The sequence below is a fragment of the Nostoc sp. S13 genome (assembly GCF_029379315.1).
GTDB lineage: Bacteria > Cyanobacteriota > Cyanobacteriia > Cyanobacteriales > Nostocaceae > Nostoc.
In genome coordinates, this window is record NZ_JAQYWQ010000040.1 from 1 (window position 1) to 50,108 (window position 50,108).

The 50,108-nt window shown below is 42.0% G+C and carries 39 protein-coding genes and 4 pseudogenes; 34 read left to right on the forward strand and 9 right to left on the reverse strand.

Annotated elements, in window-relative coordinates; all coding sequences use genetic code 11:
• Positions 1 to 79 precede the first annotated feature (79 nt).
• The 4 genes from PUQ00_RS14575 (at position 80) to PUQ00_RS14590 (ending at position 2,790) form a co-directional block, all read left to right on the forward strand.
• Positions 80 to 217, forward strand: coding sequence for a hypothetical protein (locus PUQ00_RS14575; protein ID WP_300417627.1), 138 nt, complete (start codon positions 80 to 82; stop codon positions 215 to 217).
• A 51-nt stretch (positions 218 to 268) separates the two neighbouring features.
• Positions 269 to 1,342, forward strand: a complete 1,074-nt coding sequence (ccsB, locus tag PUQ00_RS14580; RefSeq protein WP_300417630.1) for a c-type cytochrome biogenesis protein CcsB — start codon at positions 269 to 271, stop codon at positions 1,340 to 1,342.
• A 223-nt stretch (positions 1,343 to 1,565) separates the two neighbouring features.
• Positions 1,566 to 1,874 (forward strand): KGK domain-containing protein, encoded by a 309-nt coding sequence (locus PUQ00_RS14585; protein WP_300417633.1) that lies wholly within the window; start codon positions 1,566 to 1,568, stop codon positions 1,872 to 1,874.
• Positions 1,875 to 2,130: 256 nt separating this feature from the next.
• Positions 2,131 to 2,790, forward strand: a complete 660-nt coding sequence (locus PUQ00_RS14590; RefSeq protein WP_300417636.1) for a Uma2 family endonuclease — start codon at positions 2,131 to 2,133, stop codon at positions 2,788 to 2,790.
• 231 nt (positions 2,791 to 3,021) lie between these two features.
• Here the strand turns inward: PUQ00_RS14590 and PUQ00_RS14595 are convergent.
• Positions 3,022 to 3,426 (reverse strand): annotated as a pseudogene (locus tag PUQ00_RS14595) (DUF559 domain-containing protein).
• Positions 3,427 to 4,104: 678 nt separating this feature from the next.
• Between PUQ00_RS14595 and PUQ00_RS14600 the strand changes: the two are divergent.
• Positions 4,105 to 4,722, forward strand: coding sequence for a Uma2 family endonuclease (locus tag PUQ00_RS14600; RefSeq protein WP_300417639.1), 618 nt, complete (start codon positions 4,105 to 4,107; stop codon positions 4,720 to 4,722).
• A 6-nt stretch (positions 4,723 to 4,728) separates the two neighbouring features.
• Positions 4,729 to 5,730, forward strand: a complete 1,002-nt coding sequence (gene tilS / locus PUQ00_RS14605) for a tRNA lysidine(34) synthetase TilS (RefSeq protein WP_300417641.1) — start codon at positions 4,729 to 4,731, stop codon at positions 5,728 to 5,730.
• Between the two features lie 142 nt (positions 5,731 to 5,872).
• On the opposite strand, the gene PUQ00_RS14610 is transcribed toward tilS, so the two are convergent.
• The gene (locus tag PUQ00_RS14610) at positions 5,873 to 6,445 is read right to left on the reverse strand and encodes a hypothetical protein (RefSeq protein ID WP_300417644.1); all 573 of its coding nucleotides are present in this window, start codon (positions 6,443 to 6,445) and stop codon (positions 5,873 to 5,875) included.
• Between the two features lie 329 nt (positions 6,446 to 6,774).
• On the reverse strand, positions 6,775 to 8,538 hold the full coding sequence (gene hmpF / locus PUQ00_RS14615) for a pilus motility taxis protein HmpF (protein ID WP_300417647.1): 1,764 nt from the start codon (positions 8,536 to 8,538) through the stop codon (positions 6,775 to 6,777).
• Positions 8,539 to 8,931: 393 nt separating this feature from the next.
• On the opposite strand from hmpF, the gene PUQ00_RS14620 reads away from it, so the two are divergent.
• The 8 genes from PUQ00_RS14620 to PUQ00_RS14655 all read left to right on the forward strand — a co-directional run bounded on the left by PUQ00_RS14620 (position 8,932) and on the right by PUQ00_RS14655 (position 22,566).
• On the forward strand, positions 8,932 to 10,110 hold the full coding sequence (locus PUQ00_RS14620; protein WP_300417650.1) for a response regulator: 1,179 nt from the start codon (positions 8,932 to 8,934) through the stop codon (positions 10,108 to 10,110).
• 368 nt (positions 10,111 to 10,478) lie between these two features.
• Positions 10,479 to 10,844: a response regulator gene (locus PUQ00_RS14625; protein WP_069073698.1), complete on the forward strand. Its 366-nt coding sequence runs from the start codon at positions 10,479 to 10,481 to the stop codon at positions 10,842 to 10,844.
• Positions 10,845 to 10,857: 13 nt separating this feature from the next.
• Positions 10,858 to 11,388, forward strand: coding sequence for a chemotaxis protein CheW (locus PUQ00_RS14630; RefSeq protein ID WP_300417652.1), 531 nt, complete (start codon positions 10,858 to 10,860; stop codon positions 11,386 to 11,388).
• Between the two features lie 14 nt (positions 11,389 to 11,402).
• The gene (locus PUQ00_RS14635) at positions 11,403 to 14,351 is read left to right on the forward strand and encodes a methyl-accepting chemotaxis protein (RefSeq protein ID WP_300417655.1); all 2,949 of its coding nucleotides are present in this window, start codon (positions 11,403 to 11,405) and stop codon (positions 14,349 to 14,351) included.
• Between the two features lie 136 nt (positions 14,352 to 14,487).
• Entirely contained in the window at positions 14,488 to 20,052 is a 5,565-nt protein-coding gene (locus PUQ00_RS14640) for a response regulator (RefSeq protein WP_300417658.1), read from the forward strand.
• 1,119 nt (positions 20,053 to 21,171) lie between these two features.
• Positions 21,172 to 21,516 carry a DUF1815 family protein gene (locus PUQ00_RS14645; RefSeq protein WP_300417660.1) on the forward strand — a complete coding sequence of 115 codons (345 nt, stop codon included), beginning with the start codon at positions 21,172 to 21,174 and terminating at the stop codon, positions 21,514 to 21,516.
• A gap of 227 nt (positions 21,517 to 21,743) precedes the next feature.
• Positions 21,744 to 21,872 (forward strand): hypothetical protein, encoded by a 129-nt coding sequence (locus PUQ00_RS14650; RefSeq protein WP_300417662.1) that lies wholly within the window; start codon positions 21,744 to 21,746, stop codon positions 21,870 to 21,872.
• A gap of 196 nt (positions 21,873 to 22,068) precedes the next feature.
• Positions 22,069 to 22,566 (forward strand): thioesterase family protein, encoded by a 498-nt coding sequence (locus PUQ00_RS14655; RefSeq protein ID WP_300417665.1) that lies wholly within the window; start codon positions 22,069 to 22,071, stop codon positions 22,564 to 22,566.
• A gap of 197 nt (positions 22,567 to 22,763) precedes the next feature.
• On the opposite strand, the gene PUQ00_RS14660 is transcribed toward PUQ00_RS14655, so the two are convergent.
• Together PUQ00_RS14660 and dxr are read right to left on the reverse strand one after the other, a co-directional pair.
• Positions 22,764 to 22,961, reverse strand: coding sequence for a hypothetical protein (locus PUQ00_RS14660; RefSeq protein ID WP_300417668.1), 198 nt, complete (start codon positions 22,959 to 22,961; stop codon positions 22,764 to 22,766).
• Positions 22,962 to 23,405: 444 nt separating this feature from the next.
• On the reverse strand, positions 23,406 to 24,602 hold the full coding sequence (dxr, locus tag PUQ00_RS14665) for a 1-deoxy-D-xylulose-5-phosphate reductoisomerase (protein WP_300417670.1): 1,197 nt from the start codon (positions 24,600 to 24,602) through the stop codon (positions 23,406 to 23,408).
• A 1,039-nt stretch (positions 24,603 to 25,641) separates the two neighbouring features.
• Here dxr and PUQ00_RS14670 point away from each other — a divergent pair.
• Positions 25,642 to 26,949, forward strand: a complete 1,308-nt coding sequence (locus tag PUQ00_RS14670; RefSeq protein ID WP_300417672.1) for a mannosyltransferase family protein — start codon at positions 25,642 to 25,644, stop codon at positions 26,947 to 26,949.
• 74 nt (positions 26,950 to 27,023) lie between these two features.
• A pseudogene (locus PUQ00_RS14675) lies at positions 27,024 to 27,152 on the forward strand (zinc ribbon domain-containing protein); the annotation flags it as partial.
• Between the two features lie 379 nt (positions 27,153 to 27,531).
• Here the strand turns inward: PUQ00_RS14675 and PUQ00_RS14680 are convergent.
• Positions 27,532 to 27,891 carry a hypothetical protein gene (locus PUQ00_RS14680; protein ID WP_300417675.1) on the reverse strand — a complete coding sequence of 120 codons (360 nt, stop codon included), beginning with the start codon at positions 27,889 to 27,891 and terminating at the stop codon, positions 27,532 to 27,534.
• Between the two features lie 255 nt (positions 27,892 to 28,146).
• Here PUQ00_RS14680 and PUQ00_RS14685 point away from each other — a divergent pair, with 255 nt between their 5' ends.
• The 3 genes from PUQ00_RS14685 (at position 28,147) to PUQ00_RS14695 (ending at position 31,272) form a co-directional block, all read left to right on the forward strand.
• On the forward strand, positions 28,147 to 29,205 hold the full coding sequence (locus PUQ00_RS14685; protein ID WP_300417678.1) for a DMT family transporter: 1,059 nt from the start codon (positions 28,147 to 28,149) through the stop codon (positions 29,203 to 29,205).
• Between the two features lie 137 nt (positions 29,206 to 29,342).
• Positions 29,343 to 29,870 (forward strand): DMT family transporter, encoded by a 528-nt coding sequence (locus PUQ00_RS14690; RefSeq protein ID WP_300417681.1) that lies wholly within the window; start codon positions 29,343 to 29,345, stop codon positions 29,868 to 29,870.
• 169 nt (positions 29,871 to 30,039) lie between these two features.
• Positions 30,040 to 31,272 carry a DMT family transporter gene (locus tag PUQ00_RS14695; protein ID WP_335029575.1) on the forward strand — a complete coding sequence of 411 codons (1,233 nt, stop codon included), beginning with the start codon at positions 30,040 to 30,042 and terminating at the stop codon, positions 31,270 to 31,272.
• 63 nt (positions 31,273 to 31,335) lie between these two features.
• Here PUQ00_RS14695 and PUQ00_RS14700 read toward each other — a convergent pair whose 3' ends face one another.
• Positions 31,336 to 32,916: a glycosyltransferase family 39 protein gene (locus PUQ00_RS14700; RefSeq protein WP_300417687.1), complete on the reverse strand. Its 1,581-nt coding sequence runs from the start codon at positions 32,914 to 32,916 to the stop codon at positions 31,336 to 31,338.
• Between the two features lie 77 nt (positions 32,917 to 32,993).
• Here PUQ00_RS14700 and PUQ00_RS14705 point away from each other — a divergent pair, with 77 nt between their 5' ends.
• The 15 genes and pseudogenes from PUQ00_RS14705 (at position 32,994) to PUQ00_RS14775 (ending at position 48,551) form a co-directional block, all read left to right on the forward strand.
• Positions 32,994 to 34,382, forward strand: coding sequence for a DUF2079 domain-containing protein (locus tag PUQ00_RS14705; protein ID WP_300417690.1), 1,389 nt, complete (start codon positions 32,994 to 32,996; stop codon positions 34,380 to 34,382).
• Positions 34,383 to 34,468: 86 nt separating this feature from the next.
• On the forward strand, positions 34,469 to 34,879 hold the full coding sequence (locus PUQ00_RS14710; RefSeq protein ID WP_300417693.1) for a VOC family protein: 411 nt from the start codon (positions 34,469 to 34,471) through the stop codon (positions 34,877 to 34,879).
• A 257-nt stretch (positions 34,880 to 35,136) separates the two neighbouring features.
• Complete coding sequence (gene ylqF, locus PUQ00_RS14715; RefSeq protein WP_300417695.1) at positions 35,137 to 36,018, forward strand: ribosome biogenesis GTPase YlqF; 882 nt, start codon at positions 35,137 to 35,139, stop codon at positions 36,016 to 36,018.
• Between the two features lie 366 nt (positions 36,019 to 36,384).
• A pseudogene (locus tag PUQ00_RS14720) lies at positions 36,385 to 36,875 on the forward strand (Uma2 family endonuclease); the annotation flags it as partial.
• Between the two features lie 136 nt (positions 36,876 to 37,011).
• A pseudogene (locus PUQ00_RS14725) lies at positions 37,012 to 37,164 on the forward strand (Uma2 family endonuclease); the annotation flags it as partial.
• 142 nt (positions 37,165 to 37,306) lie between these two features.
• Positions 37,307 to 38,956: an adenylate/guanylate cyclase domain-containing protein gene (locus PUQ00_RS14730; protein WP_300417698.1), complete on the forward strand. Its 1,650-nt coding sequence runs from the start codon at positions 37,307 to 37,309 to the stop codon at positions 38,954 to 38,956.
• 231 nt (positions 38,957 to 39,187) lie between these two features.
• Positions 39,188 to 40,555 (forward strand): NAD-dependent succinate-semialdehyde dehydrogenase, encoded by a 1,368-nt coding sequence (locus tag PUQ00_RS14735; protein WP_300417700.1) that lies wholly within the window; start codon positions 39,188 to 39,190, stop codon positions 40,553 to 40,555.
• A 173-nt stretch (positions 40,556 to 40,728) separates the two neighbouring features.
• Positions 40,729 to 42,372 (forward strand): acetolactate synthase large subunit, encoded by a 1,644-nt coding sequence (locus PUQ00_RS14740; RefSeq protein ID WP_300417703.1) that lies wholly within the window; start codon positions 40,729 to 40,731, stop codon positions 42,370 to 42,372.
• Between the two features lie 207 nt (positions 42,373 to 42,579).
• Positions 42,580 to 42,774, forward strand: a complete 195-nt coding sequence (locus PUQ00_RS14745; protein ID WP_300417706.1) for a hypothetical protein — start codon at positions 42,580 to 42,582, stop codon at positions 42,772 to 42,774.
• 39 nt (positions 42,775 to 42,813) lie between these two features.
• Positions 42,814 to 43,938, forward strand: coding sequence for an ATP-binding protein (locus PUQ00_RS14750; RefSeq protein WP_300417708.1), 1,125 nt, complete (start codon positions 42,814 to 42,816; stop codon positions 43,936 to 43,938).
• Positions 43,939 to 43,952: 14 nt separating this feature from the next.
• Positions 43,953 to 44,174, forward strand: a complete 222-nt coding sequence (locus PUQ00_RS14755; RefSeq protein ID WP_229456196.1) for a hypothetical protein — start codon at positions 43,953 to 43,955, stop codon at positions 44,172 to 44,174.
• Entirely contained in the window at positions 44,171 to 44,563 is a 393-nt protein-coding gene (locus tag PUQ00_RS14760; protein WP_300417716.1) for a type II toxin-antitoxin system VapC family toxin, read from the forward strand. Before PUQ00_RS14755 ends, PUQ00_RS14760 begins: the two co-directional genes overlap by 4 nt.
• Before the next feature lie 203 nt (positions 44,564 to 44,766).
• Entirely contained in the window at positions 44,767 to 47,145 is a 2,379-nt protein-coding gene (locus PUQ00_RS14765) for an AAA family ATPase (RefSeq protein WP_300417719.1), read from the forward strand.
• A gap of 35 nt (positions 47,146 to 47,180) precedes the next feature.
• Entirely contained in the window at positions 47,181 to 47,933 is a 753-nt protein-coding gene (locus PUQ00_RS14770; protein ID WP_300417722.1) for a hypothetical protein, read from the forward strand.
• Between the two features lie 3 nt (positions 47,934 to 47,936).
• Positions 47,937 to 48,551, forward strand: a complete 615-nt coding sequence (locus PUQ00_RS14775) for a DUF4231 domain-containing protein (RefSeq protein ID WP_300417725.1) — start codon at positions 47,937 to 47,939, stop codon at positions 48,549 to 48,551.
• A 222-nt stretch (positions 48,552 to 48,773) separates the two neighbouring features.
• Here the strand turns inward: PUQ00_RS14775 and PUQ00_RS14780 are convergent, their stop codons facing one another.
• Complete coding sequence (locus PUQ00_RS14780) at positions 48,774 to 49,199, reverse strand: hypothetical protein (RefSeq protein ID WP_300417727.1); 426 nt, start codon at positions 49,197 to 49,199, stop codon at positions 48,774 to 48,776.
• 29 nt (positions 49,200 to 49,228) lie between these two features.
• Positions 49,229 to 49,729 carry a hypothetical protein gene (locus PUQ00_RS14785; protein ID WP_300417730.1) on the reverse strand — a complete coding sequence of 167 codons (501 nt, stop codon included), beginning with the start codon at positions 49,727 to 49,729 and terminating at the stop codon, positions 49,229 to 49,231.
• Positions 49,730 to 50,108 lie beyond the last annotated feature (379 nt).

Genomic DNA, 50,108 nt, shown 5'->3' on the forward strand with positions numbered 1-50,108 from the left:
AGTTAGGAGTTAGGAGTTAGGAGTTAGGAGTTAGGAGTTAGGAGTTAGGAGTTAGGAGTTAGCGATTAGGGATTCTTTATTGGGAAGAATTCAGTCCCAATGCCCAATGCCCAATGCCCAATGCCCAATGCCCAATGCCCAATGCCCAATGCCCAATACCCAATGCCCAATACCCAATTTCCCATTTTCCCTGCTTCATGACCCTGTAAACATATAGGATCAGAACAGTGAGAATCGTATTTTAAATCATCCACGGAGAGAACACTTTATGAACCTGGTTGTACTCCAGAACTGGCTGGACAATGCCTCCTTTGCCATATTATTCCTGACAATGCTGGTGTATTGGGGGGGAGCGGCTTTTCCAAATCTGCCTTATCTAGCCGCTTTGGGGACAGCTGGGATGGCGATCGCTAATTTGTGCATAGCTACTCTATTAGGCGCACGATGGATAGAAGCTGGTTACTTTCCCTTAAGTAATCTATATGAATCTCTGTTTTTCTTAACTTGGGGAATTACGGCCGTCCATCTGATTGCCGAAAATAGTAGCCGTAGTCGCTTAGTAGGAGTTGTTACAGCTCCTGTGGCAATGTTGATCGCTGCTTTTGCTACCTTGACATTACCATCCCAGATGCAAACGTCAGAACCCCTAGTACCTGCCTTGAAGTCAAATTGGCTGATGATGCATGTCAGTGTCATGATGTTGAGTTATTCTGCTTTAATGGTGGGTTCGTTATTAGCGATCGCTTTTTTAATTGTGACTCGTGGTCAAAACATCCAACTACAAGGTAGTTCTGTAGGTACTGGTGGCTATCGCAGCAACGGCTACCGCTTGCACAAAGCATCTGAGGTAATTTCTCAACCACCAGCTCCTCTTGTCGAAAATAATGGCTTTGCTCGTTTTGAAAGTAGTACCAACGGTAACGGTAACGGTAACACTGCTGTTTTGGGTTTAGTCACAACAACCCCAATCCAAAATCCAAAATCCGAAATCCAAAATTCGGAACCTCTTTCACCCCAGCGCCTTAGCCTTGCCGAAACCCTCGACAATATCAGCTATCGCATCATCGGACTAGGATTTCCCCTGCTGACAATTGGGATCATTGCCGGTGGCGTTTGGGCTAACGAAGCTTGGGGTTCCTACTGGAGTTGGGACCCTAAAGAAACTTGGGCATTAATCACCTGGTTAGTTTTCGCCGCCTACCTTCACGCCCGCATCACTCGCGGTTGGCAAGGTCGTAGTCCCGCAATTTTAGCCACCACCGGCTTTGTTGTCGTTTGGGTTTGTTATCTAGGTGTGAATCTTTTGGGTAAAGGTTTGCATTCTTATGGTTGGTTTTTCTAAGAACCTTAATATAGCCTTTCCTAATAAGAATCAGGTAGAATTTAACCTCACCCCGACGAAGCGCAGCTTTATCGGGGTGAGGTTTTGATATGTACCTCATGCACTTGGGAACCGCTATAACTAATTTTTATATTGAGTAGCACTAAATCTACAAAATCATCATTTTATTTCGGATGAACTACTAAATCTGTGGAAAGTATAGATTTAGTGAGAGGGGATTTTTATGGAAGATGGATTTGACAGACTAAATCATGATGAAGTTGTGTCTATAGAACCAGACACTTTTAATAAGTTAAATATTGCTAAAACTTTTAAAGTCCGTGATTTAATTACAGCAATTAAGGAATATATCGGAGCAGAAGAGACAGATGAAGTAAATTTGTATACTCAAGGATTAAATTGTGAAGTTTTGCAGTTTAGTACTCAGGGATGGAAAAAAGGAAAAGTTAGACTAGCTTTAGAATTTTGTCCTGATGAATCTGAATCACCACTGGATGAAATTTTTCAAAAACTCAAACAAGTGGAAAACTAATACCCAATGAGCGAAAAATCCCCAACTTCTTTAACAAGTCGGGGATCTGAGCCTCTCGATTAAGCTCAACAAGCAGAAGAAAAAGTTCAGCAAGCACAGCAAGCAACTCAATTATTACGAGAACGGTTGCGTAGACACGGAGCGGCTTGTCGTTAGACATCGCTTGGCATAGATCCTGATTCTCTCATTTAAATTGCTATCAAGATTCATTTATAAAATAAAGATGTACTAATAACTGAGGAACGGTAAATTCATTATGGTAAATTACGATCCATCAGCTCGTTTGCCCTCTTCAAAAGAACTACCTGACTCTGACGATACCCTAGTAGATAATCAATTACAAAAATCAATTCCCGATTTACTCAGAAGCGTATTAGCAATGGCTTGGGGAGAACGCATGGATTGGTTTTTTGGTATTCGCATGGGTATTTATTACGACCCAGGTTTGCCAGCGATAGTCCCAGATGCGTTTTTGAGTCTGGGCGTTAAGCGATTTTTTGATGAAAATCTCCGCTCCAGTTATGTGCTTTGGGAAGAAAAGAAACGACCGATATTGGTACTTGAGGTGGTATCTCAGATAGATCGCGGTGAGTACTCGACTAAGAAAGCAGAGTATGCAAGATTGGGGTTTTTGTATTATGTAATTTACAACCCATTTCGTTGCGACAAGCCACGTTTAGAAGTTTACAAATTAGTTAATAATGCTTATGAATTACATGATGGCGATGTCTACGACGGGCTATGCCTACGCGTTTGGTTGCCAGAGATAGGTTTAGCGATTGGCATGGAACGGGGAACTTATCTAGGCATTAAGCGCGAGTGGTTGTATTGGTATGACGAGCAAGGTGAACGGTTTTTAACACCAGAAGAACAGATGAAACAAGCTCAACAAGAAGCACAGCAAGCAAAACAATAATTACAACGCGTCCAACGGTTGCGCTCGGTGTAGATCCTAATTTTCTGTCCTGAATTGCTATCAAAATGCATTAATGAAATAAAGCATAACAATTGCGTAGATGCGGAGCGGCTTGTCGTTAGACATCGCTCGGTGTAGATCCTGATTTAATCTAAGAGGATGTTTTAAAAGTTCTCTGGTCGGTAACAAAACGTTTTAGATCCCCCTAAATCCCCCTTAAAAAGGGGGACTTTAAGAAATTTTACCCTTAAAAGGGGGTTTAGGAGGGATTAAACCCTGTATCTGCTGACATACACTATCAAATTGATTTAAAACTTGACTATTTGTAAACCTAATAATCTTTAAACCATAGCCTTCTAAAATATGTGTTCTCTCTATGTCATAGTGTTGACCTTCATCTGTAAAATGGCTATCCCCATCAATTTCAATAACTAATTGTAAAGTAGGACAGTAGGAATCAACCATAAAATGATTAATTGGTCTTTGTGTTAAAACCCGAAATTGAAAATCACTCAGATATTCACACCACAGCTTTTTTTATACTGGGGTCATATTTTTGCGAAGTTCTTTTGCTCTTTCTACAAGCTTTGGATTGTAAGGTAAGTGGAAATTGCTACTGTTGAGGTTGTTCGTCATAGTTTCTAGTGTTTATCCCTTTACACTCCTTGAAAACGTGGGAAAAAGTTCTTAAAGTCCCCCTTAAGAAGGGGGATTTAGGGGGATCAAATCACATTTTACACAGCATCTAGATATGTGTAACACGGTAGCGTCCCTTGTAGGTAAGAGGTTGGGGGTTAGGTTTGAGAGAAAGAAGTTGCACAGTACGTTAATCAGTATCAAAGACTCATCCGCGAGTATCAAAGACTCGTCCACGAATATCAAAGACTCGTCCACGAATATCAAAGACTCGCACAATGCCGATAATGGTAGCAATGGCAGCGAGAGTCCCCTCTCTTTACGTGGGTACTTCGTAGCTTCCCGATATTCCAGGAATTTCTAGCAAAGCCTCGGCTGCTGCTGGTGCGCCTTCACCTTCAATTCCGATTTGAATTTCTGCCATAAAATCACCTGCGAATTTATACAAGATACTGTATATTTTGCGTTTAATTGGGGATAAGGTTCACGCTCATACACAGAGAGGATTACAAAATTATTTACTTTGTGTTGCAAGAATTGCCTAAAATAAGCCAACATATGCAAACCTGGAAACCCAGATTGAATCTGACTTTCAAAAATTACGAATTATGTTAGCAATGTAGGAGCGTCATTATCAATTACAAATTACTTTAAGTACTTTTTTAGCAGGATAACAATATGGTTCAGACTCCAGTTAAAAAACTAAGTTTTGAAGAGTTTCTAGAGCAATACCCTGATGGTGGCATTTACGAACTGATCAACGGAGAGATTATAGCAGTGGAACCAACTAGAGCGCACAAGAATGTGGCAAGGTTTTTAATGCTTGCTTTCAATGATGAAATTAGACGCTTGGGACTTGAATATATTGCTGATAAAGATATTATCATTAGGACGTTTACTGATGCTGGGCAAGAACAAGGCAGAAAACCAGATGTGAGCGTAGTTAGTGGTTCACAGTGGAACAGTAATGTTTTAGCCTACGGGGCGCTGATTGAGCCGATTCAACTTGCTGTGGAAGTCACCTCAACAAACTGGGATGATGATTATGTTGATAAATTAGATGAGTATCATCGGCTTGGTATCCCTGAGTATTGGATTGTAGATTATCTGGCGATCGCTTCTCGTGCTTATCTCGGTAATCCCAAACTCCCCACAGTTTTTGTTTATCAGTTGGTTGACAGTCAGTATCAAGTCCAAAAGTTTACGGGTAATGACCGCATTCTCTCTACTACCTTGCCAGAACTAGCGGTGACTGTTAAAGAAGTTGTAGCTGCAAGTCAAATCCAAAAACTATGAGAAGCAATGGCATGGACTCCCTTACACGCCAAAATACATCGCACCATCCGATCGCGCCACTTATTTGAGCGCAACTACCGGCTATTAATCGCTGTCTCTGGCGGACAAGATTCTTTATGTTTAATAAAATTACTTTTAGATTTACAATCCAAATGGGGATGGGATTTAGGTATTGCTCACTGTGATCATCGCTGGCGTTCTGACTCCCAAGCTAATGCTCATCACGTCGAAAACTTAGCTAAAACTTGGGGTATATCTTTTTATTTAGAAACAGCGATCGCTCCGGTAAATAGTGAAGCTGCTGCGCGCGATTGGCGCTATCAAGCTTTAAGTGCGATCGCCAAAGCAAATAATTATCAATATATAGTTACAGGACACACCGCAAGCGATCGCGCCGAAACTCTTCTCTACAATTTAATTCGCGGTACTGGTGCTGATGGCTTACAAGCCCTGACTTGGCAACGCCCTCTAACTACAGGCATTATGCTAGTGCGCCCACTTTTAGAAATAACTCGTACACAAACAGAGCAATTTTGTCAAGAGTTTAAATTACCAATTTGGGAAGATTCCACCAATCAAGATTTGCAATATGCCCGCAACCGCATTCGCCAAGAATTACTGCCATATTTGCGGGTAAATTTCAACCCCCAAGTAGAGTCAGCCTTAGCCCAAACAGCAGAACTTCTCCAAGCGGAAGTGGAATATTTAGAAAAAGCTGCCCAGCAGTTGCGGGAAGAGGCGATGTCATCGGGCATTGGGGATGAAAAAGATTTTCTTACTCGCCTTCTTCCTTTACGGTTAAATCGTCGGGTATTGCAGAAAGCACCATTGGCGTTGCAACGTCGCGTCATGCGTCAGGTATTGCAGCAAATACTGACTGATGCGCCCAGTTTTGAACACATCGAAAAATTAACGGCTTTAATTATAGCGCCTAACCGATCGCAAACTGATCCATTTCCTGGTGGTGCGATCGCTCAAGTAGAAGGCGACTGGATCTGTTTGAAATAGACATCTCCGAAAATAGAATGTAGAGACGCGAAATTTCGCGTTTCTACAAGGGTTCTAGATAACGCATATTTAATTTCTGGAGATGTCTAATAGTTAGGAGTTAGGAGTTAAGACTAAATTTCTTGAACTTTGCGATTTATAGTCACTGGGGTACTGGGAAGAATCCACCAATAGACCGCCAGTTATCGTTGATGCCAGACCAATCGCTAACCCCTTCTTGCCACCAGCTTGTGTAGACTCGCCCATCGTTACCAACCACAAATAGGTCTAGCTGTCCGGGTTTGCGAGCAACGGCACTGACAGGTGCACCCACTGGGAAGAATCCACCAATAGATCGCCAGTTATCGTTGATGCCAGACCAATCGCTAACCCCTTCTTGCCACCAGCTTGTGTAGACTCGCCCATCGTTACCAACCACAAATAGGTCTAGCTGTCCGGGTTTGCGAGCAACGGCACTGACAGGTGCACCCACTGGGAAGAATCCACCAATAGATCGCCAGTTATCGTTGATGCCAGACCAATCGCTAACCCCTTCTTGCCACCAGCTTGTGTAGACTCGCCCATCGTTACCAACCACAAATAGGTCTAGCTGTTCGGGCTTAGGGGCAACTGCGTTTACTAAGGAAAAAGAAACTGCTCTTGCCTTATCTGGAAAGTAAGAAACTCCTAAAACAGAAGCTAATACAAGAGCGCCAAATTTTTTATAAAATTTCATTATTTATTCCTATAATTATCATGATACAAAGTTAAATTTGTATAGATAAAAGGAATTTATCATCTATATTTATTCGCTTAAAAAGAGAAATATATCTTTACAATATACAAGTAACTATCCTTACAAAATAAACTCACAAGATAGAATTAGTAAAGACAAGTTAAAACCTCGTTTCCAGCCTCTGGGAGTCAGGGAGGTGGCAGCTCCCCTATTAGGCAATTAGGGGTAAGGTTTTGACATGATGTACTTCATGCATCTGGGAACCACTCTAACTCCTAACTCCTGTACAGACGCGATTAATCGCGTCTCTACTCCTAACTTCTAATTTATTAAGACGCCAGTAATTCTGGCTGAGGCATTAAACTTTGGAGAGTATGACGCAACTGTGCGATCGCTTGCAGTTGAGAATCACCAGTTTCCTGAAATTGATCCAAAGATTCTCCAATTAAGAGCAGCTTTTGCCGTAAACTATCCAGAGAATCCTGAATTGGTTGTAGTGCTTCTTGATATAGATTCACCCGACCACCGCATTCAGCAGTTGTTCTTCGCAGAGACAGCAAGTTTTCCTCGATCGCTCTGATATCTTGACGTTTTTCATCCAAATCGTGAGTTTGATTGTTAATCATTCCCTGATTTAGCTCAATACCAGCCCGGATCTGCTCAATCTCACCTTCCAACTTTTGGATTTCCTGTGAATATTGTTGTCGCTGGGTTTCAATTTGTAACAGAATCGGTTCTAAATTAATTTTGTTGTTGGTTTCTTTTTCATCAGCAACAGTATGTCCTTGTCGCCGTAACAGTACACCTTGGTGTTGCTTGAGAAATTCCTGATGCTGTAACATATTGCGGCGTTGTCCCACCAAACTGGAGTTTAGCATCTGATAAAGGTCTTTTTCATCTGTTAGTTCCATTTCCAAATTCATGTGGTCATGGTTAGATGCGTGATTTATTTTAGTTTGGAGTTTTTCTATAGTTTCTTGTTTATATTTCAGTTCTTGTTCTTGATCGTGAACAAAGCTAGCGTCTATTTCCACCTTATATTGCAAGTCTTGCACTATTTTTTCTAGTTCTTCTAAAGGCTTTTTCTCCAAAGCTTCCACATCAACTTGCTGGCCGAGAATTACATCACCAGATGTTGCAGCCAAAGAGCGTATCTGTTGATATAACTCTTCGCTGTTTCGTAACTGCTCTTTGATTATCCGAGCATACTCTTGCTTGCTGGTAAGGTCTGCTGTATTCACCTGCAATTGGGCTGTGTGCTGGGCTAGAGAATTTTGTGCTTGTTCCCACGCGTTTTGGCGATCGCTAAAGGTTTGTGACAAACCCTCAACTTCTGCTTGCTGTTGAGCGATCGCAGTTTTTTGCTCCTCCAGTTTTTGCCAGTGTGGGGTTAGAGTAGCTTGCTGCTTTTCAACAAATTCAAAAGCCAGATGCAGCTGTTCTCTGACTGTTTCCGTGGGAGCAGCACGACTAGACAAGCGATCAAGTAACTCACTCATCACCCGACTTTGCTCTTGATCTAAAACCGTCCCTTGTTGAAAATCCACTTGACGTTCGTCTAGACGACGCTGCTCACCCCGCAAATGCTCCCAAGCGCCTTCCAACTCCTGGCGGTTGCGCTCAATTTCTGCTTGTAACCGTTCAATTTCCTGACGCGAGGTGTCAACTTCCTGTTTTTGCTCCTCCAGACGTTGCGACTCATCCTCCATTTCTTGCAACTGTTCTGATCGTACTTCCATGTCCATTTCACGGCGATTCAACTCTTGCGCCTGAAACGTCAGGGACTGCTTCCACTGATCAATCTCATCTTCCTTGAGCTTAAATTTCTCCAATTGGCGGGAAAAATTCTGCAAAATGTTGACTAGTGGACGCCCTGCTTCTTGAATCCGCTGTACTTGACGATTCGGATTGAGTTCAACCAGTACCAAAGCACCATCATTTAATTTGCTTGCGTCCTCAGCAGGAATCACATCTTCCGCCACAGTACTCCAATTCTGGTCTGTTCGCTGACAAGCTAGCAGTTTCAGTTCGGTTTTAGCACCGCCACTAAGTAAACCACCTTTCTGTTTTTGTACTTCTGCTAAATACAGCACACCGTTAGTCCTTTATTGATGCACTTAAAGTTCATGTTTTGGGATATACCTTAAATAATTCTGTTAACTTGTCTCACTGAACCGAAGTTTAGGAGAACAAGACAGACAAAACTATAGACGCGAGATATTACGTCTTGGATACTTATAAAAGCGAGTTGGTCACGCCTTTATATTTTGTACTGATGACAGTGATGATGACTTCCGTGTTAACACTAGGTTTGCCGAAGTGTATTACGAAAGATTAAGGTTTATAGCTTAATGTATTCTCTTATGAGAACAAAGAACAGGGTAATAATCTTTCCAATACTCCATAATCAATACTTAAAGAAGAAGTCAGAATTCAGAATTCACAATTCCGAATTCAGCAATACTTAAGGAGTACTTTTTAGATAAATGCAGGGAAATTTAAATGAAATTGATATTTGCAGTATCCTGCAATTGATTGAATTGGGACAGCGAACTGGGGAACTATGGGTGGAAGCTCATAGCTCTCACCATAACAACAAACTGGGTGGAGAGGGAGCTAGCAAATATCGCCTCAAACAACAGTCTTGGTTCGTCTTTTTCCTGAATGGTCAAATTATCTATTGCCAAGAAGGCGAGAGTAATTTATCCAAAATTAGCGATTATTTACGTCATTACCGAGTTGAAATGCGACTCACCGACAAACAAATTGCCTCCCTGCCATCAATCGATGCGTCAGAGTATGCCTATCTTTGGGCACTCTTGGAGCAGAATATCATCAACCCAAAGATAGCTGGTAGTATCATTCACGGCTTGGTGCATGAAACTCTTTTTGACCTGTTGAGCTTACATCAAGGTAACTTCATCTTTCATCAGGATGCGGCACTTGCCCCCCAATTAAATACTTTCGAGGTTGCTCCTTTTGTCACAAAAATTACGAAACAGGTGCAAGAGTGGAAGCAACTTTATCCACACATTCAATCTCCAGAACAATTGCCAGTGCTATCTGACAAAGTTCAGCTACAATCCTCGCTACCAGAAGCAACCGTGAATAAGCTACAACATTGGGCTGATGGTAAAACATCCTTGCGTCAACTGGCTCGCTATCTCAACCGAGACATTTTGACAGTCGCTAAGGCAATATATCCATATGTGCAACAGGGTTGGCTACAACTAGTATACTTAATCACAACGAAATCTGATATTCACACGGATAGCGGGGAATTGAAGGAAAAACACAAGGGGCGGATAGTATGTATTGACGATGCGATCGCTATCGGTAAGACTATAAATTCCATCCTACAACCACAAGGTTATGAAGCGATCGCCCTTACCAATCCCTTAGAGGCACTGAGTCTGGTTTTTCAACTCAAACCGGATTTAATTTTATGTGACATTGCCATGTCGGAATTGGAGGGGTACGAGGTTTGCGCCATGCTGCGACATTCAACTGCGTTTCGGCTTATACCGATAATCATGCTTACTGGTAAAGATGGATTTATTGATCGAGTCAAAGCTAAGATGGTCGGGGCTACAGATTATTTAACAAAACCGTTTACAGACACTGAGTTACTTATGCTCGTAGAGAAATATATCAACAACCAATAAAAATAGGGCATTGGGTATTGGGCATTGGGCATTACTTATTAATCACTTGACTCCTGACTCCTAACTCCTAACCCTTGTCTACAAGACGCGCAAGGGACGGCAGGCTCAGGGCATCGCTCCTAACTCCTAATTCCTAACTCCTAACTCAGCACTTCTGAGGGGCATGGGGCAGATAAAGAGATCCAAGATTTATTGATCTAGTAAAAGATCAGGTAAAAGATGTTATCACAGAGTCAGCCAACTCAGTGAAAGATCAATATCCAGGAAAATAGTGAAAAACTAGAATTAATTTATACAGTTAATACTTGCGGAGGAATCAGGGAATGTTCCAAGTAGGAACGTCTACATCAGGAGGTAGATAGACACTTATGAGTACAGTTCTGATTGTGGAAGATAGTATCGCGCAAAGGGAGATGATTACCGACCTCCTAAAAGCAACTGGCTTAACTGTTACCCATGCCAGTGACGGATTAGAAGCATTGGAGGCAATTCAAATAGCACCTCCAGATTTAGTGGTGTTGGATATTGTCATGCCCCGGATGAACGGCTACGAAGTTTGTCGGCGGTTAAAATCCGATCCAAAAACCCAAAATGTCCCTGTGGTGATGTGTTCTTCCAAAGGCGAAGAATTTGATCGCTATTGGGGCATGAAGCAGGGCGCAGATGCCTACATAGCCAAACCATTTCAACCAACCGAGTTGGTGGGAACAGTCAAACAACTGCTGCGAGGATAAGGATAAAAGCAATATGGTCAGCAAACCGGACTTTTTAAGTGGCGGCGGTCAAGACCATTTCCGTCCTGAATTACAAGTAGAAAGTCCTGAAGGTGAGTTACATTTGAGGTTTTACATTCCCTCGCATCAGGAGTTTGCACTACAAGCAACTGGTATCCGGGAGGTAATTGAACTAAGTCCTGATAGAATCACCCCGATTCCTAATGCTTCTCCTTTACTTTTGGGTACTCTAAATTTACGAGGTCGAATTATTTGGGTGGCTGATTTGGGTCAATTTCTTGGGGAAGCAAGTGCATTAAACACGGATAGAGCTGAAATTCCGGTGATTGCCATTGAAGAGCAAGACACAATAGTGGGTTTAGCAGTAGAGGAAATCGGTGGTATGGACTGGCTGGATGTCCAGAATCTCATGCCACCAACTAATGTTCCCGATACTATGACGCCCTTTTTACGTGGAGAGTGGTTATTACGTGCTAAAAATAATCAGTCTCTACGACTGCTCGATCAAATGGCAATTTTACGGAGTGCTAGGTGGGCAGGATGAAATTGGAGGAGGAAATGGCAGCAAGTATTGATAATCACGAGCCAACATATCAACAGGCGATGACCGCCTATGTTCAAAGGAATTATGAGGTTGCCGCCACTTTAGTTAATCAAGTGGTGCACAATTTCCCAAATGACCCTAACTCTCATTTGTTACGGGGTCACATCTACTATGTTTTACAGCAGTACGATGTCGCAAAAGAAGAATATCAAAAGGTATTACGCCTGACTGACGATCAAGAAATTATTGGTTTTGCCAATAATGGAATTGAGAACATCAATCAATATTTACAGTCATTCGCTGGGGAGATTGATACATCAGGAACTCAAGAGCAAATAAATTCCTCAGAGATGTCTGATGGACTGGTATATAGCAAACAAGAATTAGAAGATTTGGGCGCTAGTGAGGATTTTGACAGCAATAACCTTGATTTGAACTTTTTTGGAGACAATCAAGAAACTGTGAATCGCGTTGAAGAGGTATCTTCAAAAAGCCCATTTGACATACCTACAGAAGATAGTATTGGAACAGTAAAAACATCAGATTCTTCTCCAGCTTTTGGTGACGACCCTTTTGCTTTCAATGAAGAATCACTAGAACAAGAGTCAAATAGCAACAAAGAGGAGAAAATAGAATTAGAGTTGCCCGCTTTCTGGCAGGAAGATATATCAGAACATAGTCTGCAAGAATCATTAGTAAATAGTCAGTTTTCCGAATTTCCTAATGCCATAGATTCTCCTCACGGAAACTCAGATATTGACAAGAATAACTCTTCATCTTCTAATTCCCAAACTGGCTATAGCGAGAATAATTTCTCTGATTTGTTGAGTGATCCAAAGTCTCCAGAGCTTAGGAGTGGGAATTTAGAATATAAAAAATCTAGTTTTGGAGAGGAAACTTTACTGATTATTGAAGAAGAACTTAGAAATGGTTCGGCAACAACAAATAACTTGGAATCCAGCAGTCAAGATTATTTGCCGAAAAGCAAAGCAGATAATTTGTTGGAACCAACAAATTTGGGAACACAGTCGGCTTTTGTGCCTGATTTATCGGATGATTCTTCATCTTTTAGCAGCAATCTTCCTCTGAAAGAAAAGCAAGTAAAATCAGGTGAAGTTATCGATAAAAATAACTTTGATGACGATGAAAATTTTGATATGGAAGCATTTGAGTCAGCTTTTGGCTCAGAGGGATTAAGCTCTTATGAAGACTCAAACAATATACTAAATGGAGAAAATTCTCAGAGCAATATCGAGTTTTTAGATGACTTCGAGGAATTTGATGATTTAGGCAACATTCCAGGGTTTGACCTGATAGAAGAAGATTCTAACTTCGGTGATCCAGCAATACATTCTGCTCCATTAGAAACTAGTGGTAGTGGCCACCTTCAAAGCGCGGAGGCTTTTTTAAGTAATGCACCTAGCGATCGCGACGAAGAACTATTCTCGATGACTGGTTCGCATGAAGCAGTTCCAGTCTTTAGCCAAACAGATGTCTCGAAACTAGAACCCAATGTCAGCATCGAGCAAGGATGGTTAGCACCATTAGAGAATGCCTCCATAGAAAGGAAACAATGGTTAATTGCTGGAAGTGTGGGCATTGTCTCAGCGCTGGTTGTAGCCACAGTTAGCTTTGTCGCCACCACATTTTCGCCACCCCAACAACGAGAATCAGTCCGCAACACAGGTTGGGCAATGTCACTAGCAGCTGGGATTGCTGGTTTTGCTACCGCAGGCTTCATGGGGAATCTGGCGCTTAAACAAATTCGGCGCACAACTGATGATCTCCAAGCTCAATTTGAAGCTGTACGTCAAGGAAATCTGAATGCTCAAGCCACAGTGTATTCCGAAGATGAATTGGGGCATTTAGCCACTGGCTTTAATGAAATGGCACGGGTAATTTTCACAACCACAAGTGAAGTCCAACGGAAAGCTGATGAACAAGAGGAAGCCAAAGAAAACCTCCAACGCCAGGTGATTCGCCTGTTGGATGATGTGGAAGGAGCTGCTAGAGGAGATTTAACAGTCCAAGCGGAAGTGACAGCCGACGTACTGGGTGCTGTCGCTGACGCCTTTAACCTGACAATTCAAAACCTGCGAGATATTGTCCAACAGGTAAAAGTAGCAGCGAAGGATGTGACAAAAGGTGCAACCAACTCTGAAACCTTTGCTAGAGCCTTATCTGGTGATGCTTTGCGTCAAGCAGAAGAGTTGGCAGTGACGCTGAATTCTGTACAGGTAATGACCGACTCGATTCAACGGGTAGCAGAGGCGGCGCGGGAAGCTGAAACCGTCGCTCGCGATGCTAGTACGATCGCTCTCAAAGGTGGGGAAGCAGTAGAAAATACTGTGGCAGGGATTTTGGAAATTCGGGAAACCGTTGCCGAAACCACCCGAAAAGTAAAGCGGTTGGCGGAATCTTCCCAAGAAATTTCTAAAATTGTGGCGTTGATTTCCCAGATTGCTTCGAGAACTAATTTGCTGGCACTCAATGCTAGTATTGAGGCGGCAAGGGCGGGAGATGCTGGACGCGGGTTTGCGATCGTCGCAGATGAAGTGCGCCAGCTAGCAGACAAATCTGCTAAATCCCTGAAGGAGATTGAACAAATTGTGATGCAAATCCAAAGCGAAACAGGCTCTGTAATGACCGCGATGGAAGAAGGCACACAACAAGTAATTAAAGGTACAAAATTGGCAGAAGAAGCCAAGCGATCGCTCGAAAACATTATTCAAGTGGCGAATCGCATCGATATTCTTGTGCGCTCGATTACTAACGACACTGTGGAACAAACTGAAACCTCCCGCGCTGTCGCTCATGTAATGCAATCAGTAGAACTCACTGCACAAGAAACTTCCCAGGAAGCACAGCGAGTTTCAGGTGCCCTACAACACTTAGTAGGTGTATCCCGTGACTTGATCGCTTCCGTTGAACGTTTCCGAGTGGAAACTATGGAAACCAGATAAATTGTCATTTGTCCTTTGTCCTTTGTTATTTGCTAATGACCAATACTTCTCTACCAGAGGCTGCGCCAACGGCAACACTCAGCACAAGTGACCAATGACCAATGACCAATGACTAATGACTAATGACTAAAAAACTATGCTGCCGGAACAACAACAGCGGATTTTGGGTTACTTTATCGAAGAAGCCAGGGATCACCTGAATACCATTGAGCAGGGGTTGCTGAATTTAGAGAGTACCTTGAACGACCCGGAAATGATCAGTGAAGTCTTCCGGGCGGCTCACTCCATCAAAGGAGGAGCCGCGATGCTTGGATTGACTAGCATCCAGCATACCTCCCACCGTCTGGAAGATTGTTTCAAAATTCTCAAAGATAATCCGGTTAAGATTGACGAAAAGTTAGAGTCTTTATTTCTCGGTGTATCTGATACTTTAAAAGCGCTGTTAGAGCAGTTGAGCGGGCCATTTGGTCTTTCGGAAGATACGGCTAATACTTTGATGTCAGAAACTGAGCCGGTCTTTCAATGGCTGTATCAGCATTTGGAACTACTTGTACAACAAGCCAACAGTGGAGTAGGCAGCAGTCCTGACGCAACAGGACTACAGACAACCTCTGTAGAAGATAATGTCTCCACACTTACAGAATTTTTCCTGCGGCCAGATATTCCCCGTTTGGCAGAAGATATCGATCAGGAATCTTCAGAAATATCTTTCTCTGTAGCACCGCAGGAGGTGCAAGACGATAGCAGAGTCGTCAACGCTGTGCGATCGCCAGTGACCGCTAAAGAAAATAATAACTGGAGCGAGTTTCAAGCCCAAGTGTTGCAAACACTGCGGGAAATGTTGCAACTATTTAAGCAAACCACAACACCCTCAACTCGGCAAAACCTTCAGCAATGCTGTTACCAGTTAGTCAAACTTGGTGAGACTTGGAATTTGTCCAAGTGGTGTGGTTTGTGTCAAGCAGCAGCCAGTGCGATCGGCAATCCTGAAAATACTTATCTAACCTTAGCTAAAATTGTCATTACCCAAATCAAGCAAGCTCAAGAATTAGTCCTGCAAGGTAGGGAAGCCGAAATTGCAATTAGTCAGCAACTAGAAGCACTTTTGAGCTTTGCAGAAATTGAGTTATTAGAAATTACCCCTGATTTGTTTGATGAACAGTTTACGGCTTTGACAGAATTATCAACTGCCTCGGAGCCAATTTTATCTGTTAACACTGAGCCGTTAGTCAAAACTAACCTAGCCCAGGCAACTGAAGAACTTAATCTAGACGAAGATATTAGCGAACGCCCCTATCTTGTCCAAGAAACACTACTAAACGCTGCAACTCATACTAGTCTTGCTTTCACTGCACATGAGGAAGCACATCCAATCAGTAACAATCTTGACCCCAATGGCCCAGAGGTAGGAATAGCTGAGTTAAATACGCTTGCTGATTTATTTGCAGGTGAGACTCCCGAACTAGATGAAAGCTGGCATCAAGAAGAAACCTTAAATATTGTTGCGATCGATGACTTTGGAATTGATTTCAGCAGCACTGACGCTGAGGAAGCCCATAGCGATTTATTCGATTTACTCTCCTTTGATAAAGACATAAGCAACAAGCAGCATCCAACAACCACAGCCGCGACACAAGATTTATCCCTCTTATTTGATGACAATTTCCTAGAAAAAGAAAATTCAGAACCGCAAAATCAACAAACATCTGCCACGACTCTAGAGTTGACGGATATTAACGTAATTGATATAAATTTAGACTCTTCTCCTCCCGAAAATTTACCAGAATTTACTGATGTCCCTAGTGATACAAACCAGTTTCCTGGGGAGATTGTCCAAAATAGTGTCAACAAAAACGATGTAGTTGAAGATATATTGACACTAGCACTAGATGATGATAGTGAACTATTGCCTACAGGCGAAGTGACTCAACCAGAAATTGAGGCGTTCGTCAAAGACGTTGACACAGCCATCATCGGGATAGAACTATCTACCAACCTACAAAATAGTTTTGATAATTTATTCTTAGAAACTAGAAATGCAAATTGGGTAGAACAAATTACCCCTAGTGACTACATAGAATTACCCCAGCAAACAGGCTTGTCTTTGGATAGCCTGTTTGCTGAAGAAGAACAGACACTACTGCCTACAAGTGAAGCCGAAATTGGTGATTTATTTGATATATCTCCGGGAACAGTACCTGAGTTTTCTGAATCAGAAAATGATCTAAGCAACTTCTGGAGCGAGGAAACCACAGAGGAACAGGACGAATTTGATTCCTTAATTGAGCAGAATGTCGAAAGGGCGTTAGAGGAGAGTTTGTTTGCTGCGACTGATGACATTTTTGCCGATAGTCAGCAGCCCATACCTTCTCCTATAGCCAGTTTTGACATAGAAGAAGATTTTCATCTCAATTTCCAGCACCAAGAGCAGCTAGATTTAGTATTCTCATCAGATTCGGAAGATGATTTATTTGATCAGTTAGCGCCGAGTAACTCAACTATTTCCCCTGCAATCAACGATGCTTCCACGACTGAAACGCGGTTATTCGCACCGCATCCAGAGTCAGAAATTTTCAGGCGATCGCAACAACCAGAAGCTTTAGATTTTGTTCCAGAATTTACTAATCAGCCCCCAGAAATATCTGATGTTGATCTGGAACTTAATCCATTCGGGTCTTTCGATGAAAATCCGCAACTGCTGTTTGAAGATGTCGCTACAAATGACTCCACCTATATTCAGATGGAAACCACAGATAATCCTGTGGATGAACTAGCGGCTACAGAAACTTCTCTAGATATCAATTTTGGGGAAACTTCAGATTTAGTATCACCCCAAGTACAGCCAAGTGATTTGTTCGGATCTTTCGATGAAAATCCGCAACTGCTATTTGAAGATGTCGCTACAAATGACTCCACCTATATTCAGATGGAAACCACAGATAATCCTGTGGATGAACTAGCGGCTACAGAAACTTCTCTAGATATCAATTTTGGGGAAACTTCAGATTTAGTATCACCCCAAGTACAGCCAAGTGATTTGTTCGGATCTTTCGATGAAAATCCGCAACTGCTATTTGAAGATGTCGCTACAAATGACTCCACCTATATTCAGATGGAAACCACAGATAATCCTGTGGATGAACTAGCGGCTACAGAAACTTCTTTAGATATCAATTTTGGGGAAACTTCAGATTTAGTATCATCCCAAGTACAGCCAGGTGATTTATTTGGCTCTTTGGATCAAAACACCGATGAGAATTCGCAACTACTGTTTGAAACGGTTATTCAGGAAGATGTAGAAACCGATTTGTGGGATCTAGGAGAGACATCTAAAGTTGCACCAGTATCAGAGGGAGAAGATGCTATTATTGCCTCCACTGAAGAATTGGCAACCACAGAAACCATTGAAGTAGCTGCTCCAGAAGATGAATTTGCAGACTTGGCAGCATTACTAGGAGAGGAAGTAGTACCCATCCCCAAAGCTAAGGAAATACCAGAAGTAGATTTTGCTGCCCTGGAAAAATTGCTAGGTACAGATAACGACGAAGCGGCTGCTATATCTAGCGATGTCTACGACGGGCTAGGCCAACGCCAGCCCTTCAGCACTCAACCAGTCTTGGCTAAAAAAGCCCTTCTATCACTAGGCATAGATGAATTTGGTGATTTGGAGAAGTTGCTGGCAGAAGCAGATCAAACAATATCCCATTCCCCATTAGTAAAATCTAACGCCAGCAAAATTATACGTCCCTCGACGCGTCGGGCTGCGAGATTTGAAGAAACGATGAAAGTTCCAGTTAAGCAACTGGACGATATGAGTAATTTAGTTGGGGAAATGGTGGTAAATCGCAATACCTTAGAGCAAGATAATGAACGGCTGCGGCAGTCACTAGATAACTTGCTGATTCAGGTACAACAACTCTCGGATGTGGGCGCAAGGATGCAGGAGTTGTATGAGCGATCGCTACTGGAAGCTTCTCTGTTAGCTGGACGTAAAAAGAAAGACACCGGTTTGCAAGCCTCTGACTTCAATGCCGATAGAGGTTTTAGTGAGCTAGAAATGGATCGTTTTACTCCTTTCCATACACTGTCCCAGCAGATGATTGAGCGCATTGTCCGCATCCGGGAATCATCTAGTGATATTGACTTTGTTACCGAAGAAACCGAACGAGTAGCGCGGCAATTCCGCCAAGTAACCACCCAGTTACAAGAGGGACTAACAAGAGCGCGAATGGTACCTTTTGCCCAAACTATCGATCGCTGGCGGCGAGGAGTACGTGACAATGCCATCAAGTGTGGCAAACAAATAGAGTTGCTGATCGAAGGTGGTGACACCTTGATTGACAAGATGATTTTGGATCATCTGACCGATCCACTAACTCATATGCTGAATAATGCGATCGCTCACGGTATTGAAACACCAGAAGAGAGGCAAGCTGCTGGTAAACCACCCGTGGGAATCATTACTATCCGTGCCTTCTACCAAGGCAACCAAACTATCCTTTCTGTAGGCGATGATGGCGCAGGGATCGATTCAGCAAAGATTAAAGCTAAGGCGGTGAAGATTGGCATGATTACACAAGCGCAGGCAAAAACCATGTCTCGCCTGGAAGTCTACGATCTACTGTTCCAGTCTGGTTTTACGATCAAAGACGAAGCAGATGAAATTTCTGGTCGTGGTGTGGGTATGGACGTAGTGCGCTCCGAAATTAGCGAAATTCGGGGGACAGTGAACACCGATTCGACAATCGGTAAGGGAACCACCTTCACAATTCGTCTGCCACTGACTCTGAGTATTTGTAAAGCTCTCTGCTGCGTCTCTGATCGATCTAGAATTGCTTTCCCGATGGACGGTGTAGAAGATACGCTGGATATACCAGTCAAAAATATTCAGCACGATGCCAATGGTCAATCATTTATTTCGTGGCGCGATACGGTGCTGCCATTCCGACCCCTGAAGGAACTTTTAACCTTCAATCGCCAAATCAGTCGCGGCAATGTCTATGGCGGCACTAGAGATGATGATATGGTTTCTGTGGTCGTGGTGCGATCGGCAAATACTATGATTGCTCTACAGATTGACCTGGTGTTGAGCGAACAAGAAATTGTAATTAAGCAATTTGAAGGGCCAGCGCCTAAACCCATTGGTGTAGCTGGTGCTACAGTCCTGGGTGATGGTCGCATTATGCCTATTGCTGACGTGCTGGAAATAATTGACATCTTCCAGGGACGGATTTCTACACAACTTGGTGGCAGTTCTTGGCAACAGAAAGCTACTCTCCCAGACACCTCTGTTGGGAAGATTGACCCGACAGTGCTGATAGTCGATGACTCAATTACAGTTCGAGAATTGCTATCCCTGACGTTTAACAAAGCAGGTTATCGCGTAGAACAGGCGCGTGACGGCCAGGAAGCTTGGGATAAACTCCGCTCCGGTCTGCCTTGCGATATCGTATTTTGCGATATTGAAATGCCCCGTTGCGATGGTCTGGAGTTACTATCTCGCATTCAGAAAGACTCAAACCTCAACCACCTACCGATCGCTATGCTTACCTCGCGGGGTGCAGACAAGCACAGACAAATTGCTGCTCAACTCGGTGCTAGTGGCTACTTTACCAAGCCCTATCTCGAAGAAGCTCTACTTGAAGCTGCGGCGCGAATGTTAAAAGGGGAAAAACTTCTTACCACTACGAGTAATGTTTAAGCCCAAAAACATCTAATTTGCATAACTGAATTAAACATTGCTCTTGTGGGGTGGGCAACATGCCATTGATGTCAACTTAAGCCCAAACCCCTTTAAAACTCAATACGCTTGGTGTTAAGGCTAAAACTTTTTGTGAAAGTCAATTTTTTTAACGAACCGCAGAGGCGCAGAGAACACAGAGAACATAGAGAGAAGGAAGAAATGCTTAACTGAATTGTATTGCTGTAAAACCTCGTTTCCAGCCAGAGGCTGGAAATTCTCAAGTCTTGAGGCGGTAGCCCCCCATTAGGCATTAAGAGTCAGAGACTCTTAACGAGAAACCTCTCAAAGCTGCTTTTAGACTGTGTTTCACGTTAAGTTGGCACCAATGGCAACATGCCACCCCACAAGAGTTTTACTTCCAGGTAATATGCAACTTTTATCAAACAGAATTCAGGAGTCAGTCGCCAGAATTCACTTGGGTATTTTGTGCGACTGGTGGATGAATAAACGGCGTTTAAGACCCCCACAAAACAAGAAAATTTGGTGGTCAACTTTCGTAGTGGCGGGTCTGAATCCCCCACTGATTGCATTCTGACGAATGTATTCTGACTTCTGAATTCTTCTTCAAGTCCACCAGCTTATACTCAGACTTTTTTATTAATTACGTAAAGTTTGTATAAAGGACTATTGTCTATACCAAAACCTACGTTACAAAGAGAACAGAATAAACATCTAAGCAAAAGACACTATAAGGATGCAAAACTACGTTATCACCTCTAACAGCAGTAAATTTGGCTACACACCGCCTATAAAAACGCAATATGTAGCTTTTCTGTAGTTGACTAGTGGTAGATTTAGGTTACTCTTAAAGCGGATCGCTTTCTGTAAGAATCTAGTCTGACAGAAGTGTATAAAGATATAGTTAAATTTAGCAATTCTGTCCGAGATTTTGAATTTGCAAACTGAATAGTTTGATACGGCGCTTAAAAGCCTGATCCACTACCCTAAACAAGGTAGTCAATTACATGACTCAATATCATCTGTCTTGTAATTGTAATGAATAGCTTACAATACAGTGGATGAGAAAATCTAAAGAAAATATAAAAGAGACTCAACTGTGGTGTCTGGAGGACAAAAGTGTTTCTGAGACTAGCACATGAACATCGACAATTCGTTCAAGACTTGGTAATGAACCTGCAAGCCTTGGCAATTGTACTAGAGCGGCGCGGGTATCTTGCATCCTGCTATACCTGTGGCGACCAAATGAATAGTGCATCGTTTATGGTTAGCTTGGGTGATAACCACCTGATTCGGTTTTTAGTGTCTGATTACGGGATTACTTGGACGGAAATGCGGGATGACCGGGAATTAATGAAGCTAGAAGGTGCGGAGGCAATTAGCCAACTAGACGAATTAGCTAATCTTGTCAAGCAATCTATGCAAACTGATACAGGCTCTAAAACTCTTGCCAAGAAGTATTAAGGTTCCAAAGGTCGATGGGAAATTAAAAATTGATTATCGGTAATTGGTAATGGTGGCTTAGTTAGCGATCGCTCTTACCTATTCTCCATTACCATTAAGTGATTGGCTCGTGCCTAGCCCATCACATATTTTTTTGTATCTGCCAAAACCTCACCAGCCGGATTTTGAGCCTTGAGCTTTTGGTGTTAAAATACACCAAAGTTAGAGGTTGGCAGTTTTCGTTAATTATGTCTAGAATTTTTGCAGCAGCGATCGCCATTACCAAATCTTCCAATTTATACATCAGCGACAAGAAAAGAAAAAGGTATCCTCTGACAGAGGTGGGGAACGATCAACACCTAAGCACAATTATATAATCATCCATTTGGGGTACAGTGATTCTGGAGTAGCTAAAGCTGTTGCCAGATTTTTTCTAGAGGTGGTTCTCTCCTCAAATGCTTAATCCCGGTGTGCCCCACCGTACTTAGACATATCGCTAAAATATTCAGCGCTACGTTTTCGTGCCTCCTATTGAATGATTTGGAAAATTTATAGGTGCTGAGAAAATTGAAGATGTCAGAAGAAAAACCCAGCCAACCAAAACTACCACCAACCAGCGCCCTTGACAATCCATCAAGTAATGAATTTGGGAATTGGTTTGAATATCCTGTCAGAGTGCAACCCCACCACACTGACTATGCCGGTAATGTCTGGCACGGTTCGTATATAGCCTGGATGGAAGAAGCACGGATTGAATGTTTGCGATCTATAGGGATTGAATTTGCTGATTTAGTCGCGATAGGCTGCGATTTACCAGTTGTAGAACTGTCGGTGCGCTATCACCGTTCAATTCAATTGGGTATGGCAGTGGTGGTAAAAAGCCGCATGGCTGAGGTGACTGGCGTCCGAATCAATTGGGATTATCTCATTGTCTCAACTGATGGACAACAATTATACGTCACTGCCAAGGTGACTTTAGTCGCTTTAGATCGCGAAAGAGGCAAGATTATGCGTCAGTTACCAGCGAGTGTTAAGGATGCATTAACCAAGATTTCAGCATTCAATAAATAAGTAAACACCACAGAAACTTTGCTGACTTTTCACAGTATCTGGAAAACCTCTCTTCTTTATCTCTCTCCTAAAAAGAGGAGCCACTCTTGTTGCATGTGGGGTGGGGTCAGAGACTTTGAATTTTCCCCCTTGCCGCCGCTCTAAGAGGGTTAGGGGGTTAGGTTTTTCGTAGGCTTTTGCAGATAAAGTATAGATTTTTACTTGCTACTTTGGATCTGCGACAGATTTTGAGCAAACTGCGTTACGTAATGCCAAATCTCTTGTGGAGTAATGCCAAAACCAATATTTAATAAAACAAGGATTGCCGCAATAGTCAATGCACTACTCAAGGTTGCTTTCAGCAACTTCCACAATATTATGAACACTATCCAAGCTACAATCAGCGTAGCAATCATATATATTAATTCCTTAATAATTGCCCTTGTCTGAGAGTGAGTTTATTCAGAAAGGGTAAGTTTTTGTTTTGCTAACAATCACTGGTATAAAAGATGCTAAACCCAATTTTTAATATCCGTTAGAATGGGGCTTTTTGTGATAATTAGCCTGGGGATATTCTAACTAAAAATCAGATAATTATTTATCTGATCTGCCCCTTTTTTTGCAAAACTTTTGTAAAGGTTTTTAATTTTTATTGGTAGATAAATTATAGATATAGACAAAATTGATGGCTGATCCGGAAGCCACTGACTATCTTCAATAGAGTTTAATTGTAGTTGGGCGAGTACGTCTTTGCTATCAGGAGAAATGATTTCCAAATTAATTGGATTAGAGGCTGGGGATTAGAGATTGGGGACTAGGCATCAATTTCTAATCCTCAGTCCAATCTGAACTGAAGGTTTTTATCGCAGAGAAATTATCCGCGAGTGAGTTTCTAACTTTTCAGTCGCTGTTAAAACTTCTTGTCTTGCCCATTTATCTGCTGCCAAAATGTCATCTAAAGAGGGATTAGGACGATGATCATTTTGATGGCGATCGCACACCAATTCGATACACCGGGGAATATCTAAAAACCGAATTTTTTCTGATAAAAATAAAGCCACAGCTTGCTCATTGGCGGCATTCAACACAGCTGGCATCGAACCACCAGCTTTACCCACAGCATAAGCCAACTGCATACAAGGATACTTCTGGTGATCTGGTTCACGGAAGGTTAAATTTCCAGCTTTGACTAAATCTAGTCGTTCCCAGTTGGTGTAGATGCGATCGGGCCAAGATAGGGCATACAGCAAGGGTAAGCGCATATCCGGCCAACCGAGTTGGGCTAAAACTGAAGTGTCTTGCAATTCAATCAGCGAGTGAATAATGCTCTGGGGATGAATAACAATTTCGATATTGTCATAATCCAACCCAAACAGGAAGTGAGCCTCAATTACTTCCAGTCCTTTATTCATCAAAGTAGCAGAGTCTACTGTGATTTTACGCCCCATCGACCAATTAGGATGCTTGAGGGCATCAGCAACGGTGACATCTGCTAACTTTTCTACATCCCAGTCCCGGAAAGCCCCACCAGATGCCGTGAGCAAAATTTTCCGTACCCCTCCCTTTGGCACACCTTGGAGGCATTGAAATATTGCAGAATGTTCAGAATCGGCTGGGAGTAATTTTACACCATGTTTTTCGACTAGAGGTAGAACCACAGGGGCCCCAGCAATCAGGGTTTCTTTGTTCGCTAAGGCAATATCTTTACCAGCTTCAATAGCTGCGATTGTGGGTAGCAAGCCTGCACAACCAACGATACCTGTGACAACAGTTTGGGCATCGCCGTAGCGAGCAACTTCTATCACTCCGGCATCACCTGCTAGTAGAATCGGTTGGGGATCAAGGTCTTTAATTGCTTCTTTGAGCGCTGGTAATTTCTCTTCTGAACAAATTGCTGCTATTTGCGGTCGAAACTGCCGAATTTGAGCAGCGAACATTTCGACATTGCGCCCAGCTGCCAATCCCACAATCCGAAACTGATCTGGGTACTGAGTGACAATATCTAAAGTCTGAGTACCAATAGAACCAGTAGAACCAACGAGAGTAATCGCTTTCACAATTGCTTAAGGATTTACAGACAACTCCCACTATAAATTGCTTGGGACTCTTTAATAACAGCAATCACTATAATCGATACACTGACGCAAAAAAGAGACGCGGGGAGGGGAGAAGGAAAGTAGTGTGCCAGCCCCAATCCGTTACCTGACTTTTCACGGTATCTCGAAAACCTCTGTTCTTTATCTCTCTCCTAGAAGGAAAGAGACTTTGAATTTTCCCCCTTCCCGACGCGTGAAGGGGGTTAGGTTTTTCGTGGGCTTTTCCACATGACCTGAATTGTCAGGTTAATTTCAAGGTTTTATAACAGATAAATATCAAAAAGTGGATGAATATTTACCATGATAAATAAACAACAAGATATGATGAGTCTCTTGAATAAAATGTACAAACATGAACCCTACTTTAATCCAATACATTACTTTAATGCTATAGAACTATTTTTACAAAAATAAAAATTTAGCAATCAAGATAAGAAAAAGCTATTTCTATACTCCAATAAAATAGTAGTAGATTTATTTATAGATGAGTTAAATATTGAATTTCTAGATGGTGAGGATTTTGTACATCTAGAGCAAATAGAAGTTACAAGATTAAATCTTATTTATAGTGGAAGAATTAATCAATTTAAATATACTCATGATCAGCTTATTAAATACATACAAAAAGAGCTAAAAACCCTTTCTATAGTTGAGGAGTAACAAGTGTACTGCCTACTGAGTGCTCTATAAACATATATTATTGTGTGTAGTCCGTAAGTCCTAAACTATTTCATCGACTTTAAAAATACGCCCTAAAGCTGCTCTGTTTTAATATAACTAGACAAAACCTGTATTTATAAATACTATCTTTTTACAGAAAAATTCCGAAAAAATTGGCAAAAGTAACTAAATAGGAAATAATTTCAAGTAGTTCCCGATTTGTCCAGTTTGTTAATTATGTTGGTGGAGGATTTAAGATGCAAAATATTACTCATAAATTGCTGTGTTGTAACCATAAGTGAAAGGATGCATAAAGGAGTTTGTTGAAGTACTCAACCTTATGGTCAAAGTTCAGATAGTTATAAAAAAAGTTTTATGGAAAAATGATTTCCTATTTCCAGCAGGAATATGGCTTGCCAGCCGAATATTCATCTGGACTGCCATGTTGCTGGTTGCGCCAAAACTACCGTTACCAGCAGAAGATTTTTTGCCCCCTTTTGGCTGGGGCGTTTTTGATGCCTGGGATAGTATCCATTATCGAGCGATCGCTACTTCTGGATATGAATTTGTGAATGACGGCAAGCAACATAATCTGGCCTTCTTTCCCCTGTTTCCCTTAAGTATCTGGGTTTTGATGAAGTTGGGCTTACCGTTTGAATTAGCAGGTACGTTAGTCAACAACTTGGCATTTTTTGCCGCGCTTTACTGTTTGTACTTTTGGATCAAAGAGCATTATGGCATCAATGCAGCACATTGGGCCACTGCTGTAGTTTCCTGGTATCCATCGTCCATGTTTACGGGAGTGATTTACACAGAGGGGCTGTATTTGTTTTTGAGTACGGCGACTTTGCGGGCTTTCGATCAAAAGCAGTATGGCTGGACTGCCCTTTGGGGCGCGATGGCGACAGCAACACGTCCTACAGGTATGGCACTAATTCCGGCATTGGCGATCGCAGCCTGGAAAGAACGCCGACCACCCATTGCCTACATAGCTGGTTTTACTACCGCTATTGGCATACTTCTATTCAGCTTGTATTGTGCGATTTATTTTGGCGACCCTTTAGCTTTTATCGAAGCACAACGGGGATGGCGACCAACTCTAGGATTTGATTGGCAGGGTTGGTTAAATATGCTGATGCAAATTGCAGTTGGCAGAAAAAATTGGCAACATGGTTGGGTTCAAAACTCCTCTGGCGGGATTCAAGACCCCTGGTATCTCTTGTTAGTTAGTGCGATCGTTGCCAGTGGCTCTTTTTTATGGCGTTTCCGTCAACGTTTTAGTTCTATGAAATTAGTCTATGGCTTTTATCTTTTAATCTTATTTTTGTTGATTCAGGCCAGCGAACAGTGGATCAATAACTTGCTCAACTTGTTCATGGTTTTAGGTGGTGGCTATGTGTTGTGGCGCTTACACACGCAATTGTCCCCAGTTACAGTTATTTATGGCTTTTGTGGTATTGGTTTGCTGCTAGCCTCTGGAGGTACCATCTCCTTGAGCCGTCTCGCCTACGGTATTGTGCCTTTGAATATAGCCATTGGTTTACTGCTATCTCGCCATCCTCGTCAGGGATATTTAATATTGGGCGCTTTTGTGATATTACTAGCCAAAATAGCTGTAGGCTTTGCCCAAGAGCATTGGGTTGGTTAGGTGAGTTCGATAAATCTCTGCCTGCCTTAAACACATGAAAACCTTGAAGTTTAAACTTTATAGTCACAAGCGCAATTGACCCTTGGTATCCCTCAAGCAAAACCTGTTCTTCCTGTGGTCATATTTTAAAATCTTTAGATTTATCAGTCAGACGATGGGGTTGTCCTTGGTGTCAGTCAGAAAATGACCGGGATAAGAATGCTATAGGAATCGTATTTAATTTTTGAAATTATCTACGTAGGCGGGGAGTGGGGAGTGGGGAGTGGGGAGTAGGGAATAGGGAATAAGGAATTAGGCTTTTCGAGTTGTACCGAGATTTTTCAGAAATCAAATATTAATCCTATAGTGCAAATATTAAAATGGTTGGGGGTTCAACCATAGGCGTAGGGGATGTAAGACAGTCTAAGACCGCAATCCCTGTCTGATGCCTGAATCCCCCGATTTAAAATCGGGGGAGTGGCTCAAATAGTAAAAGCTCTTAGAGGTCTTTTTATTCAAGTAATTAGGCGATACAGCAATTGTATTGAGATACCAGTTCTCAAATTTTCAGCGCCCAACTTGAACATTTTCATGATTACTAAGTCACTTCACTTCACTGGGTTCAAACTTAGCCACCTTACCTTTCTTAATGGCGACAATTACATCATAGGTTGAACAGTAAGAGAATGTGACATTGTTGGCTTTGTTATAAAGGTTAACTACATGACCTGCTCCACCTGGCTGGATACCAATTGGCTCCAAATCCCCAAAAAAGAAACGACGCAGCTGATCGCCACTACCAATTTGACCCTTATTTTTAGTGAGTAATGCTATTTTCTGATTTACAGACAATTCCTGAGCTGATGCCTGAACTAATGTAGGATTGATTACTTTCAATGGTGCTTCCCAAACCGTTAAAAAACCAGTAAAGGCAACAGTTGCGATTAAGGGTGCGAATTTCATCTGTGGCTCCTAATATTTTAGTATCCCGAACACCCAAAATATCCCAGATGGTACTGAGAACTTATTGAAACTAAGCCATAATTTTCATGAATTTATTCTTTAATAAAATTTAGTTAATTCTCAGCATTTTCTCAGCAAATAACGATATATCAAAGTCGCACGAGAATTTCAGCCTTCTCTCAGCTAAACCTCATTTTTAACTGAATAAGAGCAACTTAGAATAATGAGCAATACCTTTATTGTAATGCTGTTATTGTGACTAGACCTAAAAGGCGACATCGCCCAATTCACAGAATTTCTGGACAAACATATCTCTGGCTAGCAATCCTCATTTTCGGAGCCTCTAGTGCAGTGACTCGCAAGCTCACAGAAATTGGTGCCCAACACTTTATCGGTGGTCGTAATCCGATTTCTTTGTGTAATGTTTTATTTGTGGGAAACCTTTGTGCCTTGATGCTTTTGATAGTAATCTATGGACGACAGTGGAACAAAGCTACTTTGAAACAACTATCAAGAAAGGATTGGGTTAGTCTAACAGCAGTAGCTATCTTATCAGGAGCGCTAGCCCCCGGCTTAATTTTCCAAGCACTGGCACTTACAGGGGTCAATAATGTGATTTTAGTAGGACGTTTGGAACTGCCTTTAACTCTAGCTTTATCAGTTTGGTTGTTAAAAGAACGAGTAAGTCTTTGGGAGTTTATAGGGGCAGTTGTCGCTTTTGTTGGCGTTACCCTAACTATTCTCCTTCAGCCTCCAGGCGAAGCCATGATGAATATGAGAGGTTTACAAGTGGGCTTAGGGGAACTTCTGGTAGCAGTAGGATCTGTGGCTGTAGCTGTTTCCACAATTATTGGCAAAAAATACCTCTCAGAGATCCCTTTAGGGATTTACAGTATCTTTCGTACTGCTCTGGGAACCGTAATCTTTTTCTTTTTTGCTTTAACGCTTTATGGTAGTGACCATTTTGCTGATGTACTCTCACCGTTTCTGTGGCAGTGGATGTTCCTTTATGGTGGGTTAATTGTGGTGGTAGGTCAGTCATTCTGGATTAAAGGCTTGAGAACTTCCACTGTATCTACGGCTTCCTTGGTTGGCTCGTTTACTCCCATTGTGGGTATTGTCGCAGCTTATTTAATTTTGGGTGAAGCTCCCACCTTACCTCAATATATCGGCGGCAGTGTTATTTTAGTTGGCCTATTCTTGAGTCAACTTGGCAAAATGCAACAGACTTCTGGCAAAGTCGCGTTTTCTGTGGTGGGTTCTACTCAAGCAGAACAAGAGGTAGAAATTGGTATGGGATTTAAGGGGATTTAAAAGTACTCAATTTTTCAATGCGATTAGACGACCATCTCAGATTATCATTATTTTTTAAGCTTGAACTCTTGATTTTTGTTGAGTAATTTATTCTTTGGAAGTCCCTTATTGGTAAGAAGTTGAATTTTAATTTTCTAATGAATGTATCCAATCAAACGAAGATAGCCCTTGGTTCATTATTTATAGGTGTAGGTGCTATATCTTTTGGCTCTATTTTCGTGAGATTGAGCGAAACTGAACTCAGCCCCAACGCCACTGTATTTAATCGCCTTTGGCTTGGTAGTGTGGTCTTTTTGCTCTGGCATGGATACAAGGCGATATGTCAACGACTTTCCTTAGAGAAACCTGTAGAACAGCAGCCCTACAACAGTCAGGATTTGTGGCTATTGCTTGGTGGCGGTATTTTTTGGGCTGCTACTTTAGTCTTTTTGGCTTGGTCGCTGACTCAAACTAGCGTCGCGATCTCTAGTGTCTTACATAATCTTTCCCCCATATCTACTAGCTTAGGAGTGTGGCTATTATTTCGTCAGGGTTTTGAGAACCAATTCCTGATTGGGATGAGGATCGCACTTGGGGGGCGATCGCCATTGAATTTGAGGGGCTGCAAATCACCACAGACGAAGTTCAAGGAGGCTTGGCTGCGATCGTTTCGGCAATTTTCTTGAGTGCATACCTACTGATCATAGAAAAATTACGAACCAAATTTTCTCCGGCTACAATCCAGTTGTGGATCTGTGCGATCGCGGCTCTAGTCATCTTCTCCATACTTTTGTTCACTCAAGATCAGGTTTTTCCTCTACAGTCAGTGGGTGGCTTTGGGTCATTTCCCTAGCCATGATCTGCCAAGTTTTAGGTCATGGGCTTTTGACCTATAGCCTTGCCACATTTTCCTCTGTAATTGTCTTCTTAGTGCATTTGTTAGAGCCAGTATTTAGCGGCATTTTCGCTCTGGTAATATTTTCGGAAAAATTAACTGGCTCAAATTGGGTAGATTTCGCTCTAATTTTAATTAGTTTATACTTAGCCGTATCTAGCCAAGCTGTTGTTAATTACCCGTTCCAGGAATCAGTTAAAAGTATAGTTAACACTTTCGTTAAAAGTATGACGACCAAACTGTCATCACTAAAGCAACAATTCTCCGAAACACCAGCTTTCCTGGGAACTATCTCATTATTTTTTGCCCTAATTCCTCTATCTTTGGCACCATCTCTGGCAAAATTGTGCGAACAAGAAATTGGTGCAAATGCCATAGGATTTCACCGCAGTTGGATCGCCGCAGCCGTCTTTGGGCTGTGGAATGGACTTGAGGTTTTGCGCCGCCAACAATCTAATTATCAACCTATAGAACAGAAGCCTTTTACAAAACAAGACGTGTGGCTATTGTTGGCAATGGGAACTGCTTCAACGATCTCCCTGTTGTTGTGGGCTTGGTCGCTGAGTCAAACTAGCGTTGCTAACGTGGCTTTACTGTCTAATTTGAATCCCTTATTCGTTGCTGCGGCTGGGTATCTGTTATTTGGTCGGCGCTTCGATAACAGATTTATTATTGGTCTGGTTATGGCGCTTTTAGGAGCGATCGCCTTTGAATTTCATAAGATCCAATTTGCGACTGACGAAATACTTGGTGATGCGCTAGCATTTCTCAGTGCGATTTTTATCGCCACGTATCTGCTGCTGATAGAACGACTCCAAACCCGATTTACTACCGTAACCATAATGCTCTGGCGCTGTGGAGTGACTACACTATTTCTATTGCCCATCCTCCCATTCATTGAAGAGAGATTGTTTCCCTATTCTTGGATGGGGTGGTTTTTCATCATTTTTCAAGCTCTCTTCTGCCAAGTGTTGGGTCAGGGACTTATAGCTTATAGCCTCAGCAGACTCTCGTCAGGCGTTGTCGCCGTTACCCTTCTTCTAAATCCAGTCCTGTCCTCCATTTTTGCTTGGTTCATTTTTTCAGAAGAAGTAGGTTTGTTTGACTGGCTGACTTTTGCTGTAGTTTTAGTGGGTATCTATCTAGCCCAATCTAGTCAATCTACTCTTCAAGTCACGAACGAAGAATCATAGCACCTTTAAAATTCAAAATCAAGAAATAATTCGGCATACTTTGTGATTCAAACATCCTCTTAACTATGGTGAAATCAGTGTAAATCCTTTAGCTGTTCCGATAATTTTACTACCAGTTAAATTTATTTGCTGTAAAGCCACATTGTCTAACAGCAAATAAGATTTATTAGATAACATTTGTTGTAAAACTGGCACAGTTGCGGCAGTTACCTTGCAATCGCTGTAAAAGTCTAAACTAGGACGCCCATAAGCAAAAGAAGTATAAATTTGTGTTCCTGGTGAAACATTTGCTCGAATTAAGTCCGCTACTGGTTTAACGGGAAAAGCTTCCTTTAATTCCCAAATCCATGATTGTGAACTCATCAACAGTGCTAAAACTAAGTACATCCCAGAAAATAACACTGGAATAAAATTGCGATCGCGTTGTTTAATTAGCCATGCTGCGGTGGCCATACTTATTGCCAAAACAATGCTCATGACTATTAAAATAGGCTCTTTATTTGCAAAAATAAAGTAAACACAACCTCCTAAACCAGCAATAGCAATAATAGCCAGAAATATTGTCCAACTTCGCACCCTAAAATGACCGTACTGCCAAATTTCGCTAAGTTTAGCACCAATTGCCAAAGCTAAAAATGGATATACAGGCATAACATACCACGGCAGTTTAGTTCTCATTAAAGAGATAGTTCCTAAGTAAATAATTGTGCCAATAAGAATTAGGCGACCCCAGGTAGTATGACGTTTTTTCCAAGCTAGATAAAAACCTCCAGGTAAAAATAATAGCCAAGGAAAACTATACTTAATTAACTCAATTAAATAGTACCAGGGAGGGCCACTATGACCTTCAACAACTTGTGCAAGGCGATTAAAGGTTTGTGCTTGAAAATTCACTTGGAGGAAATTACTACTATAATGTTGCCATTGAGCAGCAAACCAAGCGATCGCAGGTGCATTTCCGAAAAACATTCCCACTAATAAATAGGGGCTTGTTAACAAAGCAAACTGCTGATCTGCAATTAGGAATAAACAAGCGATCGCTCCTAGCGGCAAAACTATCATCCCTTTAGTTAGAGTGATTAACCCTAGACAAAATCCCACGCCTAGAGCATAGCGACGATTTTGACGTGCTTTTAATAAACAAAACAACAACAGCAAGAAAAAGGTAATAGTTGTACCATCTAGCATTGCTAGCCGTCCGTGACGCACCACAGGCAACATCGTCAGGTAAACTAAAGCGGCAAACAAAGCTGGTAAACTTTGGTTAAAAAGCAAACATCCTACCAAGTAAAGCAAAGGCACTCCCAAGGCAGTTAACACTGCACCTGGTAAACGTGTTGTCCACTCATTCACGCCTCCGATGGAGTAAGTCCAAGCTATTAGCAAGTGCATCAAGGGTGGCTTATTATGATAAGGTTCACCTCCCAAGGTGGGATAAAGCCAATGCATTGAACCAAGTGGGGCACGCCAAATTTCACGGGCAACCTGTGCCACAGTTCCTTCATCCCAATCTCGTAAAGGGGAGTTTCCCAAAAATATCAGCCATAGAACTAGAGATATTACCAGTAGGCTAAATAACCATTCTTTTTCTCGGAATATGACGGTTCTTTTTGTGAATAGTTTTATAATATTTGGGCGGTACATTTAGGGCTGATTATGGTAGTGAATAATATTGCTAATTATGTCTCTAAAATACTCACGATGGATACTTTTTTGATAGGATGAGGAAAAAACTGAATCAGCTTGGTTATCTTGGTTGGATAATTGGCGTGAGTACTTTAATTTTGTTTGGGTGCAGCAGTTTACGACACGAGTTGTTTCAATCAAACGCTTTTGACTTAGGAATTTTTGACCAGGCGGTTTATTTAATTAGTCAAGGGCAACCGCCTATTAGTTCTTTCATCGGTTTTCATATTCTCGGCGATCATGCTGCTTGGATATTCTATCCTTTAGCTTTATTGTATAAAATATATCCCAGTGTTTACTGGTTATTTGCTGTGCAAGCAGCTGTGGCATTAGGCGCTTTGCCGACTTGGCATCTAGCCCGTCAAGCTGGACTGAAGGAAAACCAAGCAATAGCGATCGCATTTGTGTATCTCTTGTATCCGTTGGTGTTTAACGCCAATTTATTCGATTTTCATCCGGAAATGATAGCTTTACCGCTACTATTGACGGCGGTTTTAGCAGCACGGTTAGATCAGGTAGGTTGGTTTTGTTTAAGTATTTTCCTTGTTTTGGGATGTAAGGAGGTATTGTCCCTCACCGTTGTTGGAATGGGAGTTTGGTTACTTTTGTTTGAAAAGCGGCGTTTATATGGTGCGATCGCTCTTGGTGCTGGTGTGGCCTGGTTTCTGATTGCTACTCAGGTAATTATTCCTTTTTTCAACAGTGCAGAAGCAGTAGCAATGGTACGTTACAGCTATTTAGGTAATTCAATTCTAGACATTGCTAAAAATATAGTGTTTCAGCCAACACTGATCTTGGAAAAGGTTTTTTCACTGAATAACCTGGAATATTTGCTTCTGCTGCTAGCACCTGTGATTTGGGGGTTTTCTCCACAAGCAATAAAACCTTTGGTAGGAGCTATTCCTTGTTTGGCAGTCAACATTCTAGCTGATTACCAACCTCAAAAAGACTTGGTACATCAATACTCTATTCCAGCGCTACCATTCCTGTTGTTGGCTGTAATTTCTAGTCTCGCCGCAGGTAGGGGATGGCTACAAAATAGACGAGCGATTATCCTGTGGTCATTGGTGATGTTTTTGAGTCTGGCAAAATTTACCTATTTTGGAGGTAAATATTTAGAATCTATAGATACTTGGCAAGCTACAAAACAAGCGATCGCTCAGATTCAAACTAAAGGAAGTGTTTACACCACAGCAGAAATGTCTCCGCATTTAAGCAATCGAAGATTAGTTATGTTTACAAATGCCGATTCCCCACCTGCTGATTTAAATACTTTTAATTATGTATTGCTGAATCTCCGTCATCCTGGCTGGGTAAGTAATCAGGAGTTTGCTGCTAGCTTGGTCAATCAACTGAAAAATAATCAAGAATTTCAGTTGAAATATCAACGTGATGATGTATATTTATTTGTCAAAGTTGCCTGATCAGCTGTTTTGAGATGATTTTTTGGCATTCTTCTGACAACTTATCAAGTTCTGCGATAACGCAGTTCAAAGGGCGATAGGTAAATATGGTTTTCCAGTACACTAACGCATTTGTCACCATAGCATCGGTTAATTACGATAAATTAGTAAATTTCTATACTAAATTGCTGGAGCAAAAGCCAGTTATTTTAATTCCAAATGTCTATGCTGAGTTTAATTTGGTTAGTATGCGATTAGGTATTTTTAAACCAAAGAACACAAACGAATCTGAATTTGAAGCGATATCTAACGACAAGCCACTTTGTGTCTACACCAAAAGTAAGATAAGTTTGTGTTTAGAGGTGAGTAACTTAGAAGATGCGATCGCTCACCTAACTGCTTTGGGCTATCCCCCGCCAGGAAACATTTCCATTGCTGACCACGGCAGAGAAATTTATGCCTATGACCCTGATGGCAACCGCCTGATTTTACATCAAGCCATAGTGAATGATAATTGATAAGTGTTGAAGAAGAATTCAGAAGTCAGAATTCAGGAGTCAGAATCAATCAATCAATCAATCAATGGGGGATTCAGACCCACCACTGATAGCGTCACGCAAAGCGAGTCATCGAGCGTCTTGAAGACCACTAAATATGTAGATTTAGTGGGGGTTTTAAACCCGTTTATTCATGCGCCACTCGTACAGAATTCATTCTGAATTCTGACTCCTGACTCCTGAATTCTGTTCGATAATAATTTATTTGGTAATTGACTATGGCCATAACTCAAAATTATAGATTAAACCTGATTCAATGGTATCCAGGTCACATTGCGAAAGCTGAAAGGAAGCTCAAAGAACAGCTGAAGCGCGTAGATGTGGTGTTTGAGGTACGAGATGCCCGGATTCCCTTAGCGACTTACCATCCCCAAATCGGGGAGTGGGTAGAGGGTAAGACACGGGTGTTGATACTTAACCGAGTAGATATGATTACGCCGCAAATGCGATCGCTGTGGATAGATTGGTTTAAACGTCAGGGAGAAGTCCCTTATTTTACCAACGCTCAACATGGTAAAGGTATAGCAGAAGTGGCGCGGGCAGCGCAAGCCGCCGGGGTAGAACTCAATCAAAGAAGAAGCGATCGTGGGATGTTACCCCGTCCTGTCCGGGCTGTGGTGATTGGTTTTCCCAATGTCGGTAAATCAGCTTTGATTAACCGCCTGTTGGGACGGCGAGTAGTGGAAAGTGCAGCCCGTCCTGGGGTAACTCGTCAACTACGCTGGGTGCGAATTTCTGAACATTTAGAATTGCTAGATGCTCCTGGTGTCATCCCTGTAAGGTTGGAAGACCAAGACGCAGCATTGAAATTAGCCATTTGTGATGATATCGGCGAAGCATCTTACGATAATCAGCTAGTAGCAGCTGCCCTAGTGGATTTACTAAACTACTTGGAAGCTGTAGCCACAGATTTATTACCGAAAAAACCATTACAGTCCCGCTACCAACTCGATTCTATATCCGATACCGGAGATATCTATTTGCACGCCTTAGCGGAGCATCGTTACAAAGGTGATATAGAGCGAGCTGCAAGGCAACTTTTAACAGATTTTCGCAAAGGGTTGTTGGGTGAACTTAGTTTGGAATTACCGCCTAATTAAGTTAGGGTGACACAATGCAAGGATTTTGGATTTTGGATTTTGGACTTTGACTTCTCTACGAGACGCTCCGCGTAGCTTGCTTCCCCGTAGGGGTACGCTCAGTCGAACGATTTTAGATTGAAAAGAGCAATCCCAGGTAGACAATTTATGACTCAAGCCATAGAGGTACGCTCAGTCGAACGATTTTAGATTGAAAAGAGCAATCCCAGGTAGACAATTTATGACTCAAGCCATAGAGGTACGCTCAGTCGAACGATTTTAGATTGAAAAGAGCAATCCCAGGTAGACAATTTATGACTCAAGCCATAGAGGTACGCTCAGTCGAACGATTTTAGATTGAAAAGAGCAATCCCAGGTAGACAATTTATGACTCAAGCCATACCCAAACTAGTAACCTTTGAATATTTTGCAGCGTGGCGACCCGAAGGTGGAAAATATGAATTACATGAAGGCGTGATTGTTGAAATGGCACAACCAACGGGAGAGCATGAAGACGTTGTTGGTTTTATAGCAAGAAAACTAACAGTAGAATTTGACCGATTAAATTTACCTTATACAATCCCCAAAACTGCGCTGGTAAAACCAACTAAGTCGGAATCTGCTTACTCCCCAGATGTCCTATTACTCAATCGCCCTAATTTAGTGAATGAGCCGCTATGGAAAAAAGAATCAACTCTAAGCCTTGCAGAGCAATCCCCTTAGTAGTGGAAGTAGTTAGTACCAACTGGGATGATGATTACTACACAAAACAAGGTAAGTATGAGGGTATTGGAATTCCTGAATATTGGGTTATAGATTATCTCGGACTAGGCGCTAAAAAGTTCACTGGCAACCCCAAACAGCCTACTATATCTATTAGACTTATCCGGAAATGAGAACTTTATTTGGCTGAAACCTAGCTCTGGAGAGGGTTTTAGAGGTTCCTGTTTTATATAAGCTAAAAAGCCAGCTATGTAAGGGTTTCAGCTATTTTGAGGTTTATTTGTGGATAAGTCTATTTATCAATTAATCGATGGTGAATACGAAGTTACTCAATTTAGAGGTAGCGATGCCTACGGCGGTAAACTACGCATCCTATCACCTACTTTCATAGAATTGAATTTAACCGCCGAACAGATTTTTCAAGCTGGTGGATACCCCGGATAGTGGAGTTAATGTAATATCCATCACATATAGTTGTCGGAATGCAGTTAAGAGTGTCATAAAGACAAGGTGAAGGTTAACCTGTAGGGTATAACTTAACTTAGAGTTGCCTGCACCTATAGCTTCGATGGATCGGATCACACTCATGACTGAACTGACGCTACGCCTACAAGAGGGAGATACCGAGAGAACGATCGCAGTTGACCAAAATGTGTTTACAATTGGTCGTTTGCCGGAATGTAACTTGTACTTACCTTTTACTGGAGTATCCCGCAACCATGCTCGCCTGGTGAAAACGGCTGACGGTGTGTGGACTATTGAGGATATGGGCAGCAAAAACGGCACCCAAGTCAATAAATATCTTATTAACTGTCCCCAAGAGTTACATCACGGCGATGTACTTTGGCTGGGCAATGTTAGCCTGGTAGTGCTGCTCACAAGCCCTGTTCCCCAATCGACACCTGAGTATCTTGGAACTTCGGACATTAATGAGCAAAGAACAATCCTTCACAATGTCGAACAATTACAACAGCAATGGATCGCAGCTGATAGCAAAGATGGCGACATCAATAATAATAAGGACAAAACCATTGCTCGTCTCAAAGATTTAGTAGACATAGCCAAAAATCTCTGTGCGGCGGCGTCTATAGAAGAGATTTTTTCTCAGGTGCAGCAAGTCGTTTTTCGTTACCTTGATAGTATCGAACGCTTGGCATTATTAATTGATGTTAATGGTTCCGGCCAGTTAGAGTTAGTCAATGCTGCCACTAGAAACCTTTCTCAACAGAAACATCTCCCCTCTGATGGGAGTTGGATTAGTCGTAGTATCTGTCAAAAGGTATTTGACGAAAAAGTTGTGATTCAAACTGGTGATACTCATCAAGATGAACGGTTTGCTAGTGAACAGAGTATTTTGGTCAAAGGCATTCGTAGCGCGATGGCAGTGCCTTTATGGGATGAAAATAAAGTTGTAGGCGTATTGTATGCCGATGCCAATCTTTCTTCTTACCATTGGGCAAGTGAAGGCGAAGAAGAACTTAGCTTTTTTTCAGCTTTAGCAAACCTTGTGGCTTCTAGTGTGCAGCGTTGGCTACTGGTAGAGAAACTCAAAACTGAAGAGATGATTCGTCACCGACTAGAACGTTATCATTCTCCAGCAGTCGTACAGCAGTTGATATCTGTAGGCGGATTACCGGGTGGTCGTTTAGCTCCCGCCGAGAGCGAAATCAGTATTTTGTTTGCGGATTTGGTTGGCTTTACGGCAATTTCTGAACGGTTAACACCAACTGCGATCGCTCAACTATTAAATAATTTATTTGAAGAAATGCTAAAAGAAGTGTTTGGTTACGGCGGCACTTTAGATAAGTATATTGGCGATTGTATTATGGCATTTTTTGGCGCTCCAGAACCGCAACCAGATCACGCCGATCGCGCTGTTACTGCTGCTAAGGGAATGCTCAATCGTCTCGAGCATCTTAATGCCAATGATTTTTGGCAAGAACCCCTACAATTACGTATTGCAATTAATAGCGGTAAGGCTGTTGTGGGAGATGTCGGTAGTTCCCAAAGGGTAGATTATACGGCATTAGGCGCGACAATTAATCTTGCTGCTCGCATGGAAGCAGTTTGTCCCCCTAGTGAATGCGTGATTAGTGAAGTCACCCATAAAATGCTTTCACAACCCTCGGACTTCGAGGAAATGGGAGATTATCGTTTCAAAGGTATTGATCGATTAGTCAAGGTTTATCAGACACAATTGCGGCAAGTGCCAACAATTATTAATCCATTCAATTAGTCTTTAGTGATTGGGCATGGGGCATTGGAAAAACAACTAACAAATGACAAATTTATCAAGATAAATACATAGTTAAGTTGTATATTTTATTTCAAAAATAATTGAGAAATTGTCATATTAAACAATTAATTCTTCCTTAAAAGACTAAAATTTTGGTGGTAGCTTCCAGAATTGATCTGTGTAACACTAGGAAGCCAACAGTTAAGCTATTTTTTAAGGGAAGGTCAGGTAATGGCGATCGCCACCATTAATCCCGCCACTGGGGAGACGCTTAAAACCTTTGAGCCGCTCAATGATGCTGAAATTACCGCTAAACTCTATTTGGCTAATCAGACTTTTGAACAGTATCGTCAGACTAATTTTTTGACGCGATCGCACTGGCTACAAAAGGCTGCTGATATTTTAGAGCAAGACAAAGCAGAATTTGCTAAGTTGATGACTCTGGAAATGGGTAAGCCTTTGAAAGCGGCGATCGCCGAAGTCGAAAAATGCGCCGTCGTTTGTCGCTACTATGCCGAACACGCCCCTAGTTTTCTCGCTGATGTTTCTGTAAAAACCGATGCTACTCATAGTTTTGTTCGCTACCAACCAATGGGTGCAATTCTCGCGGTGATGCCGTGGAATTTCCCCTTCTGGCAAGTGTTCCGCTTTGCCGCACCAGCACTAATGGCGGGAAATGTTGGCTTACTCAAACACGCTTCCAACGTGCCGCAGTGCGCTTTGGCAATTGAAGATATTATCCGACGCGCAGGTTTCCCTGAAGGTGCTTTTCAAACTCTATTAATCGGCGCTGCTAAAGTTGCCGATTTAATGGCTGATGATCGGGTAAAAGCTGCCACATTGACAGGAAGCGAACCCGCAGGCGCATCCCTGGCGGCCGCCGCCGGTAAACAAATTAAAAAAACCGTTTTGGAATTGGGAGGAAGTGACCCGTTTATTGTGTTAGCAAGTGCTGATTTAGAGACAGCAGTTGTCACAGCTACTACAGCGCGGATGTTGAATAACGGGCAATCATGTATTGCAGCGAAGCGTTTTATTATCGCAGATGCGATCGCAGACAAATTTGAAAAATTGCTTTTAGAAAAATTTGAGGCGCTGAAAGTAGGCGATCCCATGCAACCAGATACCGATTTAGGCCCACTGGCAACACCTGGTCTTCTCCAGGATTTAAATCAACAAGTGCAAAATGCTACAAAAAGTGGTGGAAAAGTCCTCACTGGCGGACATCCTTTATCAGATCGTCCGGGGAACTTTTATCCGCCAACGATTATCATAGATATCCCGCCTGAAGCAGCAATTGCAAAAGAAGAATTTTTTGGCCCGGTAGCTTTGTTATTCCGGGTTCCTGATATCGATGCTGCCATTAAACTCGCTAATGACAGCCCCTTTGGATTAGGTGCAAGCGCTTGGACAACCAATGACCAAGAGAGCGATCGCTTAGTTGAAGAAATCGAAGCAGGTGCCGTGTTTATCAACGGTATGGTCAAATCTGATCCCCACTTGCCCTTTGGTGGCATCAAGCGTTCTGGATATGGCAGAGAATTGAGTATCCAAGGTATACATGAGTTTGTCAACGTTAAAACCGTGTGGGTTAAATGATTATGGGTAGGGCATGGGGAATGGGGAATGGGGCATGGGGAATAGGGGATAGAGGATAGAGGATAGGTAATGGAGAAGAAACTTAATTACCAATGCCCAATGCCCAATACCCAATGCCCAATGCCCAATGCCCAATGCCCATTCCCCAATATCGTCGCTAGTTAGGAAATAAAATGAATACAGCAGAATTATTGGTGCAGTGCCTAGAAAATGAAGGAGTGCAATATATTTTTGGACTCCCTGGCGAAGAAAATCTGCACGTTTTAGAAGCACTAAAACATTCTTCGATTAAATTTATTACGACTCGTCATGAACAGGGTGCAGCATTCATGGCCGATGTCTACGGACGCTTAACAGGAAAAGCCGGAGTGTGTCTTTCTACTCTTGGGCCTGGGGCAACCAACTTGATGACTGGGGTAGCAGATGCTAACCTCGATGGTGCGCCCTTAGTGGCGATTACCGGTCAAGTGGGAACAGATAGAATGCATATAGAATCCCATCAATATTTAGATTTGGTGGCAATGTTTGCACCTGTTACCAAGTGGAATAAACAGATTGTGCGACCGAGTATAACACCAGAAGTAGTACGGAAAGCATTTAAGCGATCGCAATCGGAAAAACCTGGTGCAGTTCACATCGATTTGCCAGAAAATATTGCTGCCATGCCCGTCGAAGGCAAACCTTTGCGTAAGGATAATAGTGAAAAAAGCTATGCATCTTTTGCTAGCATTCGGGCAGCGGCAGCTGCAATTTGCCAAGCAGTTAATCCATTAATCTTAGTAGGTAATGGGGCAATTCGCGCTCATGCAAGTGATGCAGTCACACAATTTGCTACCTTGCTGAATATACCTGTTGCCAATACTTTTATGGGTAAAGGCGTGATTCCCTATACACATCAATTAGCTTTGTGGTCAGTGGGATTACAGCAAAGAGATTTTATTACGTGTGCATTTGATAACACAGATTTAGTAATTGCGATCGGCTATGATTTGATTGAGTTTTCCCCGAAGAAATGGAATCGTAATGGTGAAATTCCGATTGTGCATATTGGGGTAAGTCCGGCGGAGATTGATAGTAGTTATATTCCCAACGCTGAAGTCGTAGGAGATATTTCAGATTCCCTCTATGAAATCTTAAAATTAGCAGACCGACAAGGTAAACCTGATCCCTTTGCCATCAGCTTAAGATCAGAGATTCGCGCTGATTACGAACAGTATGCCCATGATGACGGATTTCCCATCAAGCCGCAAAAGTTAATTTATGACTTACGGCAAGTAATGGGGCCAGATGATATCGTCATCTCTGATGTTGGCGCACATAAAATGTGGATGGCCCGTCATTATCATTGCCATAGTCCCAATACTTGCATAATTTCCAACGGCTTCGCGGCTATGGGTATTGCAATTCCTGGCGCTTTAGCAGCAAAACTTGTTCATCCTAAGCGCAAAGTCGTTGCTGTAACAGGCGATGGCGGTTTTATGATGAATTCTCAGGAATTAGAAACAGCCTTGCGTGTCGGTACTCCCTTTGTCACCATAATTTTTAATGATGGTGGCTATGGGTTAATTGAGTGGAAGCAAGAAAATCATTTTGGCAAAGGAAACTCAGCTTTTGTGCATTTTAGCAATCCTGATTTTGTCAAATTTGCCGAAAGCATGGGTTTAAAAGGATACCGAGTTGAATCGGCTCTAGATTTGATTCCTACACTCAAAGAAGCCCTCGCTCAAGATGTACCATCTGTGATAGATTGTCCCGTAGATTATCGCGAGAATCACCGCTTTAGCCAAAAAGCCGACGAGTTAAGTTGTGCGCTGTAAAAAGTTAGGAGTTAGGAGTTAGGAGTTAGGAGTTAAGAGTTAAGAGTTATTTATTCTTAACTCCTTATTAATTTCTACTCCTTTAGTATTTTGGTATATCGCTGAATAGCAAGGGTGTTTAGCTAGTATAAAAATATGATATACTCTCAGTAGTCAGCAGTTTCTTGATGAGGAATGATGGCGCCGCAGCTACGCCCGTCGTAGACATTGCATCGATTAGCGCCAGAGTATATTGATAAAGTTAAGTCAGCATTTGGGGACAATGGCTATCACAGCCAGCAGTCTTTGGCTAGTTATATGGGATTTTCTTTCTCGACAGTCAAAAGCTTTCTCACTGGTAAACCTGTTGACTCTCTGAATTTTATAGAACTTAGCGAGAAATTGGGGCTAGACTGGCGATAAATTACATACAAAGAACCAGAAAATTCGCAACCTCAAACCTTGAACATAGAACAACAATTTAGATTAAAGAAGAAGCGAGACGGACTTCAAGAAGAGTGGAATATCCAGCACAAAAAAGTCAGCCAAATAAGACAAGCCTTATTGATTGAGGCTAGGACAACAAATAAATTTCAATTAGAACAGCAGTTTAAAGAAGAAAATGCTAAATTAACAAATCTAGAAGCTGAACTTGATCAAGTCGAAGCAGAACTTAAATTAGGTTCACCAACCCAAAAACTTGAAAACAAAGTTCAAGTTTCTCCACTCAAACCACAGCCAACAAATGGAGAAGCGTCACCCTTCATCACTGGCGCACCCATCACCCAACCACGTTACTTTTTTGGGCGCGAAAAAGAATTAAAACGCCTCTTCAACTTACTCAAACGCCATCCCCTGCAAAACGCCGCCATTATCGGCAAAAAGCGCAGTGGTAAAACATCACTGCTGCACTATCTCAAAAATATTACCACCACCCCAGCAGAACAGTTGCGTCCTGAGCAAAAATCTGATTGGTTAACGCATCCAGAAAGTTACCGTTGGATTTTCATAGACTTGCAAGACGCACGAATGCAAAGCCGAGAAGGTTTACTAAAGTACATTTTAGAATCACTGAAGATGCAAGTGCCGACACTTTGCGATTTAGATTATTTCATGGATGTAGTCAGCGATAATTTGCATTCTCCCACAGTCATCTTATTGGATGAGATTAGTGTTGGATTGCAACGCTGTCCAGAATTAGATGATTGTTTTTGGGAAAGTTTGCGTTCCTTAGCGACTAACCACACAGGGGGAAATCTAGCATTTGTTTTGGCTACCCCCGAATCACCGATTGAAATGGCGCGAAACACAGGACACAGTTCACCCTTTTTCAATATTTTCGGCTACATCGCATATCTGGGAGCATTGACTGAGACAGAAGCGCGGGAATTGATAGCGAGTTCGCCCATTCCGTTCACTGACGAAGATGTAGAGTGGATTTTGACACAAAGTTGCTGCTGGCCACTGTTATTGCAAATTCTGTGTAGAGAAAGGTTATTTAACTTAGAAGAAGGAGAAAATGATGATAATTGGCGTGATGAAGGATTACGACAAATGAAACCATTTGCTGATTTATTAGATTCATAACTAGCAGAGTAACTATGAAAGCACACCGAATTGAAACAAAGTTAACTAAAAACGGAACCTTGATTCTTGAGGATTTACCGTTTCAAGCTGGGGAAGCAGTTGAAATTATCATTCTAGAAAGTCACACTCATCCCCAAGAAGCGAATTTGTATCCTTTGCGTGGCAAACAACCGTACCGTTATGATGATCCTTTTGAACCTGCTGTGCCTCTGGAAGATTGGGAAGTCTTGCAATGATCATACTGGATACCCATATATGGGTTTGGTGGGTTCAAGGTGATGCAAAACTAACCAAACAACATCAGAACTGGCTGCAACAATATGAACCCCAAGGGTTAGGAGTCAGCATTATGTCCTGTTGGGAAGTTGCCAAATTGGTAGAGATTTGCAAGCTAACTCTACCCTATCCAGTTGATGAGTGGTTAACAGGAGCTTTAATTTATCCAGGAGTGCAACTACTCGAACTGACAATTCCAATTATCGTTGAATCAACCAAACTCACAGGTTTTCACAGAGATCCATTTGATCAAGTTATTGTAGCTACTGCCAGAATTTACAACTCTCCTTTACTAACTGTTGACGCCAAAATTCTGGCATATCCTGGGGTGCAAACTCTTAAAAAGTGAAAGAAAAGTTGGTTTTGCTGAATTAACTGATGAATTGTTCTTTAGACCTATCCACAAATAAACCTCAAAATAGCTGAAACCCTTACATAGCTGACTTTTTAGCTTATATAAAACAGGAACCTCTAAAACCCTCTCCAGAGCTAGGTTTCAGCCAAATAAAGTTCTCATTTCCGGATAAGTCTTTTGCGTCTTTGCGCCTTTGCGTGAAACTCTTTAATATCCTGATTCAGCAACACCAAGTATTAAATAGGAGTGCAAAAACGTTGACCTTACCACAACTACCCCCCAATGCCTACACCGATGCACCCCAGCAGCACCCCAACTTAATCCTCGGTAGCCTGCAACTGCTTTTGTGGCTTTTTTTTCGCCCTTCAGCCTGGCGTAACCACCTTGAGCGCATCGACCCTGCTTTAGACTCTGACTCCTCTCTAATTATCTTGTTGAGACAAGGGCGATGGCGGAACTTTGCTCTGTGGCGGTTGTTCATCCAGGGATATTTTATCTTACCTATCCTAGCAAACTTATTATTGGGCTTGGTGCTGTGGACATTGGGTGAACCAATCGCAAATATAGCTTTTCGCGTGGCATTCGGCGTGGCGTTCGGCATGGCGGTAGGCGTGGCGTTCGGGGTGGCGTTGGGCGTGGCGTTGGGCGTGGCGGGAGGCGTGGCGGTAGGCGTGGCGGGAGGCGTGGTGGGAAGCGTGGCGGGAGGCGAGGCGGGAAGCGTGGCGTTCGGGGTGGCGTTCGGCGTAGCGTTCGGCGTGGCGTTAGGCGTGGCGTTCGGCGTGGTGTTCGGCGTGGCGGTAAGCGTGGCGTTCGGCGTGGCGTTCGGACTGCCGTTCGGCCTGGCAGTAGGCGTGGCGGTAGGCGTGGGAGCAACTATTAATTCATGGCGGCCTGTTTTATCCTTTCCATTTCTCATTGTCTGGAATTATCTTCTTTATATATTAGACAAACAATGTAATGGTAAAAGCCGTTACTTATTACGCTATCATTCCGCCTTCTGGGATGAATGGCAGCGTTTAAATTTGCGCGGCTTGGATGAGCATCTCCTCTTCGTCATCGAAAATAACCCAGTTGAAGGCAAAGCTGCTTTAGAATATCTCAGTACCAGCCCCCAGCACTGGGCGGCTCAAGCTGCACAAATTGAACTGGATGCACGCACTTTAGAAAGCTGTACAGATGTAGAAACTATCCGTAAAGCTCATCGCAGTCTGCTAACTAGCGAACTAAATAGTGAAGTTAGCTCTCTACTACGAATTTTTAGCCGTATCAGTGAGGATGTTGATACTGCTCTCAATCAAGCAAGTGCTTATAATCAGCGTTTACTCCTCAGAGATATTGCAGATAAATTAAATCTACAGTTGCAGAACTTCGTTCGTAGCAGTGACAAATACACAGTCCGTTTCTACCCCATTATCAAAAGTTGGCGTGAGATAATTACCAACTATATAGATAAACTGGCTAAAATTACTGAACTCCGCCAAGAAATCGACTCGCCTTACATCATCGGCGTACCCCTGACACTGGAGCAAGAAATTTTCACGGGGCGCGATAACATCGGCTTACGCATTGAGCAACTACTGCGCGATCGCCGTCGTCCACCTCTGCTACTATACGGTCAGCGACGCATGGGTAAAACTTCCCTCCTGAATAACATCGGAAAGTTACTACCTAATACCATCATCCCGATGTTTGTAGATTTACAAGGCGCACCTTCAGCAGCTAGTGACCATGCAGGTTTTCTCTACAACCTGGCTAGAAATATGGAAAAGTCAGCGAAAAAGCAAGGCGTAACTTTACCGTCCCTAGCCCGCGAAGTGTTAAAATCTGACCCTTTCACCTATTTCTATGAATGGCTAGATAAAGTAGAACAGGCTCTAGAACAAAATACCGCCTTACTCGCGCTAGATGAATTCGAGGTGCTAGACAACGCCATAGCCAAAGGTCGCTTTGATGAACAAGATGTTTTGGGTATGTTGCGTCACCTTATCCAACATCGTCCCCGCTTCAAGGTGTTACTGGCTGGTTCCCATACTATCGAAGAATATCAGCGCTGGGCTAGTTATCTCATTAATGTCCAAGTAGTGCATATCTCCTACCTCAAAGAAGCGGAAGCACGACAATTAATTGAACGTCCCGTCAAAGATTTTACTCTCCGCTATGAACCTAAGGCCGTTGAACGAGTGCTACAACTCACCCGTTGTCACCCATTCTTAGTACAACTACTGTGTGCGGAAATTATTGTCCTTAAAAACGAACAAGACCCCTTTATCCGGCGATTGGCAACTTTAGCGGATGTGGAAGCCGCGATACCAGAAGCTTTGCAAAGTGGTGGTTTTTTCTTTGCTGACATTCAAAACAATCAAGTAGATGCCACTGGACAAGCTATTCTACGCTTTATAGTTGCTCAAGGGGAAAGGGCTATAGTTAGCCGCAAAACTCTATTGCAACAGTTCCCCGATGCTGATATTACTCTTAGCTTGCTGTTGCAACGTGAGTTAATTGAGGAAGTTGACAAGGGCTATAGCTTCCAGGTGGAGTTGATTCGCCGCTGGTTTGCTTGTAATCATGTCCGGTAAATTAACTTATGATATGTCATTGCGAGCTTTAACAAATGAAAAATTCTTTGAAACTTACCTTTGACAGTGGACAAACAGCATTAGCTATTCGAGTTACTCAACAAGCCGAATTACCAAATGCTCTTGAGGAAATAGGGCTTGGCGGTTCGCGTTCTGTTTTAGTGGTGGTGGGGGGTGCAACTAACATCAGTGAAGCCGACTTTCTCCGCCTTCAACGGTTGTTTACGGAAGTTTTAGCCCCCGTCGCCGAAAGTTTGGGCGCTTATGTTGTAGATGGAGCTACGGATGCGGGAGTCATCCAATTGATGGGTAAGGCTCGTACCCAGATAGGTGCTAAGTTTGCTTTGATTGGTGTAACACCCGAAAAGAAAGTGGCTTTACCTAATCAACAAGAACCTGCTGCTGATTTTACACCGTTAGAGCCAAACCATACTCATTTTGTACTGGTTCCTGGCAATAAGTGGGGTGACGAGTCTCTTTGGATATCTCAGGTTGCAACTGTGCTGGCCAATAACGCACCTTCGCTGACTATACTTTTGAATGGTGGTGAGATTACCTTTGAGGATGCGTTTTCTAGCGTTAATACTGGAAGGTTAGTTGTTGTGATTGCTGGTAGTGGTAGAACCGCAGATATACTTGCAGATGCCTTGCGTGGACAGGCTACCGATGAGCGAGCCAAAAAGTTAGCTAAATCTGGTAAATTACTATATATCGACTTAATCGACATTGAGAAGGGAGTTGAAAACTTAGGCAAAATAATTAAAAATTTACTTTCTAATAAGGAGTGAAGAATGGCAAAAAAAGATAGTTATCATGAATTTTTAAAGGAAGATTTTAATAAGTTATTTGAAGGTATGAAGTTAGGCGATGTGCAAAGGCATTTTTTGCGATCGCGTTGGTTAGACCAAGTACTCTGGATGGAAAGTAAGGCGAATTTCTCGCGCGACCGCCATTATTTTTTGCGGATCACAACTATTGTTGGTGGTGTAATTCTTCCGGCATTGGTAAGTCTAAACATTAACGCTACTCTACAAGTTAACGAGAGAGTCAAGAATGTGATCATCTGGTCAACTTTTAGCCTGAGCCAAATAGTTGCTATTAGTGCCGCCATTGAAGAGTTTTTTCACTATGGAGAACGTTGGCGACACTATCGCCGTACAGTCGAATCTTTGAAAAGCCAAGGGTGGCAATTCTCACAGTTGACAGGCCCTTATAGTAAGTATACAACCCACGAGGAGGCGTTCAATGTTTTTGCAGGTCAGGTTGAAGATATTATTCAACGAGATGTGGAAATATATGCTACTCAAGTTGTACAAGAAAAGAAAGAAGAACCACAGGCTCAGGAAAACCATTCGATCCAAAGTACAAAGATAACCAATTTGGAAAATAAGAAAGAGGAAAAATAATAATTCAAAATTGTTCGCGTGGTCACTGAGCAGTTCGATAGGCTTACTGTGTCACCTTGCCGAAGTGCAGTGTCTCGTAGACAATAGAGTTTCAGACTCTTATTTCAATGCGGACTGAAACTACGAAATCTAATTTTTTAAAATCAAAAATCTAATTATCTCTGTGTGAATTATATATTTAAATATATGAAAAAATTCTATTAAAAGGTAGATGCATCGAAGTTAAATCGAAAAACTGCTGATTAAATACTTGACAAACTCTTGAATTTCTTTATTGGGAAAGGTATTAATTCCCAACACCATTTCAACTATGTAGAGCGCACCAAGCAATAAAGTTATTAATACCAGACAATATCTTATTAGTAAGATACTGTTTACAGGTGTGAAAATTGTATCTTTTCGGTTCTGTTTTAACCTCTTTTCCTTGCCAAATAAAAAAACCGCATAAAAGCGCTTTTTACTGAATGGAATAGAAAGCCTGATATCTACGGCATGATGCTTGCTAACCCGCTTCCCAAACACCTTTTGTAATTCTGTCAATTGGGCATCGCTAAAGGTAGCTACTACTTGAGGAGGAATGGAGGCGAAAAACTGTTGGAGAAAAGTGTCATTTTTGAACGAATTTTTAGTTAAACGGTTTGCAGGCATATTGTTTTTATTGTCGGTGTGAATAAGCTTTAAAACATAGGACTGTGTTGATCATCCCAACACTTTTCATTACGCCAAGTTCTGTTAGTGTGTTCGCATTCAGATTTATCAAAAATCCAAGGAATAGATGTAGGGAAAGGTGAAGTAGAGGGTGAAGTAGAGATAGAAACAAGTGAAGTAAGTGAAGACCATAAAAAAGGGAAAATAGTGAAGCTACAACTCAATAGAACGGTTAAAAATCCTGTTAAGAATATAATATTGCCTCCATTGAAGATAGGATATTTGCCTTTTTCATTTTGCAAGCGCTGTTGCGAACGACGTTCCGAACCTGCTAATAAAACTAGATAAAATCGTAATCCGGGAATAGGTATTGAAAGTCTTATATCTAAAGAATGACGAGTCACAACTTGAGAACCGAAACCCTTTTGTATGGCTTTTACTTGCTCATCAGTGAAAGAGTCTGCTATTTTCGGACTAATCTTAGAAAAAAGTCGTTCAAAAATAGGATCAATACGTTCTAGACTTTTCATAATTGTGATTGACTGGATGCGGACGTTCTAACAATAACGCAATTTTATAGCTTCGTCTTTGATATTTCCACTGAAATATTATCAATTTTTAACTTAATATAAATGATTGTTTTCCGGTTTAATTACTTAATTTTAGAGATGAATTCACTTCAAATATTTTTAATTCTCCCCGATAATTTAATCTAAAAAAAGTTTTGATAAATTTTAGGCGATCGCAATTAGTAATATATGGTAATCCGCTTGGTTCAAATCTTAACAAAAACGGTATTGTTCAATAGACTTCCTGACAAAATCCGAATAAAACCAAAAGTTTTATAGGAATCATATAGGACTCCTATTTGATTTCTGAACAAGACTAAGAGAGAATACGGAGAGGTTT

What these genes read in the sequence shown, in the direction of transcription:
- PUQ00_RS14710 (WP_300417693.1), top strand. Translation starts at nt 34,469, where the DNA reads ATGGTTTTCCAGTACACTAACGCATTTGTCACCATAGCATCGGTTAAT.
- PUQ00_RS14770 (WP_300417722.1), top strand. Translation starts at nt 47,181, where the DNA reads ATGAAAAATTCTTTGAAACTTACCTTTGACAGTGGACAAACAGCATTA.
- PUQ00_RS14655 (WP_300417665.1), top strand. Translation starts at nt 22,069, where the DNA reads ATGTCAGAAGAAAAACCCAGCCAACCAAAACTACCACCAACCAGCGCC.
- PUQ00_RS14670 (WP_300417672.1), top strand. Translation starts at nt 25,642, where the DNA reads ATGGTCAAAGTTCAGATAGTTATAAAAAAAGTTTTATGGAAAAATGAT.
- PUQ00_RS14690 (WP_300417681.1), top strand. Translation starts at nt 29,343, where the DNA reads ATGAATGTATCCAATCAAACGAAGATAGCCCTTGGTTCATTATTTATA.
- PUQ00_RS14660 (WP_300417668.1), bottom strand. Translation starts at nt 22,961, where the DNA reads ATGATTGCTACGCTGATTGTAGCTTGGATAGTGTTCATAATATTGTGG.
- PUQ00_RS14730 (WP_300417698.1), top strand. Translation starts at nt 37,307, where the DNA reads ATGACTGAACTGACGCTACGCCTACAAGAGGGAGATACCGAGAGAACG.
- ccsB (WP_300417630.1), top strand. Translation starts at nt 269, where the DNA reads ATGAACCTGGTTGTACTCCAGAACTGGCTGGACAATGCCTCCTTTGCC.
- PUQ00_RS14585 (WP_300417633.1), top strand. Translation starts at nt 1,566, where the DNA reads ATGGAAGATGGATTTGACAGACTAAATCATGATGAAGTTGTGTCTATA.
- PUQ00_RS14590 (WP_300417636.1), top strand. Translation starts at nt 2,131, where the DNA reads ATGGTAAATTACGATCCATCAGCTCGTTTGCCCTCTTCAAAAGAACTA.
- PUQ00_RS14755 (WP_229456196.1), top strand. Translation starts at nt 43,953, where the DNA reads ATGAAAGCACACCGAATTGAAACAAAGTTAACTAAAAACGGAACCTTG.
- PUQ00_RS14640 (WP_300417658.1), top strand. Translation starts at nt 14,488, where the DNA reads ATGCTGCCGGAACAACAACAGCGGATTTTGGGTTACTTTATCGAAGAA.
- PUQ00_RS14650 (WP_300417662.1), top strand. Translation starts at nt 21,744, where the DNA reads ATGTCTAGAATTTTTGCAGCAGCGATCGCCATTACCAAATCTTCCAAT.
- PUQ00_RS14625 (WP_069073698.1), top strand. Translation starts at nt 10,479, where the DNA reads ATGAGTACAGTTCTGATTGTGGAAGATAGTATCGCGCAAAGGGAGATG.
- PUQ00_RS14740 (WP_300417703.1), top strand. Translation starts at nt 40,729, where the DNA reads ATGAATACAGCAGAATTATTGGTGCAGTGCCTAGAAAATGAAGGAGTG.
- PUQ00_RS14775 (WP_300417725.1), top strand. Translation starts at nt 47,937, where the DNA reads ATGGCAAAAAAAGATAGTTATCATGAATTTTTAAAGGAAGATTTTAAT.
- PUQ00_RS14630 (WP_300417652.1), top strand. Translation starts at nt 10,858, where the DNA reads ATGGTCAGCAAACCGGACTTTTTAAGTGGCGGCGGTCAAGACCATTTC.
- PUQ00_RS14635 (WP_300417655.1), top strand. Translation starts at nt 11,403, where the DNA reads ATGGCAGCAAGTATTGATAATCACGAGCCAACATATCAACAGGCGATG.
- PUQ00_RS14620 (WP_300417650.1), top strand. Translation starts at nt 8,932, where the DNA reads ATGCAGGGAAATTTAAATGAAATTGATATTTGCAGTATCCTGCAATTG.
- PUQ00_RS14680 (WP_300417675.1), bottom strand. Translation starts at nt 27,891, where the DNA reads ATGAAATTCGCACCCTTAATCGCAACTGTTGCCTTTACTGGTTTTTTA.
- PUQ00_RS14700 (WP_300417687.1), bottom strand. Translation starts at nt 32,916, where the DNA reads ATGTACCGCCCAAATATTATAAAACTATTCACAAAAAGAACCGTCATA.
- PUQ00_RS14610 (WP_300417644.1), bottom strand. Translation starts at nt 6,445, where the DNA reads ATGAAATTTTATAAAAAATTTGGCGCTCTTGTATTAGCTTCTGTTTTA.
- ylqF (WP_300417695.1), top strand. Translation starts at nt 35,137, where the DNA reads ATGGCCATAACTCAAAATTATAGATTAAACCTGATTCAATGGTATCCA.
- PUQ00_RS14780 (WP_300417727.1), bottom strand. Translation starts at nt 49,199, where the DNA reads ATGCCTGCAAACCGTTTAACTAAAAATTCGTTCAAAAATGACACTTTT.
- PUQ00_RS14705 (WP_300417690.1), top strand. Translation starts at nt 32,994, where the DNA reads ATGAGGAAAAAACTGAATCAGCTTGGTTATCTTGGTTGGATAATTGGC.
- PUQ00_RS14735 (WP_300417700.1), top strand. Translation starts at nt 39,188, where the DNA reads ATGGCGATCGCCACCATTAATCCCGCCACTGGGGAGACGCTTAAAACC.
- PUQ00_RS14785 (WP_300417730.1), bottom strand. Translation starts at nt 49,729, where the DNA reads ATGAAAAGTCTAGAACGTATTGATCCTATTTTTGAACGACTTTTTTCT.
- PUQ00_RS14600 (WP_300417639.1), top strand. Translation starts at nt 4,105, where the DNA reads ATGGTTCAGACTCCAGTTAAAAAACTAAGTTTTGAAGAGTTTCTAGAG.
- tilS (WP_300417641.1), top strand. Translation starts at nt 4,729, where the DNA reads ATGGCATGGACTCCCTTACACGCCAAAATACATCGCACCATCCGATCG.
- PUQ00_RS14695 (WP_335029575.1), top strand. Translation starts at nt 30,040, where the DNA reads ATGATCTGCCAAGTTTTAGGTCATGGGCTTTTGACCTATAGCCTTGCC.
- PUQ00_RS14760 (WP_300417716.1), top strand. Translation starts at nt 44,171, where the DNA reads ATGATCATACTGGATACCCATATATGGGTTTGGTGGGTTCAAGGTGAT.